Source organism: Azospirillum sp. TSH64 (genome assembly GCF_003116035.1).
Taxonomy (GTDB): Bacteria; Pseudomonadota; Alphaproteobacteria; order Azospirillales; family Azospirillaceae; genus Azospirillum.
In genome coordinates, this window is the sequence record NZ_LGQW01000015.1 from 1,972,763 (window position 1) to 2,028,288 (window position 55,526).

Genomic DNA, 55,526 nt, shown 5'->3' on the forward strand with positions numbered 1-55,526 from the left:
AAGGACGGCGACCTGGGTGCCCAGCACCAGCGCCTCATCGACGCTGTGTGTGACGAAGACGATGGTGCAACGCTGCTTCTGCCAAATGGCGACCAGTTCCTCCTGCATGTCCATTTTGGTCTGGGCATCCAGCGCCGCGAACGGCTCGTCCATCAGGATGACCTGCGGGTTCAGCAGCAGGGCGCGGGCAATGCCGACGCGCTGGCTCATGCCGCCCGACAGTTCGGCCGGGAAATGGTTCTCGAAACCGCGCAAGCCCACCATGTCGATGTATTCCTGCGCCGCGGCCCGGCGGTCGGCCTTGCGCCAGCCCTTCAGCCGCAGGTGGAAGGCGACATTCTCCCACACCGGCAGCCAGGGCATCAGGTTGGCCTGCTGGAAGACCATGCCGCGGTCGGCGCCCGGGCCGTCCACCGGCTTGCCGCCGACCGTCACGCTGCCGCCGGTCGGCTTCTCGAAGCCGGCGATCATGTTGAGCAGCGTGGACTTGCCGCAGCCCGACGAGCCCAGCAGGCACAGGAACTGGTTGGGTTCCACCGACAGGCTGACGTCGTCGATGGCCAGCAGGTCGCGCTTGCGCTTGGCATCGCGGAAGATCTTGGTGATGTTCTTCATCTCGATGGAGGCCATGGCGTCAGCCCTCCCGGCTTTGCAGGGTGGATCCGTGCTGCCAGTGCAGCGCCACGGACATCAGGAGCTTGATGAGGCCGTCGGTCGCGTAGCCGAGCAGGCCGATGCTGGCCATGGCGGCGAGCACGAGGTCGTAGCGCAGGAAATAGTAACTGTCCCACAGCACATACCCGAGCCCGCTCTTGACCGCGACCATCTCGGCGGTGACGGTCAGCATCCAGGCGGCGCCGATGCCGATGCGCAGGCCGGCGAAGATGCTGGGCAGGGCCGCCGGGAACACCACATGGCGCAGAAGCTGCTGTTCGGTGGCGCCCATCATCGCGGCGGCGCGGATCAGGTTGCGGTCGGCCGTCTTCACCCCGTGGATGGTGTTCATCAGGATGGGGAAGAAGGCGCCGAGGAAGACCAGGAAGATGGCCGGCTTGTTGGCAATGCCGAACCAGATGATCGCCACCGGAATCCACGACACCGGTGGAACCGGGCGCAGCATCTGGATCGTCGGCTCCACCGTCCGCTCGACCCAGCGCCACCAGCCGATGGCGATGCCCAGCAGGATGCCGCTGGCCGCCGCGATGGCATAGCCGGCGGCAACCCGCATGGCGCTGGACAGCGCATCGGCGAACCAGCGCCCGCTGTTGGCCTGTGCGGTCTCGTCGAAGCCGAAGACCCAGTCGCCCCAGGCATGCAGGACCACCGTCGGCGGCGGCAGCAGCGCCGCGGGCAGAAGGCCGGACCGCGACACGGCCTCCCAGGCCACGAGGATGACGAGGGGAACGACCGCCCTTTCCCAGGCGAACCGCTCCCAGATTTTTCCTATCGCCGTCATGAACCGGACTCCTGTCCCATGAAACACCTGGCCGGATGCAACCGGCCGCCGATCAGAAGCCCAGCTCGGTCTTCGGCTTGGCCGTGACGGTTTCCAGGAAGCTGTAGTCGAGGTTCTTCTCGGCCGCGGCGGAGACGTCGTGGCTGATGTATTTCAGGTCGCGCATCATCGCGGCGATGGCGAGCGTGCTGTCCTTGTGCATGGCATAGTCGGGCGAGGCGTTCTTCAGCGCCTCCGCGGCGACGGTCTTGTCCATGCCGGTGTATTTGTTGATGGTGTCGACCCAGGCACCCCGGTCCGCCTTCAGCTTGTCGACCAGCGCCACGACGGACGCGACGGTGGCCTCGACCGCCTTGGGATGCTCCTTGATCACGTCGGAGCGGGTGACGATCAGGTTGGTCAGGTTGCCGGCGGCCTGGTCGTAGGGGAGCGTGAAGTGCCGGCCGGTCCCGCTGCTGCGGATCTGCGAGGCGAAGGGCTCCACCGTGCAGATCACGTCGACCTCGCCACGCTGGAGGGCGGCGGCATGGTCGGACGGGTTCGGGATGTTGACAAACTGCACGTCCTTGTTGGCGTCGATCCCGTTCTTCAGGAAGGCGCCGCGCATGTGGATGTCCTGCGCATTCCCGCGCGAAGCGGCGACGCGCAGCGGCTCGCCCTTCGCCTTGCGGTCGGCGATCAGCGCCTTCAGCCCGGCCCAGTCGTCCGGCTTCAGCTCGATCCCCTTGGCGGTCAGGATCTCCGATCCGCCATTCACTTGGCCGGAGATCGCCACCACGTCGAACCCCTTGTCGAGGGCGGTGATGTAGTGGAGGTAGGTGACCTGCGCCACGTCGATGCTCTTGGACACCAAAGCCGTCAGCACGTCGTTGCCGGAATTGAAGTTGATGGCCTCGATCTTCACGCCCTTCGCCAGATCGGGCGTCAGCGCCATCGGCAGGCAATGGGCGCATTTGGCGAAGCCCAGCTTCACCGCGTCGATGTCGGCGGCCTGGGCGGTCGTAGCCGCCGCGGACAGGGCGAGGACCACGCCGGTGACAGCGCCAAGCGTGAAGGATCGAAGCGACATGGGCAGAATTCCCTGATGCGATTGCGATATCCCATCAGTCGCAAGCATCGTGCCAGATTGTATACAATATGGCGATTTCAGATTTATCTATTAATATCAATGATATATGATTTTTTGTAAACCAGAAGCGCTCCGCGACTCTCTTGCCTTATTTTTATGCGCATGGCATCGTTTGCGCATACATGCACAATCATTCAGCACCAAGGGCATCGCCGGATCGACCATGGACACCGTGAAAACCGTCAAGCCCTCCGCCGGGCCGATCCGCCGGGAAACGCTGCATCACGGCGCCGTCGCGGAGCTGCGGGCGATGATCCTGTCCGGCGAATTGCGGCCGGGCAGCCGCGTGCCGGAGGTCCAGCTGTGCGAACAGCTCGGGGTCTCCCGAACGCCTTTGCGGGAGGCGTTGCGCGTCCTGGCGGCTGAGGGGCTGGTGGAGCTTCGCCCGCACCGTGGCGCCGTGGTGACGCCGATCGACCCGAGGGAGATCGCCGCCGTTTTCGAGGTGATGGAGGCGCTGGAGGCGCTTGCGGGCGACCTTGCCTGCCGGCGGGGCACGGTCGAGGAATTCGCCGAACTCGACCGGCTCCACGACCAGCTTCACGCCCAGTTCGATGCCGGCGACCGGCTGGCCTATTTCCTGACCAACCGGCAAATCCACGCCCGGATCGTCGCGATGGCGCGCAACCCGTCCCTGGACGCCACCTATGCCGGTTTCGCTTCCAAGATTCTCCGGGCACGGTCGCTGGCCAATTACGATGAGGAGCGCTGGCGAGACTCGCTGAACGAACATGAGGGAGTCATGGCCGCATTCCGGCAGCGCGACGCAGCGGTGGCCGGCAGCCTCCTGGCCGCCCACAGCCGGCAAACCGCAGAGGCCGTCCTCGCCGCACTGAACGGCTGCGGCGCAGAACTGCAAACCTGATCAGTGCGATGCAGTCCCCGCAGGCCGCCTCACACAGCCTGCCCGCCATCCGGACCCGACTGGGACTGCGGTGTGCCGGAAGCGCGCGCGTCCTGGCCCGAGGGCGGCGGCGGCACCTCATCGCTTCCCTCGCTGCGGTCGCGGTAGAGGGCGGCGCGGGCCAGCAGCATCAAAGTGATCGGGGTGGTGACCACCATCAGGGCGGTGATCAGCACCTCGTGCAGGATCGCCCTGGATTCCAGGACGGAAAAGACCAGCATCGAGGCCAGAAGGATGCAGCCGATGCCCAGGGTCGAGCCCAGCGTCGGCGCGTGGACCCGCTGGTAGAAGCTGCCGAAGCGCAGCAGCCCGACGGTTCCGATCAGGGTCAACACGGCGCCGGCGAGCAGCAGCAGCGCGGCGGGAATGGCGGCCCAGGCGGGGAGATCGGCCAGATGGTTGTTCATTCGATGACCTCGCCGCGCATCAGGAATTTCGCCAGTGCCGCCGTCGACACGAAGCCGAGCAGGGCGATGATCAGAGCCGCCTCGAAATAGAGGATGCTGCCGTTGCGGATGCCGAAGGTCAGCAGCAGCATGGTCGCCGTGACGTAGAGGGTGTCCAGCCCCAGCACCCGGTCCTGTGCCCGCGGTCCCCGCAGCACCCGGAAGGTCGCAAAGGCCATGGCGACCACCAGCATGATCTGGGTGAGGAAGATCGTTCCCATCAGCAGGGTCAGGATCATTCGAACAGCTCCATCAACCGTGTCTCGTAGCGGCCCTTGATGGTGTCGATCCACTCCTGCTCGTCCACCAGATCGAGGATGTGCAGGAGGATGGTGTTCCGCCGCCGGTCATAGGCGACCCACACCGTGCCGGGGGTGGCGGTGACGATGCAGGCGAGCGTCGCCAGCCCGTAGGGTGCCCTAAGGTCGAGTGGGATGCGCAGGAAGCCGGACACCCGGCCGCCGCCGCCCGGCCGCAGGATGATCTTGGCGACCGCCCAGTTGGAGCGCAGGATATCGACCAGCACGACACCCAGCAGCGACAGCGCGGCCTGCGGACGGCGGAAGCGTCCGCCCGGCAGGTCGAGCACGCACAGCGTCGCGGCCGTCGCCACCGAGAGTACGCCGCCCAGAATGATGGTGCCCGGGGCCACGCTCTCGTTCAGCAGCAGCCACACCCCCAGCAGCGTCGCCGTCATCATGGGATAGGGCAGCAACCGCCTCATCAGCCGTCTCATCGGGCACCTCCGGCCGTCGGGCCTGCCGTCGGAATACCGGACAGCACGGCACCGTTGTAGTTCTGCGGAGCATGGAGCGCGCGCGCGGTGTCCTCCATGTAGCGCATGGCCGGTCCGGCCTGGATGGTCAGCGCCAGATTGAGGGCGAGCAGCAGCAGGACGGGCGCAATCTCGGACACCCGCACCCGCGGCACCTCGGCGGCCGGCGAGGCCCAGAAGGCATCGATGCCCACCCGGGTCATCGCCACCACCGTCGCCAGTCCCGACAGCACCAGCGCCGCCAGCAGGATCCATGTGGTGACGGGAACCACCGGCCCGGCCGCCAGCAGCGGCGAGAGGATGGCGAACTTGGCGAGGAATCCCGACAGCGGCGGCAGGCCGGCCAGCAAAAGCGCGCTGGACATGAAGCCGATGCCGAGGATCGCCATCGTCGCCGGAATGGGGACGCCAGCGCCGCCGCCACCCGCGCCGTCGTCGGCATCCTCGTCGTCGCCCTCGCCGAAGGCCTCGCGGGTCACCGCCAGCACGTCGGCGCCGACGCCCCGGCCGCGCTCCACCAGTTCGATCAGCAGGAAGAAGCCGGCGACCGCCATCACGGAACTGGTCAGATAGAACAGGACCCCGCCGGTGACCGCCATCTGGCCGGCGCCGATGGCGGCCAGCAGGGTGCCGGACGACACCAGCACGGTGGCACCGGCAAGCCGCGCCATGTTCTGCGTCGCCAGCACGGCGATGCAGCCGAAGCCGATGGTCAGCAAGCCGCCGATCAGCAGGACCGTGCCGCCGAAGCCGCTGGACGCCCCTGCCCCCTCGCCGAACACCAGCAGCCACAGCCGCAGCACGGCATAGATGCCGACCTTGCTGAGGATCGAGACTATGGCGGCCGACGCCGAGCCCAGGGTGGAATAGGTGTTGGGCAGCCAGAAGCCCAGCGGCCACATCCCCGCCTTGATCAGGAAGGCGAGCCCCAGGATCGCCGCACCGGCTTCCAGCAGCCCGCGGTCCTCGGAGGCCAGGCTGGCGACGCGGCCGGCGAGGTCTGCCATGTTGAGGGTGCCGGAAATGCCGTAAATCATGCTGACGCCGATCAGGAACAGCAGCGACGCCGACAGGTTGATCGCGACGTAATGCAGCCCCGCCCGCACCCGCGCCAGCCCGGAGCCATGCAGGGCAAGGCCGTAGGAGGCTGCCAGCATGATCTCGAAGAAGACGAACAGGTTGAACAGGTCGCCGGTCAGGAAGGCGCCGTTCAGCCCCATCAGCTGGAACTGGAACAGCGGGTGGAAATGCGCCCCCGCCTTCTGCCAGCGCGGCAGCGAGAAGGTCAGGGCGGCGACTCCCAGAATCCCGGTCAGCACCAGCATCAGGGCGGCGAAGCGGTCCAGCACCAGCACGATGCCGAAACTCGCCGGCCAGTCGCCCAGGCGGTAGACGCGGACGACGCCGGTCCCCGAATCGGCGACGGTCAGGGCCAGGATCGCCAGGCCCAGCAGCGTCAACGCCGACGCCATGCCGATCACCGCCTTCAGCGTGCGCTGCCGCTCGTCGATCAGCATCATCACCGCCCCCGCCAGCAGGGGTACGACGATGGGGGCAATCGTCAGATGGTCCATCCAGCCGCTCACCGGCCGCTCTCCTTTCCGTCGACATGGTCGGTGCCGGTCAGGCCGCGGGCGGCGAGCAGCACGACGAGGAACAGGGCGGTGGTGGCGAAGCCGATGACGATGGCGGTCAGCACCAGCGCCTGCGGCACCGGGTCGGCATGCATGGCGAGCGTTCCGGCCCGGCCGCCCTCCAGGATCGGCGCAGCGCCCGTGCGCAGGCCGCCGGTGGAGAAGATGAAGAGGTTGACGGCATAGGAGAGCAGCGACAGGCCGACGATCACCTGGAAGGTGCGGGGCCGCAGCAGCAGCCACACGCCGGAGCCGGTCAGCACGCCGATGCCGAGCGAAAGGATCAGTTCCATCAGTCGTCTCCCACGGCAGTCTGTCCCACGGCGGTGGCAGCCGGTTCGGGCACCGCCGGAACCTCCGGCGGACGGGGGGCGGCGGCGCGGTGGCCGCGCAGCGATTGGCGGGCCAGCGCGATCAGGATCAGGATGGTGGCGCCGACAACCAGGGCGAAGACGCCGATGTCGAACAGCAGGGCGCTCGCCACCGGGACCTTGCCCAGCACCGGAATCTGCGAATAGGCGAAGTAGCTGGTCAGGAACGGCCGGTCGAACATCCAGGCGCCGAGCCCGGTGCCGGCGGCCAGCAGCAGGCCGATGCCCATCCAGCGCATCGGCAGCACGCGCAGCCGCGCCTCGACCCACTGGGTGCCGCCGAACATGTATTGCAGGATCATGGCGATGGCGACGGTCAGGCCGGCGGCAAAACCGCCGCCCGGCAGGTCATGGCCGCGCAGCAGCAGGAACAGCGCCACCAGCAGGATCACCGGGAACAGCAGCCGGGCGATCAGCGACGGGATGAACAGCCAGTCGGCCACGGTGTCGCCGTCCTTGCGGTCGGGCCGCGAGGCGTCGAAGGCGCTCTGGTCGCGCTGCTGCTCGGGAACGTCGACGCTGTCCGACGCCGGGCGGAAGCGGCGCAGCAGCGCGTAGGCGGTCATCGCCACCACCCCCAGGACGGCGATCTCGCCCATGGTGTCGAAGCCGCGGAAATCGACGAGGATGACGTTGACGACGTTGGTGCCGCCGCCCTCGCTGTAGGCCAGCTCCAGGAAATGGCGGGCCAGCAGTTCGGGAGGGAAGCGCGTCATCACCCCGAAGGCCAGCCCGGCCATGCCGGCCCCGGCGGCGGTGGCGATGCCGAGGTCGCGCAGGCGGCGGGTCAGCGTGACCGCCTCCGACCCGCGGCTGCCGGGGATGTCCATCCGCTTGGGCAGCCAGCGCAGGCCCAACAGGAGCAGGATGGTGGTGACCACCTCCACCAGCAGCTGGGTCAAAGCGAGGTCGGGGGCCGAGAACCAGACGAAGGTGACGCAGACGACCAGCCCGGTGCCGCCGAGCAGGATCAGCGCCGCCAGCCGGTGGAACTTCGCCTGCCAGGCCGCACCCAGGGCGCAGGCGGCCCCCAGCAGCCAGATCAGCGCCAGCACCGGGTCGATGCCCGACGGCACCAGATTGCCCGGCCCCACCCCGCGGGTCCACACGGTCCAGCCGGCGGCAAGCACCGCGGCGACCACCACCAGCCGCAGCTGCGGCTGCAGGCGGCGGGTGCCGAGCACGCCCTCGGCGGTGCGGGCCAGCCGCCAGGACAGGAAGACCATCGTCCGCTCGAACATGCGCCGCCCTTCCAGGCTGCGGATCAGCGGCGGCCCCTCGATCCCCTTGGCGAGATGGCTTTGCAGCAGCCGGTAGAGGATCAGCCCGGCGGCGAAGGCGGCCATGCTCATCACCAGCGGCAGGTTGAAGCCATGCCAGACCGCGAGGCTGTATTCCGGCGTCGCAGCACCCAGGGCGGCGCGGGCGGCCATGTCGAGATAGGGGCCGACGGTAGCCGCCGGCAGGATGCCGATGACGATGCAGGCCAGCACCAGCACCTCGACCGGGAAGCGCATCCAGGCCGGCGGCTCGTGCGGCTTGTGCGGCAGGTCGACCGGGTCCGGCCCGAAGAAGGTGCCGTGGATGAAGCGCAGCGAATAGGCGACGCTGAAGGCGCTGGCTACCATCGCCGCGACCGGCAGCACGTCGAAGAAGACCGGCAGCGGGTCCTTGGCGGACAGCGCCTCGGCGAAGAACATCTCCTTGGACAGGAAGCCGTTCAGCAGCGGTACGCCCGCCATCGCGCCGGCGGCGATCAGGGCGAGGCGGGCGGTGAAGGGCATGAAGCGGTTCAGCCCCGACAGCCGCCGGATGTCGCGCGTTCCCGTCTCGTGGTCGATGATGCCGGCGGCCATGAACAGCGAGGCCTTGAAGGTCGCGTGGTTGATGACGTGGAAGATCGCCGCCACCATCGCCAGTTCGCTGTTCAGGCCGAGCAGCAGGGTGATCAGGCCGAGATGGCTGATCGTCGAATAGGCCAGCAGTCCCTTCAGGTCATGCTGGAAGATGGCGACATAGGCGCCGAGCAGCAGGGTGGCGAGGCCGGCGGAGCCAACGATCCAGAACCACGCCTCGGTCCCCGCCAGAACCGGCCACAGCCTCGCCATCAGGAAGATGCCCGCCTTCACCAGCGTCGCCGAATGCAGGTAGGCCGACACCGGGGTCGGCGCCGCCATGGCGTGCGGCAGCCAGAAATGGAAGGGGAACTGCGCGCTCTTGGTCAGGGCGCCGAGCAGGATCAGCACCAGGGCCGGCAGGTAGAGCGGATGGGCGCGGATGAGGTCGCCGGCCGCCAGCACGGCATCGAGTTCATAGCTGCCGACGATGTGGCCGAGGATCAGCACGCCCGCGAACAGGCAGAGGCCGCCGGTCGCCGTGACCGTCAGCGCCATGCGCGCGCCGTCGCGCGCCGCGGCGGTGTGATGCCAGTAGCCGATCAGCAGGAAGGAGAAGAGGCTGGTCAGTTCCCAGAAGAAGGCGAGCTGGATCAGGTTGCCCGACAGCACCACCCCCGTCATCGATCCCATGAAGGCGAGCAGGAAGGCGAAGAACCGCGGCACCGGATCCTCGGCCGCCATGTAATAGCGGGCGTAGACCACCACCAGCACGCCGACCCCGAACACCAGCCCGGCGAAAAGCCAGGCGAAGCCGTCCATCCGCAGGGAGAAGTCGAGGCCCAGCGACGGCATCCATCCGGCGGTGAAGCGGAGCACGCCGCCGGCCGAAACCGTCGGGTAGGCCGCCCACACCATCGCCAGCCCAAGCAGTGCCACGCCGCCGGCCAGCCACGCCGCGGCGTTGCGCGCATGGGTGGGCAGCAGTCCGGCGGCAACCGCGCCGGCGAAGGGCAAGGCGATGGCGATCAGGAGCGGGAGTGCGTCGGGCATGAAATCCTACGGCAGACTGGCGGCAGACTGGAGGCACACTGGAGCGGCGGCGATGGATGGAGTCAGAAGCCAGGCGTTCCGTCGTCGCAATCCCGGTCGTCCTCATCCTGGGCAACGGCCTGAATGACGATCTGGGCCGCGTCGTCGGCGGTCTTGGCACCGCGCAGACGGCGCAGCGACTGCGGATCGCGCAGCGCCCCGCAGATTTCCGCCATGGCCGCCAGTAGTCCCTTGCGGTTCGATGCCGGCCAGAGCGCGAGGAAGACGAGATCGACCGGCTCGTCGTCGCGCGCATCGAAATCGACCGCGCGCTGGAGACGGGCAAACAGGACGACCGGGGCCGCCAGATCGGCAAGCTCCGTGTGGGGGAGCGCAACACCCCTGCCGAGCGCGGTGGAGCCGATCTTCTCCCGCGCCTGCAAGGCCTCCAGGATCTCGGGCGCCGGACGCCCGCTGCGGCTGGCAGCCTCCGCCGCCAACTGGTCGAGCAGCGCCGCCTTGTTGCCGGGCGCGGCATCGAGGATCACGCTGGACACGGAAAAATGGTCAGTGATGGTCATCCGGTTCTCCATTCAGGCCCATCAGGGGCAATGTGTGGGTGCGGGCGCCGGGGACCAGCCGGAGCCCGCACCCATATCCACGCCACCGATCAGCACGTCGCAGGGCAGGGCGTCGATCACCTCGGACGCCGTGCTGCCCAGCAGGGCACGGGCAACGCCGCTGCGCCGGGCCGAGCCCATTGCAACCAGATCGTACCGCCCCTGCCGGGCCAGACCGACGATCCGCTGTCCGGGAGAGCCGGTCAACAGGATCGTCTCCACCTCCATCCCACCCGGCGGCCCAACCGGCGGCCCTTCCACCCGGGAGCCGAGCACGGTCCGGAAATCGTGCTCGACCTGTGCCTTGTCCAGTGCCGACGCGTCCGGCAGGTCGGCGACATGCAGCAGGTGGATGCATCCCTCCTCCATCAGCATGCGCGCCGATTCCACCGATGAGCGCGACCGTTCGGAAAAATCGACCGGCACCAGCGCCCGCAGATAGGGCTGGAGCGGCTTGTCGCGCACGATCAGCATCGGCGTTCCATCGGCAATCGCGATGCGCTCGACGGTGGAGGCCAGGAACAGGTCCGCCACCCGGTCGCGCTGGTGCAGGCCCACCACGAGAAGGTCGGGACGCCACAGGCCGGCATAGCCGGCGACCCGGTGTTCCACCGCGTCGCCGCGCACCGCGACCGCCTGTGCCCGGATGCCGGCCCCGCCGCTCGCGGCCAGGATGTGGCGCTGCAACTCCCCTTCAACATGGTGCAGCGGCAGGCAGCCATAGCGGCCGCCGTTGCCGTCGACGACATGCAGCGCCGTCAGTTCCGCATCGAACCGCTGGGCGAGCTGAACGGCGCGCTCCAGGGCGCGGTCCGATTTCGGTTCCAAGTCGGTTGCCAGCAGAATGCGCTTGAGGCTTGCCATCGTGACGGTTCCGGTTGCTTGGGGTCTCCGGTCCTTTTGTTCCGGTGCGGTCCGTTGCCTGGCGGAAATCGCTCCGCAGGAAACAACTCAATGATCGGAAGTCGGCGGCAGTCTGTCCATGCCGGGAAATACGGACCCGAAGGGACCGCGCCCGATGCCGCAGGCTGTCCGTAGTAATACGGGGCCGGCGATTTCGCCTGATGCAGTCGGAGCGGGTTGGCGTTACCATCGCCCCATGTCGCAGATTGCCCGCCGCAAATGGATGCTCGTTCCGGCCTATCTGGCCGCCCACCTGTTCCTGGATTGGATCAGCTTCATCCATGCGGTCTCGTCCATCAACATCACGCCGTGGAACCCGCCGGCCGGGCTGATGATGGGGGTGTCGGTGCTGTTCGGCGTCCGCGCCGTGCCCCTGGTCTGGCTGGCGCTGACCGCCGCCGACCTCGTCGTCCGTGATCTGCCCATAACGCTCATGCCCATGACGCTGTGGGCCCCGTTCCTGGCCAACGGCGTCGTCGCCGCGGGCTATGGGATCGCAGGATGGCTGCTGGGCCGCGCGATCGATCCGGGGCTGTCCCGGCTGCGCGACATCGTCCTGCTGCTGGGCGGCAGCGCCGCGGCGGTGCTGGGCATCGGCCTGTGCTTCATCGCCATCCACACCGCTGCCGGGCTGTTCGAGTGGACGAACTTTCCGGAGGTGCTGCTGCGCTATTGGACGGGCGAAGTCATCGGCATCGCCGTTCTGACACCGCTGGTGCTGATCGGCCGGCGGATGCCGGCCCTGCGCTGGTCCTGGAGCGGGGCGGCGGAGACGCTGGCGCAGGGGACGCTGATCGGCTTCACCCTTTGGCTCGATTTCGGCCCGCTGGCTTCCTCGCAATACGAGCATTTCTATCTGCTGTTCCTGCCCGCCATCGGAATCGCCGTGCGGCATGGGCTGGCCGGCGCTGTGGTCGCCTCGGTCGCCACGCAGGCCGGGCTGATCGCGGCCATCCAGGCGACCGGCGTCGACACCGACCGCATGGCTCATTTCCAGCTGTTGATGCTGACTCTGGCCGTCACCATCCTGTTGCTGGGCGCCGTGGTCAGCGAGCGCCGGCGGGCGGAGGATCGGCTGCGGGTGCGGCAGTCCGACCTCGCCCACGCCTCCCGCCTGATCGAGGCGGGCGAGATGACGGCGGCACTGGCCCATGAGTTGAACCAGCCGCTGGCGGCGACCATGGGCTATGCCCGCGCCGCCCGCAAGGTGGCGCGGATCGAAGGGGCCTCTCCCCGCCTGACCGAGATCCTCGACAAGACCGTCACCCAGGCGGAGCGGGCGGACCGGGTCATCCGCAGCCTGCGTGATTTCGTTCGCAAGGGCGCCAGCGACCGCACCCCGCTGCCGGTCGCCACGCTGATCGCCGACTGCCTGACGCTGGCCGGCCCGCTGGCCAGCCGCCATGCGGTGGAGATCGTCGCGGAGGTCGACCCTGCCCTCCCCGCCATCGGCGGCGACGCGGTCCAATTGCAGCAGGCGATTCTCAACCTCGTCCGCAATGCCGCGGAAGCGATGGGCGATGGTCCGGACGGCGGGCCGTCCACCCAGGCCTATCCGGCCCGGCGCCGCATCGTGATCTTCGCCTCCCCCGCTGCGCAGCCCGGCTTCGTCGCCATCGGCGTGCGCGACACCGGACCCGGCCTTGCCGAGGTGGTGGAGCGCAACCTGTTCGCCCCCTTCGTCACCACCAAGCCGACCGGCATGGGGCTTGGGCTGTCCATCGTCCGCACCATCGTCGAGAACCATGGCGGCACCCTGACCGCAAGAAGCGGAGCGTATGGCGGCTCCATTGGCGGTACCGTGTTCCAGTTCACCATTCCCGCCCATGGCGCGGGCAAAGACGGAGAGCCCGCATGACGACCGAGACGCCCGCCGCCGGAGCCACACCGGTGGCTTTCGTGGTGGACGACGACGAGGCCGTTCGCGATGCCCTGGCACTCCATCTCGATCTGGCCGGCCTGACCGTACGCTGCTGCGCGTCGGCTGCCGAATTCCTGGAGACGGCGTCCCCCGACCAGCCGGGTTGCGCCATTCTCGACATCCGCATGCCGGGCATGGACGGGCTGGATTTGCAGCAGGAGATGATCCGGCGCGGGCTGACCCTGCCGGTGATCGTCATCACCGGCCATGGCGACGTCACCGCCGCGGTGCGCGCCTTCCGGGCCGGGGCGGTGGATTTCCTGCAAAAGCCGTTCGACGAGGATCTGCTGATCGAGCGGGTGCAGGAGGCGTTCGCGCGCGACCTCGCCGCGCGCAGCGCCGATGCGGAGGTCGGCGACATCCGCCGCCGCCTCGCCCTGCTCAGCCCGCGCGAATTGGAGGTGATGGAGATGGTCGCCCAGGGCCTGCCCAACAAGACCATCGCCAGCCGCCTCGCCATCGGCATCCGCACGGTCGAAACCCACCGCGCCCGCGTGCTGGAAAAGATGGAGGCCCGCAATGCCCCGGAACTGGCGCTGATGCGGATGAAGCTGGGTGAGCGGTTGGAGTGACGCTTCGCGTTCAAAGAGCGAACAGCACGGCTCCAGGCGTATGATCGAGCAGAGCGGCCAGCCGCCACTCGAAGGCGATCTTACCCCACAAGCGGACCGGACGCTCCACCACCAGAAGGTCGTCTCCGGCGGCGAGGCTGGCGGCGCTCCGCGCATCGGCGGTCGGCCGCACCGTCGAATGCCGGACCGGACACCGGCAGTCCAGCCACCGCAGCCACTCGTCCGTCCGAGCCGGACCGGTGCGCTCGTCGAGGATCAGGTGAATCGACGCGATGGCCGGAAAGAGCCGCCGGACGATGCCAAAGGTTTTCAGCGCGCGTGGCGGCCCGTCCGCCAGGATGGCGATGCTCCGGCCCAGGCGGGACGGTGTCTCGCGCGGCGCCACCAGAACCGCGCCGAACCGCCGCGCATCGGCGCTCCAACAGGACGGCTTGCCGGGACGCGGCCTGCCGACAACCAGCAGATCGAACCTCCCGAGCGGCGGATCGTGGCTCAGGTCGAGCGCTCCCTCACCGGGGAACAGGGCCGCAAGGCGGCGTGTCCGGAGAGCGGCGGCCCGCAACAGCGCGTCGCTGCCGAGGTCCTGCCTGAGGACATGAAGATCCATGAAGCCGCGTGCACACAGTCCGGCGCCCGGTCCGCGATCCGGAGGGCCGGCCGTGACGATCACGCCCCGATTCATCGACAGCAGCCAGCCGCAGGCCAGCACCGGCTCCAACTCGCCATCCAATGCCGCAAATATCCGGATGCCGTTGCCCATGGGATCGACCTCGGCTGAAGGCTGAGAGGCTGGCGGCAAGCGGAAGCGCAGGGCGTCAGCACTCCGGCAGGTTCACAGCGAGCCCGCCCAGGCTGGTCTCCTTGAACTTGGTGCTCATTTCCTCGCCGGTCTGCCGCATCGCCTGGATGCAGTTGTCGAGCGGCATGAAGTGCTGGCCGTCGCCGCGCAGCGCCAGGGACGCCGCGGCCACCGCCTTGGTGGCGCCGATGGCGTTGCGCTCGATGCAGGGCACTTGGACCAGACCGCCAACCGGGTCGCAGGTCATGCCGAGGTGATGCTCCAGCGCGATTTCCGCGGCATTCTCCACCTGCTCCGGTGTTCCACCCAGCACAGCGCACAGCCCCGCCGCAGCCATGGCGGCGGCCGACCCGACCTCGCCCTGGCAGCCGGCCTCCGCCCCGGAGATCGACGCATTGTGCTTGATCAGGCCGCCGATGGCTGCGGCGGTCAGCAGGAAATCGGCGACCTTCGCCGGCTCCGCGCCGGCGCAATGGTCGAGGTAATAGCGGATCACCGCCGGCACGACGCCGGCCGCCCCGTTGGTCGGCGCGGTCACCACCCTGCCGCCGGCCGCATTCTCCTCGTTGACCGCCATCGCATAGATGGCGAGCCAGTCGGACGCGACGTGGGGCAAACTCGAATTGGCTCCGCGCTCGCGCAGAAGCTGCTGGTGGATGGCCTTGGCCCGCCGCTTGACCTTGAGACTGCCGGGCAACTGGCCATCCAGGCTGAGGCCGCGCTCGATGCAGCCGTTCATCGCCGCCCAGACGGCGCCGAGCTTCTCGTCCACCTCGGCGGGGGAGCGGACGACGATCTCGTTGGCGCGCTTCATCTCGGCGATGGACGCACCGCTCTCCCGCGCCATCCGCAGCATCGCCGCCGCGTTGTGGAAGGGATAGGGCCAGCCGACGCACTCGGTCTCGAACGCCGCCGGCGGAGCTTCCCGCTCCGCCGCCGTGACGACGAAGCCGCCGCCGATGGAGTAGAAGATTTCCGACAGCGTCACCTTGCCTGCACCGTCCAACGCCTGGAAAACCAGCCCGTTGGCATGGCCCGGCAGCGGCGGCCCGAAGTCGAAGACCAGATCGGTTTCCGGATCGAAGTCCAGCACCGGCAGGCCGGCGGGGTGCAGCCTCCGGGTCCTCCACAATTCGGCGATCCGCTCCTCGGCTTCATCGACATCGAGACTGTCCGGCCGGTAATCGAGAAGCCCGAGCAGCACCGCCCGGTCCGTCGCATGGCCCTTGCCGGTGAAGGCGAGCGAACCGTGCAGCCGCACCCTGATCGCCGCGGGTGCGGCATCCGCCGACGCCCGCAGCATGTCGAGGAACCGCACCGCCGCCGTCATCGGCCCCATCGTGTGCGACGAGGACGGGCCGATGCCGATCTTGAACACATCGAAAACGCTGAGAAACATCGCGCGCCTCGTCAGGTCAAACAGTTGGCCTTAAGCAGGATTTCCCAGCGGCACGAGTCCCGGTCAACCGTAGATCGGGAAGCGCTCGCACAACTCGCGGACCTCGCCGTGGACGCGCTTCTCGACCTCGGCATTGCCCTCCGGTCCGGCGGCGGCAAGGGCGTCGACGACGGTCAGGATCAGCTCGCCAATGCGGGCGAACTCCGCCTCGCCGAAGCCGCGGGTGGTGCCCGCCGCGGTGCCGAGCCGGACGCCGGAGGTCACCGCCGGCTTTTCCGGGTCGAACGGGATGGCGTTCTTGTTGCAGGTCAGGCCGGCCCGCTCCAGCGCGCGTTCGGCGTCACGGCCCTTCACGCCCTTCGGCCGCAGATCGACCAGCACCATGTGGCAGTCGGTGCCGCCGGACACGATGTCCAGCCCGCCCTTGACCAGCGTGTCGGACAGCACCCTGGCGTTGATCACCACCTGCGCAGCATAGGCCTTGAACTCCGGGGTCAGCGCCTCGCCGAAGGCGACCGCCTTGGCGGCGATGACATGCATCAGCGGGCCGCCCTGGTTGCCCGGAAACACCGCCGAATTGAACTTCTTCGCCAGCGCCTCGTCATTGGTCAGGATCATGCCGCCGCGCGGGCCTCGCAGGGTCTTGTGCGTGGTGGTGGTCACCACATGGGCATGCGGCAGCGGGTCCGGATACTGGCCGGTGGCGACCAGCCCGGCGTAATGGGCCATGTCCACCATCAGATAGGCGCCGACCTCGTCGGCGATGCGGCGGAACGCGGCGAAATCGATCACCCGCGGATAGGCCGAGGCGCCGGCGACAATCAGCTTCGGCTTCGTCTCCAGCGCCTTGGCGCGCAGAGCGTCATAGTCGATCAACTGGTCGCTCTCGCGCACCTCGTAGCTGACGATGTCGAACCACTTGCCCGACATGGTCACTGGCGAACCGTGGGTCAGATGGCCGCCATGGGCCAACGACATGCCCATCACCCGGTCGCCCGGCTGGAGCAGCGCCAGGAACACCGCTTGGTTGGCCTGGGCGCCGGAATGCGGCTGGACATTGACGAAGCCGGCGCCGAACAGCTGCTTGGCGCGGTCGATGGCGATGGTCTCCACCTCGTCCACAAACTCGCACCCGCCGTAATAGCGGCGGCCCGGATAGCCTTCGGCGTATTTGTTGGTGAGGATCGATCCCTGGGCGGCCAGCACGTCCGCCGAGACGATATTTTCCGACGCGATCAGCTCGATCTCGTATTTCTGGCGGTTCAGTTCGCGCCCGATGGCCGCCGCAATCGCAGTGTCGGCGAGATCGGATTTCGGCAGGGACTGATGACGGGTCATGTGCGGTTCTCTCGATCAGAGGCCGAGCGCGATTTCGCGGCTGACGGCGTGCAGGATTCCCCAGACATGGTCGGCGAAGGAGCGCCAGACCTCGATCCGGAAACGGTTCTTGTCCTCGCGGATCAGGACGATCTGCGCCTTGTCGAACAGGGTCCGGCAGCCGGTGCCGACCGCCATCGCCTCGACGTCGAAGGCGATGGCCGAGCGCAGGGCGAGTGCTGCGGCCTCGCCCTCCACCAGGATGCCGACCTCGCGATGGCCGATATCGACGAGGCTATGTGTCTCCCCAAGGGCGGCGAAGGCGTCGGCGATTGCGTCGCTCTCGGCGACCGGCGCCGTCAGCACCCACTCGTCGGGGCCGAGCTGAAGCGCCATCCGGCCGCCGGCCTCCACCACCCCGCCGATGCGGGTGGGGAGCGGCGTACCGAAGGCGGCCCCGGCCGCCTGCACGGCGACGGGATCGATGCGCAGGCTGAAGCGGGCGACATCCTCGGCGGCACGGATGGTCAGCTTGCTTGCGGTGTCGCCGGTGATCGTCTTGCCCAGCAACGGGTGATTGGCCAGAAGCATGGGGGAGCCTCCTATGCGCTGAGACGGGTGTTCTCGGGATCGACGAACACCATGCCGGTGATGGTCGCGGAATGGACCTTGTCCGGCATCGGCACATGCACGGTCTTGCCCTGCAGGGACCGGCCGCCCTGGATCACCGCAAAGGCGATGGACCGCCCCAGCTCGGCGCTCCAGTAGGACGAGGTCACATGGCCGACCATGTCCATCGGCACCGGCTGGTTCGGGTCGAGGACGATCTGCGCCCCTTCCTCCAGAACGGTCTTCGGATCGCTGGTCAGCAGGCCGACAAGCTGCTTGCGGTTCGCCGCCAGCATGTCCGGACGGGACAGGGAGCGCTTGCCCACAAAGTCCGGCTTGGTCTTGCCGACGGCCCAGGACAGGCCGGCGTCGTCCGGCGTCAGCGTGCCGTCCGTGTCCTGCCCGACGATGATGTAGCCCTTCTCGGCGCGCAGGACGTGCATCGTCTCCGTGCCGTAGGGGGTGATGCCGAAGCGCTGGCCGGCCTCGAACAGCTTCTCCCACACCGCGCGGCCGTAGCGGGCCGGCACGTTGATCTCGAAGCCGAGTTCCCCGGTGAAGGAGACGCGGAACAGCCGGGTCGGCACGCCGCAGATCTTCCCGGTTGCCACCGCCATGTGCGGGAAGGCGCCTTCCGAAAGGTCGATGCCCTCGACGAACGGTTCGATCAGCTTGCGGGCGTTCGGACCTTGCAGCGCGATCACCGACCATTGTTCAGTGGTGGAGGTCAGCCAAACCTTCAGGTCTGGCCATTCGGTCTGGAGGTAATCCTCCATCATGCCCAGCACGCGCGCCGCACCGCCGGTGGTGGTGGTGACGTGGAAGCGATCCTGGGCCAGACGCCCGATCACGCCGTCGTCGCGGATGAAGCCGTCCTCGCCCAGCAACAGGCCGTAGCGGCAGCGGCCGGGAGCCAGCTTGGTCCAGGCATTGGTGTACATGCGGTTCATGAACTCGGCGGCGTCGGGACCGACGATCTCGATCTTGCCGAGGGTGGAGGCGTCGAACATGCCCACCGAGGTGCGCACCGCCTTGCATTCGCGCGCCACCGCCGCATGCATGTCCTCGCCGACCTGCGGGAAGTACCAGGCGCGGCGCCACAGCGACACCGGCTCGTACACCGCGCCATTCTCCTCGGCCCAACCGTCGATCGGCGTCTTGCGCGTCACCTCGAACAGCGCGCCCTTGTTGTAGCCGGCGAAGGTGCCGAAGCTGGTCGGGGTATAGGGCGGGCGGAAGGTGGTCAGGCCCACGGCGGGGATCGGCCGCTTCAAGGCATCGGACGCGACGGCCAGACCGTTGATGTTGGACAGCTTGCCCTGGTCGGTCGCCATGCCGTTGGTGGTGTAGCGCTTGATGTGTTCGATGGATTTGAAGCCTTCGCGCACCGCCAGCCGGATGTCCTTGGCCATCACGTCGTTCTGGAAATCGACGAACGCCTTGGCATGGCCCGGGTCGCGGTCGGTCGGCAGCTCGTGGCCGGTCACGCCGGTGAAGGACAGCTCGCCCTCCACATGGTAGGCGGCCGGCTGGGCGGCGAAGCCGGCATCCGCCGCGGCGGCGGAACCGGCGGCGGCGCCATCCTCGAAGGCGGCCTTCAGCCCGAAGCGGCCCTTGCCGGCGCCGGCCAGACGGCACTCCTCCTTGCCGCGGCCGGGCAGGAACATCTGGCCGTCCTCGTTCCAGGTCAGCGACCCCTGGGTGTGCGAGAACAGATGGATGCTGGGGGTCCAGCCGCCCGACATCAGCAGGGTGTCGCAGGCGATGGTCTCGGCGCCGCCGACCTTGCCGCCGGGGCCGACCGGATTGACCCGGACCGACGAGACGCGCAGCCGGCCCTTGGTGCCGGTGACGGTCCAGCCGATCAGCGTCCTGATGCGCAGCGCATCCGCCGCCGCCACCAGCTGGGTCGGCACGGTCCCGCGGACATCGACGATGGCCGCGACCTCCACCCCCGCCTTGGCAAGGTCGAAGGCGGCATGCCAGGCGCTGTCATGGCTGGTGACCGCGACGACCCAGTTGCCGACCTTGACGCCATAGCGATTCAGGTAGGTGCGGGCGGCACCGGCCAGCATCACGCCCGGCCGGTCGTTGCCGGCGAACACCAGCGGCTTCTCGATGGCGCCCTGGGCCAGCACCACCTGCTTGGCCCGCACCTTCCACATCCGCTCGCGCGGGGCGCCGTCCGGCACGATGCGCAGATGGTCGGTCAACCGCTGGCAGAGGCCGACGAAATTCTGGTGGTAGTAGCCGATGGCCGTGGTGCGCGGCAGCACGGTGACGTTCGGCATCGCCGCCAGCGCGGCGTTGGTGTCCTCCAGCCAGTCCCAGGCCAGTTGCCCGTTGATCTCGGCCGTCGGCTCCGCCAGCAGCGAGCCGCCGATTTCCGACTGCTCGTCGCACAGGATGACCGACGCGCCGCTGCGACCCGCTTCCAGCGCGGCGGCAAGACCGGCCGCGCCGCCGCCGACGACCAGCACGTCGCAATGGGCGAAGCGGCTGGCATAGCTGTCGGGATCGGGGGCGGTCGGCGCCTTGCCCAGGCCGGCGGCGTTGCGGATGACCGGCTCGTAGACCTTGTCCCAGAAGCTCTTCGGCCACATGAAGGTCTTGTAGTAGAAGCCAGCCGAGAACAGCATGTAGAGCGCGTCGTTGACCGCGCCGATGTCGCGGGTCAGCGACGGCCAGCGGTTCTGGCTCTCGGTCTTCAGCCCCTCGAAGACCTCCAGCACCGTCGCCCGCGTGTTCGGCTCGAACCGGCCGTTGCCGCGGTTGCTGCCGACCAGCGCGTTCGGTTCCTCCGACCCGGCGGTCAGGATGCCGCGCGGCCGATGATACTTGAAGGACCGTCCGACGAGATGGACGCCGTTCGCGAGAAGAGCGGACGCCAGCGTGTCGCCCTCATAGCCGGTATAGTCCACGCCGTCGAAGCTGAAGCGCAGCTGGCGGCTGCGGTTGACCCTGCCCTTGCCGGCAATGCGGAAATTGCTCATGGACGTGCATCCTTGACGCTGGCGGCGGAGTCGGCGGTGGCGCTTGAGGCAAGCGCGATCTCCTCGTCGCTCGGGCGCGGAGCCCCGGCCTTGTAGGTCATGGAGAATTTGTCGGTCACGGTGTCGCGCACCGCGTTGAAGAAGCGTCCGCAGCCGTGCATGTGGCGCCAGCGCTCGAAATGCCGGCCGCGCGGGTTGGTGCGGATGAACAGAAAGTCGCGCCATTCGTCGTCGGACAGGGCGGAGGGGTCCGCCGGGCGGGCGATGTGCGCCTCGCCGGCATAGGTGAACTCCACCTCCGGGCGCTCTGCTTCGCAATAGGGGCAGCGGATGAGCAGCATGGTCGTCTCCTCAATGCGCGACGGCGGCGGCAGCGGCCTCGTCGATCAGCCGGCCGGTCTTGAAGCGTTCCAGCGTGAAGGGCGCGTTGATCGGGTGCGGCTCGTCGCGGGCGATGGTGTGGGCGAAGACGTTGGCCGACCCCGGCGTCGCCTTGAAGCCGCCGGTCCCCCAACCGCAATTGACATAGAGACCGGGCACCGGCGTCTTGGCGATGATCGGCGAGCGGTCGGGCGTGACGTCGACGATGCCGCCCCATTTGCGCAGCATGCGCATGCGGTTGAAGATCGGGAACACCTCGCAGATGGCGGCGACAGTGTGCTCGATCAGCGGCAGTCCGCCGCGCTGGCTGTAGGAGGTGTATTGGTCGGTGCCCGACCCGATGACCAACTCCCCCTTGTCGGACTGGCTAATGTAGGCGTGCACCGTGTTGGACATCACCACGCAGGGGAAGGCCGGCTTGATCGGTTCCGACACCAGCGCCTGCAACGGATAGCTTTCCAGCGGCAGACGGACGCCGGCGGTGTCCATCACCACCGAGGTGTTGCCGGCGGCCGACACCGCGACCTTCTTCGCCTTGATGAAGCCGCGCGCCGTCTCCACGCCGGTGACGCGGCCGGAGGCGTCACGGCGGATGGCGGTCACCGGGCAGTTCTGGATGATGTCGACCCCGCGCGCCGACGCGGCCCGCGCATAGCCCCAGGCAACCGCATCGTGGCGGGCGGTGCCGCCGCGCCGCTGCAACGCCGCCCCCATCACCGGATAGCGGGCATTGGCGGCGATGTTCAGCGGCGGGCAGTATTCCTTGGCCTGCTCCGGCGTCAGCCACTCGTTGTCGATGCCGTTCAGGCGGTTGGAGTGGATGTGGCGCTTGAAGCTCTGGATGTCATGCACCGTGTGCGCCAGCATCATCACGCCGCGCTGCGAGAACATGACGTTGTAGTTCAGCTCCTGGCTCAGCCCTTCCCACAGCTTGACCGCATGCTCGTAGAGCCGGGCGCTCTCGTCATAGAGGTAGTTGGAGCGGATGATGGTGGTGTTGCGGCCGGTGTTGCCGCCGCCGAGCCACCCCTTCTCCACCACCGCGACGTTGGTGATGCCGTGTTCCTTGGCGAGATAATAGGCCGCACCCAGACCATGCCCGCCCGCGCCGACGATCACGACGTCATACTCGGATTGCGGTTCCGCATCGGGCCATTGGGGCTGCCAGTTCTTGTTGCCGGTCAGCGCGTTGGTCAACAGCGAGGAGAATGAGAAGCGGGTCATGGCAGCACCGCGAAGTTCAATTTGCTGACAGTATCGGGAGTCGACCCTTCGTTGGACAGAATGGATGCGTCAGTTTAATGTCACCTGTGCGACGGTGCGTCCGCCGGAGGTCACATGACAGTCACTGCCAGAACAAACGCCACCAAGCCGGGCCGGCTTCCGGATCGCCCCGCTGCACCGCGCCTGTCCGTCGGCTTCATCCTCGCCCACCGATTCACGCTGTGCGCATTCGCCAACTTCGTCGACGTGCTGCGGCTGGCCGCCGACGAGGGCGACCGCAGCCGGCCGATCCTCTGCGAATGGTCGGTGCTGTCGGACCAGATGCGGCCGGTCGCATCCAGTTGCGGCATGCTGATGCAGCCGACCGAACGGCTGGGCGATCCGGCCAAGTTCGACTACATCGTCGTGATCGGCGGGCTGATCGACGAGATCTCCAACCTCAGCCCCGACTACATCCGCTATCTGCGTCAGGCGGCGGCGGCGAAAATCCCACTGGTCGGCGTCTGCACGGGCGCCTTCATCCTGCAGCGGGCCGGACTGATGGACGGATACCGCTGCTGCATCAGCTGGTTCCATCATGCCGACTTCCTGGAACAGTTCGACGGCATCACGCCGGTGTCCGACCAGATCTTCATCGTCGACCGCGACCGGCTGACCTGCTCGGGCGGCACCAGTTCGGCCCATCTCGCAGCCCATCTGGTCGAAAAGCATGTCGGGCGGGCGCAGGCGCGCAAGAGCCTGCACATCATGATCATCGACGACGCCCTGCGTGGGGAGAAGCCGCAGCCGGGCATCCCGCTCGACTTCTCCACCAACGACGAGGTGGTGCGGAAGGCGCTTCTGCTGATGCAGCAGAACATCGACGTACCCTTGTCGGTGGCGGAGATGGCCCGCCGCCTGGGCGCCGCCCGGCGCCAGATGGAGCGACATTTCCAGAATGCGCTGGGCATGACGCCGACCGAGGCCTACCGGATCATGCGGCTGGAGCACGCCGAATTCCTGCTGCGCAACACCGAGCAGTCGGTGACGGAGGTCGCCGCGGCCGTCGGCTTCTGCGATTCCTCGCACTTCGTCCGCGCCTTCAAGGAGCGGCGCGGCATGACGCCGTCCGTTTTCCGCAAGGGCTGAGACTCCGCCAGGGACTCTGCCAAGGCCGTTCCATTCAACGCCGGTGACGCACCCGTACAATCGGCGGGTGGATCCTTTCGCCATGCTGCGTCCAACGGAACGGTCGGGGGCGCAACCATCCACGGTGCCCTCGACCCTCACTGCGGCAATCCGCCTTCCGTGGCTTGCCAGGCTCAACAAGGATGGCGACCATGCTCGACGACAATGACACAATGCAGTTGCACTGGCGCGAGGCCGGCATTCCCGAAGAGCTTTGCCGGGAACTCGCCCTGGCATCGACGCCGATGCGCCTGCACGCCCATCCGCCGGTGCGCACCGTCGCCGATGCGGAGGAGCATTGGCGCAGCGTTCCCGGCGTGCACACCAAGAATCTGCTTCTGAAGGACGCCAAGGGCGTGTTGTGGCTGGTGGTGCTGCCGCACGACCAGTCGGTGAACATGAAGGAACTGGCGCCGGTCATCGGCTCTGCCAAGCTGTCCTTCGCCTCGCCGGTCACGCTGGAACAGGTCCTGTCCATCGAGCCGGGCGGTGTCAGCCCGCTGGCCTTGGTGGCGGATAAGGAGCGCCGCGTCCGTCTGGTGCTGGAACGCCGTGTCCTGGCCGGCGACACCGTCAATTTCCACCCGATGACCAATCGCGCGACGCTGTCGATGCATCCCGATGACCTGTCGGCCTTCCTGGGCCGGCTCGGCTATGAGCCGATCGTCGTCGACATCGCCTGACCAGTCGTCCCCCCGGCCAAATCCCTAGGCGCGAGTGCTGCGATGCGTCCCAATCACAACCTCTTCTACATGAATGTCAGTTGCCTGAGCCGGCCGGGGATCATCTCCGCCATCTCCACCCACCTGTCCGACCGCGACTGCGACATCATCGAAAGCGCGCAATTCGTCGATCATGACGGCGAGCATTTCTTCCTGCGGATGGCTTTCGACGCTCCGGAATCGATCCGCAGCGATGCCGTCCTGATCGAAGATCTGCAACCCATCGTCAGGCGCTTCGGGATGACACTGATGCTGCGCGATGCCCGGCGGCGGCCGAAGATCCTGATCATGGTGTCGAAGTTCGGCCATTGCCTGAACGACCTTCTGTACCGCCACAGCATCGGGGCGCTGCCCGTCGACATAGTCGGCGTCGTCTCCAACCACGACGCCTTCCGGTCGCAGGTCGAATCGCACGGCATCCCCTACCACCATCTCCCGGTTTCCCCCGGCACCAAGCAGGAGCAGGAAGTCCGCCTGATGGAGATCGTGGAGGCGAGCGATGTGGAACTCGTCGTCCTCGCCCGCTATATGCAGGTTCTGTCGCAGGACCTCTGCACGCGGATGGCCGGGCGGATCATCAACATCCATCACAGCTTCCTGCCCAGCTTCAAGGGGGCCAAGCCCTATCATCAGGCCTACAAGCGCGGCGTGAAGCTGATCGGCGCCACGGCGCACTACGTCACCGACGACCTCGACGAAGGACCGATCATCGAGCAGGAGGTGGCGCGCGTCGATCACTCGATGTCGCCCGACGATCTGGTCGCCATCGGCCGCGACGTCGAAAGCATCGTCCTGGCCCGCGCCATCCGTCTGCACATCGAAGCGCGCGTCATGCTCCACGACCACCGGGCAATCGTCCTGCGGTAACAGAAGGAGTTCACCGATCTTGCAGCTCATCGACGAAAACGCCACCCAGGCGGTTCGCCGCGCTTTCGCATTGGGTGGCCTCGCCGCCGCAGTGCAGGAATTGCGCCGGCATGTCGTGATCGAGGACGAGCGCATGGCGCTCGCCACCGTCGAGACCTTTCTTGCCAGTGTCCACAACGGCGACACCCGGCTATAAGGTCGCCGTTCCCGCCATACCGGGACTGTCGGCCCCGACATGCGGGCGTTTCTCCCCTCCGGCGGATCACGCGATGTCCCTCATCCAACCGATTGTCCCGCTGCTGCTCGCGGTGTTCCTGATGATGGGGGGTACGGGAGCGCTGACAACCATCGTCAGCGTTCGGCTGGATGCCGCAGGCGCACCGCCCATCCTGCTCGGCGCCCTGACCGCCGCCTATTATCTGGGGGTGACGGTCGGATCGACACAGGCGTTCCGTCTGGTCGCGCAGGTCGGCCATATCCGCGCATTCAGCGCCTCCGCGACGGTTCTGGTCGCGGCGTCGCTCGGGCACACGCTGGGGTCCGATCCCGCAGCCTGGATCACCCTTCGCTTCGTGGAAGGCTGCTGCATGGCCGGCCTGTTCGTCTGCATCGAGAGCTGGCTCAACCAGAGCGCCACCTCGGCCACGCGCGGGCAGATCCTGGCCCTCTACATGATCGCGCTCTACGGCGCGCAAGGGGTCGGCCAGTACCTGATGGTCATCGACGATCCGCACGGCTTCAAGCAGTTCGTCATCGTGTCGATCCTGGTCTCGCTCGCCCTTGTCCCGGTCGCGCTGAGCCGCAAGGCTCCGCCCCTTCTACAGAAGCTGGAGTCCATCAGGATCGGCCATCTCTACCGCGCCAGTCCGCTGGGATTTGCCGGCACGGTGATCAGCGGGCTGGTCGTCGGCGCCTTCTATGGGCTGGGTCCGGTCTATGTCCGGCATCTCGGCTACGATCTGGGCCAATCCGCGACCTTCATCAGCGCCGCCATCATCGGCGGCATGCTCCTTCAATGGCCCTTCGGCAAGCTTTCGGACCTTATCGACCGGCGGCTGGTCCTGGTCGGCCTGTTCGCGGTCCTGGCCGTCATCAGCATCGGCATGACGATGCTGCCGCAGGGCAGGTTCGGCCCGCTGCTGGCCGGCATCTCCCTGTTCGGCGGGATCATCTTCGCGATCTATCCGATCTGCGTCTCGCACACCAACGACTTCCTGACGCCGGCCGAAATGGTGCCGGCCAGCGGCGGCATGGTGCTGGGCTTCTCGATGGGCGCCATCGCCGGTCCCTTCCTGGCCTCCCTGGTGATGGCGGTGTTCGAGCAGGATGGGTTGTTCCTGTTCTCGGCACTGGTCGCCATCGTCGCGCTGGCCTTCGCGCTCTGGCGGATGACGGTCCGCCCCCCGGTCCCGTTGGACCAGCGCCTCCCCTTCCTCCCCCAGGCCCCGATTCCGGGGCCCTTGGACGGCGTGACGCCAGGAGCGGAGGCTTCCGGAACCGGCATCGGAGAGGCAGCGCCCGAAGCAGAGCCTTCACGGTCTTGAAGCCCCCTTGGGTGATGGGGGCCGGCACGACCGTCGATAAGATCCCTTCCCCAACCCAAAGCCGTCGATGTACCACTCACCGGAGACGGGGATGCATGCTTCCTCCATGAAGCATGCATCCCCAAACACTCCGGCATGTTGGCGAGATCGATGGTTCCTGTTTCCAGTATTCCCAATTCCGCGAAGCGGACGGCACCGATCATGAGGGCGCTGGGCACTGTCGTGGGATGCGTCGCGACGTTGCTGGTTGCCGCGCTGATTTTCAAAGCGGTCCCGGCCCGTGCCGAGAACTGGCTCGTCGCTTCCGAGGATTTCTTCCCGCCCTATAATTTCACGTTGCGGGGCAAGCGGACGGGAATGGACACCGAGATCGTCGAAGCGATGCTGAAGGAAATCGGCGTGTATCCGGTTCACCGTCCGATGACCTGGCCGGAGGTGGTGCGCGCCCACGACGAGAACGAGGTGGATGTCGCGTTCCAGTTCTTCACCTCGCCGCGGCGTCTGGAACGCGGTCATCTGATCGGTCCCTACCGGGTCGGGGCGACCGTTCTGATGGTCCGCAGCAATTCGGACATCGGTTACACGGGTATCGAGGATCTGCGGGGGCTGCGGGTCGGTGTCGTCGAAGGCTTCGAATACACGCCCGAGTTCGACAAGTCGCAGCTCTTCGAGAGGGTTCCCAGCAGCAGCAGCGTCGTCTCGTTCCGGCGCCTGCTTCTCGGCCGTGTCGATGCCATCGCCGGCGATTTGCAGGTGCTCAAATATCTGGCCGACAGCGAAGGCCGTACCGCGTCGGTCAAGATCCTGCCCAAGCCTCTGGCGATGGTGCCGCGCTACATTTCGGTGCCGAAGGCTCGGGCGGATAAGGCTGAACGGCTGCGTGCGGCCTATGAAAAACTCAAGACGGACGGCACCCTCGACGCCATCGTCCGCAACTGGGACCGGTAGCAGAAGCCCCGGCAGCAAAGAGCCCTCGGCTCCTTGGCCGCGTCGGGACCAGTTCTTACTCCTGCGGATCCAGCATGAAGTGGCGAACCTTGTGCCGGTTCTCGATCAGTTCTTCGATGGTGGGTTCGTTGCGCATCGCCCGGCCGATGGCGATCTTGGTCGCCTCGTAATTGGTGCGATAGAGATCGGCACGGTCGAGATTCGCGTCGGTGGCGCAGCGGGGATCGATCCAGACCATCACCAAAATGCACAGGTCGTTGATCCCGTCGCGCGGCAGAAGGCCGTCGATGACACAGTCCAGCACCGCATCGGCGGTGGCGGCCTGGACGACGCCGCCGAACAGGTCGACATAGGCGCTGGACTTCATCGTCACCTTGGACACCATCATGGTGGCCGGGCGGACCATCTGGTTGCAGTCCCGCACCGCGAACATGCGGGTATGGCCGGCGGTCTGCCCCATCATGGTGGCGAATGCATGGCCGGCCGGACCGTCGACCGTGCCGATCACGATTTCCGGCATGGCGTCGGTGAACTGGCCTTCCTTGGCGAAGACGGTGGCCTCGCCGACACGGAACAGCGGATTGCTCATGGGATTTCTGCTCTCTTGAGAAAGGGTGGTGGAACCGGTCACCCGGTGCGGATGCCGTCCAGCAACTGTTCGATGCTGCCGCGCAGCCGTACGGTCTGGCCGGCGAGGTCGGCGGCGGCGGACAGGACGTGACGCGTGGCGCTTTCGGTGTCGCGGGCGCCGCCGGTGACGTGCCGGGCGTTGCGCGCGACCACGCCGGCCCCGGATGCCGCCTGGTCGATGCTGGCATGGATGGTGGCCGACGCGGCGGCCTGCGCCTCCATCGACTTGGCGATGGCCAGCGAGATCGTGCCGATCTCCTCGATCACGGCGGTGATGCTCTGCAAGGCCTGGGCGGCGTTGCCGGTCGCGTCCTGCATCGCCTGGATGCGGAGCGAGACATCCTGCGTCGCCTTGGCGGTCTGGCTTGCCAACTGGCGCACCTCTTGCGCAACCACAGCGAAGCCCTTGCCGGCCTCGCCGGCGCGGGCGGCTTCGATGGTCGCATTCAGCGCCAGTAGATTGGTCTGTCCGGTGATCTCGTCGATGATGCGCACGACGTTGCCGATGCCGTCGGCCGATTGCCGCAGGCTGTGCACCGACTGGTCGGCCTTGCGGGCCTCCTCGACCGCCGCCAGGGCGATGCGGGTGGAATCGTCGATGCGGAGACGGATTTCCCCCAAGGACCGAAAGGTCTCGTCGGCCAATGCGGCAACGGACTGGACGTTGCTTGCGATCTGCTCCGCAGCCACCACGGTCTCGCCCGCCTGCTCGTTGGTGCGGTCGATGATGCCGGTCAGCTGGCGCGCAGTGCCGTCGAGTGCTCCCGCCGACGAATCCACCGTGTCCAACCCCTCCATCGCCGTCCGTTCAAAATGGGAAATCAGTTCCTCCAGCTGGACGGAGCGCTGGCGCTCGCGCCGCCGTGCCGCGATATCCTGGAAGGCGGAGCGGACATGGTCGTTCGCGGGGGTCTCCAGAATCTCATTTAGCGTGCCGACCTGCGCGAAGCGGCCGTTCTCCATGAAGGCGATCCGGTCCGCGATCCGCATCGCCTCGTCCGGGTCCTGCGTGGTGAACAGCACGGCAGGCCGATGCGCCCGCTGCCAGTCGAGGAATTCCGCCTCAAGCTCCAGCCGCAGGACGGGATCGACCCCGGCGAAGGGAGCATCCATCAGCAGCAAGGGCGGATCGCCGATCAGGGACCGCGCCAGTCCGATCCGCAGCCGCGCCTCGGACGGAATTTCAAGCGGACGCCGGTCGGCCAGATGGGCCAGCCCCATACGCGTCAGTACGGCCAGGGCGCGGTCCTGACGCTCACGCCGGCGCAAACCGGCGACCTCCAGCCCGAACGCCAGATTCTCCAGAACGCTGCGGTTGGGCATCAGCGCCACGGCGCCGAAGGTCATCGCCATGCTGTCGCGGCGGGCGGCCACCAGTTCGGCCGGCTTCATCGCCGCCATGTCGCGCCCGTTCAGGCACACCATGCCCGAAGTCGGTTCGACCAGACGGTTCACCATGCGGATCAGGGTGGATTTGCCGGAGTTGGACCGCCCGAGAACCGCAAGGATTTCGCCGGCCGCAAGACCGAACGAAACGTCGGCGACAGCCACCGCCGCACCGGTTTCCCGTTGAATGTCGGCGTGGCCCCTCCCGGCATGCAGCAGGGTCAAGGCGCGGACGGCATTGCCGCCATACAGCTTGCACAGTCCCGTAACCGACACCATCCCGGTGCCGGCCGGCGAGGTGCCCTGCGGGTGAGCTGGCGAGTTCATCGGCGCCCCCGATCGTGGAAGGACTGGGAAGGACTGGAAACGGGAATGGCTGGAGACGGCCGTCCGTCACGCGTTTGCGCGTTGAGAACGGACCGCCTCCATCGACAGTGCCGGGAATGGCGCGGGAAAGGGCACCCGGCTGCGGATCAGAGCTTGCCGGTTACCCAGTAGTCGATCCGGGTCTTGTTGTTCTTGATGTAATTGTCGACCGCCTTCTCATAGCTGGTCTGGCGGGCTTCCTGCATCATCGCTTCCAGATCGCCGATGGGCAGGACCATCCGGTTCAGGAACTCGTAGACTTCCGGATGATCCTGGTAGAAGCCCTTCCGGACGACGGCGTTCACGCTTTCAAGCCCACCGAGCGCGCCCTTCGGATCCTCCAGATAGCGCAGCTTCCAGTTGGCGAACATCCAGTGCGGGCTCCAGCTGGTCACGACGATCCACTCGTTGCGCTTCATGGCGCGCTCCAGAGCGGCGAGCATCGCGGCGTCGCTGGCCGACACCAGCTGCACTCCCTTCAGATCGTAGGTCTTCAGCGCCTTTTCCGACGCCTGCATCAACCCCGATCCCGGATCGATGCCCTGGATCTTGCCACCGAGCTGCTTCTGCACCTCCGGCTTCTTCAGATCCTCGATGGTCTTGACCTGATCGACGGGGATGTAGTCCGGCACCACCCAGCCCAGGCGGGCACGGGTGTAGAGCGGGCCGAGATCGACGATGTCCTTGCCGACCTTGTCGAGATAGGGCTTGTGGGTCAGCGGCTGCCAGGACATCAGCATCGCGTCCAGCTTGCCGCTGGCGATGCCCTGATACTGGATGCCGATGTCGGCCATGGTCAGTTCGACCTTGTAGCCGAACCGCTCCTCAATCACCGCTTTGGCGAGTTTTGTCACCGCCTCGGCATCCGACCAGGCGGTCCAGCCGATGTTGATCGACTTCTCCGCGGCCTGCGCCGGGATGGCGGTCACAGAGGTCCCCAGACCGACCGTCATGGCCGCCGACAGCAGCATGCCCAAGGCTTTACCGAAGATTTTCATCAAGAAGCCTCCTCGTGTTGTTTGTTTGGTCGTTTGTTTGGGCTCTTCCGCCTGGATTTGCCGATCCGCCGTGCCGGGACTTGAACCGGATGCGTGCGCGTGGCCCGGCAGGTCATCTCCGACCTACCGGTTACTACGGTCGCGTGACGGGTTGGCATCCATGGAAACGGGTGGCCGACCGCCTTCCGGCATTGAGCGGAAAGCTGTTTCCAACCGATGCGAACCTTTGCTGGCATCAGTGCTGATTGAGGAAGAATGCCGGCCTTGAAAGCAAAAAACCTTCATCACAGCGGCAGTTCGTATCGCATTTGCGACAACTCCGCACAGCGCCCGCCCGGACGAACCGACTGGCCGGCCCGACCATTCGCAGCCTGTCGCAAACCGATCATTGTCCCCAGCCCGGCATGCGCAAAAAGACAGGATGTCCTGTCGGCCTTTTTAAAGTTGATGTCGCAATCCAGAACGCGACGCGCCGCGGCCGGCGGCAGGCTGTGGGTCGTGGAATCGAGAAAATCACAACCCGGTCAAGGTTGAAGCGGCTCCACGAACGCATTGCCCAACTCCCGCTGGCCCACTCCCGCAGAAGGTCAACCACCATGGCGTCCGAGATTTCCATAGAAGCCCTGCTGAAGCGCCGAAAGAAGGGTCACAGCCTGGAGGCGCCGTTCTACACCAGCGACGAGATCTTCAAGCTGGACATGGAAATCATCTTCGGGCGCCACTGGCTGCATGTGGGTGTGGAACCGGATGTGGCGGAGCCGGGCGACGTGATGGTGGTGGACATCGGCAAGACGTCCGTCATCGTCATGCGCGACGACGACATGGAACTGCGCGCCTTTCACAATGTCTGCCGCCACCGCGGCGCACGCATCGTCCTGAAGGAGAAGACCTCCGTCGGCAATCTGGTGTGCAGCTATCACCAGTGGACCTACGGCCAGGACGGCGAACTTCTGTTCGCCGAGCATATGGGCAACGATTTCGACCGGAAGTGCCGGAACCTGAAAAAGGTCCACATCCGCTCGGTCGGCGGCCTGATCTTCATCTGCTTGGCGGAGGAGGCTCCGGACGACATCGACCGCATGGCGGCGGCCATCGAGCCCTATATCCTTCCGCACGATCTGAAGAACTGCAAGATCGCCAAGACCGTCGACCTGATCGAGAAAGGCAACTGGAAGCTCACGATGGAGAACAATCGTGAATGCTACCACTGCGTCGGCAATCATCCCGAACTGACCATCCCGCTGTTCGAATACGGCTTCGGCTTCGCCCCCGACGGCACCAATCCGAAGCGGATGGAACATGCCGCCAAATACGATGCTCTGGTCAAATCCTGCCACACCGGTTGGGAGGCCTCGGGCTTCCCCAGCCGCGAGATCGAGCATCTGACCGACACCACCGGCTTCCGCGCCGAGCGGCTGCCGCTGGACGGTGCCGGCGAGGCCCACACCAAGGACACGCGCAGCGCCTCCAGGAAGCTGCTGGGGTCGATCGCCGAGCGCAAGTTGGGCGCCCTGTCCTTCTGGACCCAGCCGAATTCCTGGAACCACTTCATGAGCGACCACATCGTCACCTTCTCGGTGTTCCCGCTCGGTCCCGACCGCAATCTGCTGCGCACCCGCTGGCTGGTCCACAAGGACGCGGTGGAAGGCGTCGATTACGACCTGAACCGCCTGACGGAAGTCTGGGAGGCGACCAACCAGCAGGACGCCGATCTGGTCGAAATCTCGCACAACGGCGCCATCAGCCCCGCCTACGAACCGGGCCCGTATTCGCCCTACACCGAGCCGCTCGTCGAGAAGTTCACGGAATGGTACGTCGGCCGCATGGCCGAGCATCTGCTGGGCAAGCAGGCTGCGGTGAGCGTCGCCGCCGAGTGATGCGGCGCAGTTTGTGACCAAGGCGCCACGGCTCAGGAAGAGAGATGACGATGCAGCAGGATGCGGCTCTGCCTCCGGTCCGGAACTGGGATCCCGAAATCGACGACACGCTGGTGTGCCGGGCGGTGCGGGACGAAACGCACGATGTGAAGACCTTCGTCTTCGCACCGCGGCAACCCTGCCTGTTCCGGTTCAGGCCGGGCCAGTTCATCACGCTGGAACTGTCCATCGGCGGCGAAACCATTCACCGCAGCTACACCGTCTCCTCTTCCGCCGCCCGGCCGCACCGGCTCTCGATCACCGTCAAGCGGGTGCCCGGCGGCCCGGTGTCGAACTGGCTGCACGACACCATGAAGCCGGGCGACACCATCCGCGCGGTCGGGCCGCTCGGCGAGTTCACCCCCGGCGAATCCGAGACGCCGCGCAAGTTCCTGTTCCTGTCCGGCGGCAGCGGCGTCACGCCTCTGATGTCGATGACCCGGACCTTCGACGATCTCGGCGAAGATCACGACATCGTCTTCGTCCACGCCGCCCGCACCCCGGCCGACATCGTCTTCCGCCGTGAACTGGACGCCCTGACCGGCCCCGGACGACGCCTGCGCGTCGCCCATGTCTGCGAGGGCATCGGCACCGAGGCTCATTGGGCCGGATTCACCGGCCGGCTGTCGCTGTCGATGCTGGGCCTGATCGCGCCGGACTTCCTGGAGCGGGAAGTCTATGTCTGCGGCCCCGGTCCCTTCATGAAGGCGGTGCGCGCCTTCCTGGAAGAGGGCGGCTTCGACATGAGCCACTACCATCAGGAGAGCTTCAATTTCCAAGAGCTGGTGGCCGACTTGGCCGCCGGGGAACCGCCCCAGGACGCACCGGTGCAAAACGCCCCAATCGAGGACGCGCTGCAAGCGGCTGGATTCCGCATCGAATTCGCCAAGACCGGCAAGGTCTTCACCTGCCTGCCGGACATGGCCGTGGCCGATGCGGCATCGGCGGCCGACATCCGCGTTCCGACATCCTGCTCGCGCGGGCTGTGCGGGACATGCAAGACAAAGTTGATTTCCGGCACGGTGGAAATGAACCACACCGGCGGCATCCGCAAACGGGAAATCGACCAAGGGTTGATCTTGCTCTGTTGCAGCCGTCCCACCAGCGATCTGGTGGTGGAGCGTTAGAAGCATCGCCAATGAATTGTCTTCCGGGGGCAGGCCGCTGACGCTAGCATTCCGAAGGATGGAAGATGGCCGTCAAGCGGGGGCCGTCGGACTGGGAGGGTGTCCTGGTGGGGAAGACAGTGGAATATCGCCGGTTTGGCGGTAGCGGTCCCGCCCCCCGGCAGGAGGAACGCGCGCTTCTGTCGGTCGGGTTCATCCTGACCAACAATTTCACCCTGACGGCGCTTGCCCCTTTCATCGACGCCCTGCGGCTGGCGGCCGACGAGGGCGACCGGTCACGGCAGATCCGCTGCCGCTGGACCATCATGGGGTCGCGGGCCGAGCCGGTTATGTCCAGCTGCGGCATCGGCGTTGCCCGCTGGGAGCCGCTGACCGACCCCCGCCGCTTCGACTATGTGGTCGTGGTGGGTGGGTTGCTGCATGGCGGACCACAGCTGGACGACGAGACGCTGGCCTATCTGCGCGCCGCGGCATCCTATGGCGTGACCCTGGTCGGCGTCTGCACCGGCAGCTTCGTGCTGAGCCGCATCGGCCTGATGAAGAACCGGCGCTGCTGCGTCAGCTGGTATCATCACCGCGATTTCATCGAGGAATTTCCCGATCTGGTGCCGGTTGCCGACCAGCTTTACGTGGTGGACCGCGACCGCATCACCTGTTCGGGCGGCGCCGGGGTGGCCGATCTGGCGGCGTTCCTCATCGAACGCCATCTGGGACGCGCCACCGCCCAGAAAACCATGCACATCCTGTTGATCGACAAGGCGCGTCCAGCCAGCCAGTCGCAGCCGCAGCCTCCGACGGTGGTGGAGATCACCAACGACCGGGTCCGCCGCGCCCTGCTGCTGATGGAGCAGCACATCAGCGATCCGCTGTCGGTGGAGGAGATCGTCCACCGGCTGAACGTCAGCACGAGGCAGTTCGAGCGGCTGTTCCGGCTGGCGGTGGGTACCAGTCCCGCCACCTATTACCGGTCCTTGCGCCTGCGCTATGGCCATTGGCTGCTGCGCAACACCAAGCGGTCGGTCACCGCCATCGCGAACGAGGCCGGCTTCGCCGACTGCGCCCATTTCTCCCGCCAGTTCCGGGAGCTGTTCGGCGTTTCGCCGTCCGACGTGCGCCGCACCGCCGTGCCGGATGCGGAGGCCGACCCGCATGTCTCGCCTCTCGCCGCCTTCCGGCGCACCAACGCCAACTCCCTTCTGCCCGACCGTCGCCTTTTCGAAGATCCGGAGCCGATGGCGCGGGACACCGCGCAAGTCGACTGACGGGGCAGATACGCGCCAATTTTCGAGAAAATTCATATGCTTGTTCGGCCGGCGCCCTCCCGTTTCCCGCCTGTCGCAAAAAGGTAATTCCCGGTCGCGGGGGGCAACGCGACAATGGCGCCGATGGTGAATTCTTGGCAGGCTCAATACTGGGGATCGTTCCTGCCATGTCCTCACCCGCCGAAGCCCTTCTGAAGCCTCTGCAGATCAAGCATCTGACGATCCGTAACCGCGTGATGAGCACGAGCCACGCGCCGGGCTACGGGTCCGAAGGCAAACCGAAGGAACGCTACCAGCTCTACCACGAGGAAAAGGCCAAGGGCGGCATCGGCCTGACGATGTTCGGCGGCTCCTCCTCCGTCGCGGTGGACAGCCCGGCGGCGCCGTGGAACCAGATTTCCGTCGCCGACGACAGCGTCATCCCCTTCTTCCGCGAATTCTCCGACCGGGTGCACCGCCACGGCGCGGCGCTGATGATCCAGCTGACCCACATGGGCCGGCGCACCCGCTGGGACACCGAGAACTGGCTGCCCACCGTCTCCGCCTCGGCCGCCCGCGAACCGGCGCACCGCAACACGCCGAAGGAAATGGAGGATTTCGATTTCACGCGGATCATCGCCGGCTATGCCGCCGCCGCCCGCCGCTGCAAGGAAGGCGGGCTGGACGGTTTCGAGCTTTCGGCAGCCCACGGCCACCTGATCGACCAGTTCTGGAGCCCCTCGGCCAACCGGCGCACCGACAAGTATGGCGGCAGCCTGGAAAACCGCATGCGCTTCGGCATCGAGGTGTTCGAGGCGATCCGCGCCGAGGTCGGCGACGATTACGTCATCGGCATGCGCATGTCGGGCGACGAGCTGATCGACGACGGTCTCAGCCACGAGGACTGCATCGCCATCGCCCGCACCTATGCCGAACGCGGGCTGATCGACTTCGTGAATGTGCTGGGCGGGCAGGCGCGCGATCATCTGGCGCATGCCATCTCGTTGCCCAACATGTCCTTTCCGGTCGCCCCCTTCCTGCATCTGGCCAGCGGCATCAAGCGCGAGGCCGGCATTCCCGTCTTCCATGCCCAGCGCGTGACCGACCTCGCCACCGCCGCCCGCGCGGTGGAGGAAGGCCATGTCGACATGGTCGCCATGACCCGAGCCCACATCGCCGACCCGCATCTGGTGCGCAAGCTGATGGAAGGGCGGCTGGACGATGTGCGCCAGTGCGTCGGCGCCGGCTATTGCATCGACCGCATCTATGTCGGCGGCGACGCGCTGTGCATCCAGAACGCCGCGACGGGCCGCGAGCGCAGCATGCCGCATGTCATCCCGAAGGCGGAGCGCAAGCGCCGCGTGGTGGTGGTCGGCGGCGGCCCCGGCGGGCTGGAAGCCGCCCGTGTCTGCGCCGAGCGCGGCCATTCGGTCGTGCTGCTCGAACGCAACGCCGCCCCCGGCGGCCAGATCGGCATCGCCGCCAAGGCGACTTGGCGCGAGGCGATGAGCGGCATCACCCGCTGGCTGTCCCAACAGGTCACCAAGCTGGGCGTCGATGTCCGGCTGGGGGTGGAGGCCGACCGCGCCACCGTGGAGGCCGAGAGCCCCGATGTGGTGATCCTCGCCACCGGCGGCCGTCCCAACCGCGGCGACTTCAAGGGTGCCGATCTGGCGGTGTCGACCTGGGACATCCTGACCGGCGCGGTGGAGCCGACGGGGACCGTCCTGATGTATGACGGCACCGGCCAGCATCACGGCGCCTCCTGCGCCGAGTTCATGGCGAAACGCGGTGCTCTGGTGGAGATCGCCACCCCCGACCGCATGGTCGCGGAGGAGGTCGGCACCACCAACCAGCCGATCCACCTGCGCGAGCTGTACAAACTGAACGTGGTCATGACCACCAACCACCAGCTCGTGGAAATCTACCCGGAGGGCAACCGCCGTGTCGCCGTCCTGCGCAACGAATACACCCATGAGGAAGAGGAGCGGCTGGTCGACCAGATCGTAGTGGAGCTGGGCACCCTGCCCAACGACGGCCTCTATTTCGATCTGAAGGACCTGTCGCTGAACCGCGGCGAAACCGATCTCGACAGCCTGATCGCCGGCCGGCCGCAACCGGTGCAGGCCAACGGCCATGGCGGCTACACGCTGCATCGCATCGGCGATGCGGTGGCCGGCCGCAACATCCACGCCGCCATCTACGACGCCGCCCGTCTCTGCAAGGACATCTGACACCTCCACCCCCGCCCAGCGCCCCCAGCCAAGCGACAGGAGCCGTCCGACGTGATCGCCACCGCTCTCACCACCGTCGTCCTTGCCGTCCTCGCCATCGGCGCGGCATTGGCCGTCTGGCAGTCGCGGCGCTGGCTGGCCGGACGGCCGGCGGCGGTTGGCGTGGTCGCCGGGTTGCGCGCCCTCCCCGGCCGCTATCTGGTCGATGTCCACCATGTCGTGGGGCGGACGCCGTTCAACGCCCGCTTCCATGCGCTGGTCGCTGGCGGTTTCCTCGCGGCGCTGGCGCTGCTGGTGGCGATGGGCGTCGCCTTCGGTGGATCGCGCGCGCTCTGGCTGCTGCTGGCGGTGGTGCTGGCGGTCATGCTGGCCGGCGCCCTGATGGTCCGGTATCGCCGCCGGGTCTTGCGCCCGCGCGAGCTGTCTCAGGGGCGCTTCGCCCGCCTTCCCCTGTCGCTTCTGGGGTTTTCCGGCTGCCTGCTGCTGGTGGCGCTCGACCAGGCGCTGGGCGGTGTGATGCCGGAGGCGCTGGCGCTGGTGTTGGTCGCGGCTGCCGGGGTGGCGCTGTCCGATCTGGTGTGGGGCGTGTGGAAGGGGCCGCTGAAGCATGCGGTGCACGGAGCGCTGCATCTCGCCTTCCATCCCCGCCCGGCCCGTTTTCATGATGGCGCAGGCCGTGACACCGGGCTGAAGCCGCTGCCGCTCGCTCCGGCAGATGAGACTGAGCCGGGCACGCTAGGCGTCGAGCGTCCCGTCGATTTCGCCTGGAATCGCCTGCTCGGTTTCGACGCCTGCGTCCAGTGCGGGCGCTGCGAGACGGCCTGCCCGGCCTACGCCGCCGGCCTGCCGCTGAACCCGAAGAAGCTGGTCCAGGATCTGGTCGCCGCCATGGACGGACAGGCCAGCGACGCCGCCTATGCCGGCAATCCCCATCCCGGCCGCGGCGTTGGCAAGGCCCATGGCGGGGCGGCGCTGCCGCTGGTCGGGTATGACGCGATGATCCATCCCGACACGCTGTGGTCCTGCACCACCTGCCGCGCCTGCGTGCAGGAATGCCCGATGATGATCGAGCATGTGGATGCCGTCGTCGATCTGCGCCGCTTCCAGACGCTGGAGTTGGGGGCCACTCCCGGCAAGGCCGCCGTCATGCTGGAGGAACTGCGCGCCACCGACAATCCCGGCGGCCGTGCGCTCACCCGGCGCTGGGATTGGGCGGCCGACCTGTCGCTGCCCCGGCTGGCGGCCGGCGGGTCGTGCGACATGCTGCTGTGGGTGGGAGACGGTGCCTTCGACCTGCGGGTCCAGCGCTCGTTGCGGGCGCTGGTTGTTCTGCTGCGCCGCGCCGGGGTGGACTTCGCCGTGCTGGGCGAGGAGGAGCTGGATTGCGGCGACGTGGCACGCCGGCTGGGCGACGAAGCGACCTTCCAGTCACTGGCGACCCGCAACGTTGCAACGCTGAACGCCCGCCGCCTCAATCGCATCGTCACCGCCGATCCCCACGCTCTGCACACGCTGCGCAACGAATATCCGGCCTTCGGCGGCAGTTGGACCGTCGTCCACCACACCGCCCTTCTGCTGGACCTGATCACCGCCGGCGCGCTGACGGTGACCAAGCCGGTCGGGCGCAGCGTCACCTTCCACGACCCCTGCTATCTCGGCCGCTACAACGGAGAGATCGAGGCGCCGCGCGCCCTGCTCGATGCCATCGGCGTGGAGCGCCGGGAAATGCTGCGCGCTGGCCTGCGGTCGAGCTGCTGTGGCGGCGGCGGCGGCGCCCCGCTGACCGACGTGTCGGGCGAGCGCCGCATCCCCGACGTCCGCATGGAGCATGCCCGCGAAACCGGTGCCTCGCTGGTCGCCGTCGCCTGCCCCAACTGCGCCCTGATGCTGGAAGGCGTCGTCGGTCCCCGGCCGGAGGTGGCGGAGATCGCCGAGCTGGTGCTCGCCGCGACGGAGACCACCCGATGACCACCACCCAAATCCGCCGCCGTGTCGATCCCCGAGCCGAGCGCGCCGCCCGCACGATCCTGACCGGCCAACGTCCGCGCCTGCTGCGCCAACCGGTCGTTGCGGCCGTCAACGAGCGCCGCCGCGATCCGCGCGCCCTTCGCTCTGCCGCATTAGTGCAGAGCCAGCCGCGCCCGCGCTACGACTGGACGCGCGACGCCACTTCGCCCACCACCGCCGCAACTGTCGGCATCGCCATAGCCGCCGCTCCCATGATCCCGCTGAAGGTGATCGCCGAGCCGGCCTATCTGGTTATCGCCATGCTCGACCGCCCCGGCGGCGAGATCGGCGAGCATGACCGGCAGGTCATCGCCGCCGCCCGCCTGCTCGCCGATGCGGGGGGCGGTGCTGTCGTGACCGTCTGCACCGGTTCCGGCGAGGCGCTGGCCGAGGCCGGCTCCGACCGCCATGTCGCCCTGCCCAACCACTGGGCCGAAGATTACGTGCCGGAACGGCGCGCCGCCGCTGCTTCCGCACTGATGACCGCATTGTCGCCCCGCCATATCCTGTTCCCGGACAGCCCGGACGGCGCCGACGTGGCGCGGCGCCTCGCCGCGGCGGCGGGAGAGCGGCTGTTCACCAGCGTGCAAAGCCTCGGCCCCGACCGCGCGACCCGCCAGTCGGCCGGCGGTTCGCTGGAGACCGCACACCGCCCCACCCGGCTGATGACGGTCGCCGCCGACGCCTTCGCCCCGCTCGACGGCGTGCGGCACGAGGCCCGGCCGCTCGACCTTGAAACTTCGTCGGTGGCCGCAGAGGAGGTCCTACCCCGCCTGGGCGGCGTCCGCCGGCTGGCCGTCGATCCCGACGCCCTGTCCCTGTCGGAGACCGACTTCATCCTCAGTGCCGGCAATGGCGTGACCGACTGGCACAGCTTCGCCGATCTGGGCGAGGCGCTGGGTGCCACCCGCGCCGGCAGCCGTGTGGTCTGCGATGCCGGCCATCTGCCGCGCGAACGGCAGGTCGGCGCCTCCGGCACCGTTGTCAGCGCCCGCTGCTACCTCGCCTTCGGCATTGCCGGCGCGCCGCAGCATCTTCAGGGCATCACCGGTGTCCGCCATGTGATCGCCGTCAACACCGACCTCCATGCCGAGATGATCAAGCGCGCCGACCTGTCCGTCGTCGCCGATGCGCAAGCGGTCATGCCCGCCCTGATCCGGCTGATCCGGGAGCGCCGCCATGACTGAAGCCGCCACGACCGATATTGCAGTCCTGCTGTCCATCGGCCGCCACCCCGTCTCCGGCCGTGCCCGCCGCGCCGCCACCGACGCGCAGGCGCTGGAAATGGCGCTGTCGCTGCGTCCGCAGCGGCTGACGGCGATCCATGCCGGGGCGGCCGCCGATGCCGAGGCTTTGCGCGACTATCTCGGCATGGGGCTGAAGCGGCTGACGCTGCTGGTCCTGCCGGAGGGAAGCGATCCGGTAGAGCCGCTGATCGCCCACCTGCGCCGTCTCGCCCCGTCGCTGGTCCTGACCGGGAGGCAGGCGGAGGATGGCGAGGGCAGCGGCATGCTGCCCTATCTGATCGCCCGCGGCCTCGACGCCGCCGTGGTTCCCGATGTGGTTCGGGTCGGCCCGGCCGATACTTCCGACGCCACGCCGGGCAAGTCGGCCATCGTCCAGGCGCTGCCGCGCGGACAGCGGCGGGCGCTGAGCGTCACCGGCCGCTTTGTGGCGACCGTCCATCCATCCGCCGCGTCCGCCCGCGCCTCGGCCTTCGGCCCGGCGCGGCGCGGCGTCATCGAACCGGTGACGGTTGAGGCGACCGCCGATCTCTTCCTGTCGGAGTGCGAGCATCGGCCGTGGCGCCCGAAGCCCAGGCTGATGCGCGTGAAGCGCGGCGGTTCGGCCCTGGACCGGCTGAAGGCGGCGACCGAGAGCAAGAGCGGAATGGGCCAACTGCTGGTCAACCCGACAGCTGAAGCGGGGGCGCTGGCCATCTACGACAGCCTTGTCGAACAGGGAATGCTTCCATGAAAACCATGCAAAACGACCCTCCCAGTACCACAGGTCACGCTGTCGCCAACCCGGGGGAGGCACGCCGATGAACACGATGATGCGAAGCGCGGTTTCGGTCGGCGGTCCCGGCAGTCTGGGCTTTCCCCGCGGAGCGGCCAGGACGGGCATCGGCGAGGATGCGGCGGTCCGGCTGGAGGTGCGGAACGTCTACAAGGTCTTCTCCGCCGATCCGAAGCCCGCCCTGTCGATGCTGCGCCAGGGCGCCAGCAAGGCGGAGGTTCTTGAAAAGCTGAACGTCAATGTCGGTGTCCTCGACGCCAGCTTTCAGGTCCGCGCCGGCGAGATTTTCGTCATCATGGGGCTGTCGGGATCCGGCAAATCCACCATGATCCGCCTGCTGAACCGGCTGATCGAGCCCAGCAGCGGCGAAATCCTGCTCGACGGCAAGGATCTGGTCAGCATGTCGAAGGCCGAGCTGATCCAGGCCCGCCGCCGCAACATGGGCATGGTCTTCCAGTCCTTCGCCTTGATGCCGCACCTGACTGCGCTGGACAACGCCGCCTTCGGCCTGGAAATCTCCGGCGCCTCCAAGGCGGAACGCCACAAGGCGGCCCAGCAGGCGCTGGAGCAGGTGGGGCTGGGCACCTACGCCCACCGCTACCCGCGCGAGATGTCGGGCGGCATGCAGCAGCGCGTCGGCCTTGCCCGCGCGCTGGCGAACGACCCGACCATCCTGCTGATGGACGAGGCCTTCTCCGCGCTGGACCCGCTGATCCGCACCGAGATGCAGGACGAGCTTCTGCGTCTGCAGCGCGAACAGCAGCGCACCATCGTCTTCATCTCCCACGACCTCGACGAGGCCATGCGCATTGGCGACCGCATCGCCATCATGGAGGGCGGGCGCATCGTCCAGGTCGGCACGCCTTATGAGATCCTGAGCCGTCCGGCCGACGACTACGTCCGCTCCTTCTTCCGCAACGTCGATGCCTCCAAGGTGCTGCGGGCCGGCGACGTGGCGCGGTTCGAGGCGACCAACACTGTCATCCGCCTGCCCGGCGAACTGGCTCCTGCCTTGCAGCAGCTGCGCGAGAACAACCACAATTTCGGTTATGTCCGCACCCCGGAGGGCCACTTCGAAGGCATCGTCTCGCGGGCGACGCTGGAACGCGAGCTGAACGGACCGCAGCCGCGCTTCGTCAATGCCTTCCTGCCCGGCGTCCGCACGGTCAACGCCGCGGCGCCGATCCATTCCCTGCTCGCCCTGGTCGCCGACAGCGAATGGCCGGTACCGGTCGTCGACGACGACGACAATTTCCTCGGCGCCATCTCGCGCGCCCTCATGCTCCACACCTTGGTTCGGGGGGATTGACCGATGGATTTTGAAATCAGAATCGGCAAATGGGTCGAGGAACTGGTCACCTTCATGCTCGACCATTTCCAGCCGACCTTCGACGCGATCGCGACGGTGGTGAACGGCTTCGGCGCCGCCATCGACTTCGTGCTGGTGGGAGCACCCGCCTGGCTGCTGATCGGGCTGATCGTCGCGACGTCCCTGTGGCGCGTCGGCACCGGCTTCGCCGTCTTCACGGTCGCCGCCCTGTCGCTGATCGCCGGCATGGGGCTGTGGACGGAGACCGCCTCCACCCTGGGTCTGGTCCTGACCGCCACCCTGCTCAGCCTGCTGGTCGGCGTGCCGCTGGGCGTCTGGATGGCGCGCAACCGCGTGGTCGAAAGCATCGTCCGCACCACGCTGGACTTCATGCAGACCATGCCGGCCTTCGTCTATCTGATCCCGGCAGTGATGTTCTTCGGTCTGGGCCGGGTGCCGGGCATCCTCGCCACCGTGATCTTTGCCATGCCGCCGGCCGTGCGGCTGACGTCGCTCGGCATCCAGCAGGTTCCGGCCGAGATCGTGGAGGCCGGCAAGGCCTTCGGCTGCCATGACCGCCAGCTTCTGTTCAAGGTACAGCTGCCGAACGCCCTGCCCTCGATCATGGCCGGGGTGAACCAGACCATGATGATGGCGCTGTCGATGATCGTCATCGCCTCGATGATCGGCGCCGGCGGCCTGGGCAATGTCGTGCTGCAGGGGATCCAGCGGCTGGACATCGCGCTTGGCTTCGAAAGCGGGCTCAGCGTCGTTCTGCTGGCGATCATCCTCGACCGCATCACCCAGAGCTTCGGCCAGACCGCCGCCGCTCCGCGCCCGGTACGCTTCGCGTTCCTGCGCCGGTTCCTGCCGGTGCCGGCACGGTGAGCCCGGGGGCTCTTCCGGAAGGGGGCTCCGCCGCCGCTCTTCCGGCGCGGCCCCTGCCTCCTCACGGGCGGCGGCCGCATGCCGATGCACAGGAGGGTCGCACAGGGCCGAGCGGGATGCAGGTGGAGCGGTTGGCCGGCGTCGCCCTGGCCGACCGGCTGGAGGAGTTGGCCACCCTGCGGCTGGCGGTGCTGGGCGAATTCCCCTACCTCTATCGCGGATCGGCAGCGTATGAGGAGCTGTATCTCTCCGATCTCGGCAGCCTGCCGGGCGGGCTCATCCTCGCCGCCTTCGACCGCAACCGCATGGTCGCGGCCGTCACCGGTGCGCCGCTCGACCAGGAACTGGACGCCTTGAGCGATCCCTTCACCCATGCCGGCCGCGACCCGGGCGCGATCTTCTATTTCGGCGAGGTGGTGGTCCTGCCCTCACACCGCGGGCGGGGTGTCGGGACAGCCCTGCTCGAGATCGGCGAATCCCATATCCGCGTCGATGGCCGTTTCGCCTCCGCCGCCTTCGGTGAGATCGTGCGTTCCACCGACCATCCCCGCCGCCCGAAAACCTACCGGACGCCGGATGCCGCATGGCGGCGGCTTGGCTACCGGCTGGAGCCGGACATCGGCGGCACCCTGTCCTGGTGCGACTCCTGCGACCGGGAGGAAACCGCCAAACCCCTTCGCTTCTGGGTCAAATCCCTCCTCCCTGGCACCGGAGCATGACGCATGCCGCATGACGGCCTTGTCTTCGACCTCCCCACGGGGGAGAGCGCGGGCGACGAGTGCCCGTTGCTGATCCGCGACATTCCCTACCGCGATCCGGTCGCCGCCTTCGCGCCCTGGTCCGGCCAGCCTTTCGCCACACTTCTGCACAGCGCCGCGGAAGCGGGCGGCCGGGGCCGGTGGAGCATCGTCGCCGTCGATCCCTTCCGAACGGTCGAAGCGCGCGGCGGCTTCGTCACGGTGGATGGCGAACCGGTTACTGGCGATCCGTTCACGGTGCTCGAACGGGAACTGGGCGCCCATCGCCTACCCCTTCCCGCCGGCCTGCCCGTTCCCTTCGCCGGTGGCGCCGTCGGCTTCCTCGGCTATGAGTTGGGACAGGTGCTGGAACGGCTGCCGGCACGGCATGGCGACGACAGCGGCCTGCCCGACATGGCTTTCGGTTTCTACGACACGGTCATCGTGTTCGATGAACGGGAGCGGCGCGGTTGGATTCTGTCCAATGGCTTCCCCGAACGCAGCCCGGTCCATCGCCGCCTCAGAGCGGCAAACCGCCTTCAGTCCTTTGCCGATGCGCTGGCAGCGGCGCCCGACGATTTGCCGCCGCCCAACCCGGCCACCGCGCCCTGGCGGCCCGAGATCGCGCGCGACGAGTATTGCCGCCGGGTGGAGCGGGTGCTGGAGTACATCTGCGCGGGCGACATCTTCCAGGCCAACTTCACCGGGCGCTTCCTGGCCGACCGGCCGGCGGAGCTGTCGGTGCTCGACCTCTACCGCCGCCTGCTGACGCGTAGCCCCGCCCCCTTCGCGGCGTGCCTGTCGCTGCCCGGCGGCACCGGTCTGGCCAGCGCCTCGCCGGAGCGCTTCATCCGGCTCGACGCCGACGGCCGCATGGAAACCCGTCCGATCAAGGGAACCCGCCCGCGCGGCGCCACGGCGGAGGAAGACGATGCGCTCGCCCGCGAGCTTGAACACAGCATCAAGGACCGGGCCGAGAACCTGATGATCACCGACCTGCTGCGCAACGACATCGGCCGCGTGGCACGCATCGGCAGCGTCAGGGTGCCGGTCCTGTGCGGAGTGGAGCGCTTCGCCTCCGTCCATCATCTGGTGTCGGTGATCGAAGGACAACTGAAGCCGGGGCTGGGGCCGGTCGATCTGCTGCGCGCCACCTTCCCCGGCGGCTCGATCACCGGCGCGCCCAAGATACGCGCCATGGAAATCATCGACGAGCTGGAAGCCTCTAGGCGCGGCGCCTATTGCGGATCGGTGGCCTGGATCGGCTTCGACAGGGCGATGGACAGCAGCATCGTCATCCGCACGCTGACCGTCACGCCCGACCGCGTCATCGCACAGGCCGGCGGCGGCATCGTCGCCGATTCCGATCCCGGCGGCGAGCATGATGAGATGATGGTGAAAATCCGCCCGCTGCTGCGCGCGCTGGATGGCGGCTGAGCCGGCGACGACCGGCGTGGGCACTGGAAAAACGAAGGCCCCGGCCGGTTCAACGGTCGGGGCCTTCCTGTTTTGGGAGATGGCGGGCAAGGGCCGCCGATGTCACTGGATATCGTTCGGCTGGACGACGACCCAGTTCCGGTCGGCGAGGACCGGCAGGTTCTGGGCCGCTTGGCCCGCGGCGGCGGTTTCCCACATCTGCTTGATCTGCTTCATATACTTGTCCTTGCGGTTGACCCAGACCCGCAAGCCGCCATTCGCGGCGTCGGTGGAATGGAGCAGCATGTAGCCGTCGCTGGTCGGCGTGTCTCCCGCCACCAGCACCGGCTTCTTCCATTGGTCGATGTAGGTGATGATCGCCGCGTGCTTGCCGGCGAACCAGGTCAGCGGCGCCCACAGATAGGTGCCGAGTTCCAGGTCCATCGTCTTTGCCCAGTCGTATTTCCCCTCGGCGATCAGCTTGCGTGCCGTGGTCACCTCGCCGGTCGCGCGGTTCTTCAGCAGCATGGTCACGCCGATGACATTCTGCGGCTTGACGTTGTATCCGTATTTCGGATCCGACACGACCATCCGGACCAGTTCCTCGCTGGCGGCGGTCACCACATAGACATCGATCCCGTTGGCGGTCAGATGGTTCACCAGTTCCTGCTGGCCGGTGTAGAATTTGGGCGGGCTGACCTCGACCGTCTTGACCGCGTCGCCGTCGTAATAGGTGGCGGTGATCGGCTTGCCGTCGGCCAGCATCTCGTCGACGAAGCCCTTCAATTGGGTCAGGGTGAAACCGGAGAAAATCTGCGCGACCCACGGATAACAGACCTGATCGTCGATCTCGCACAGCCGGTAATAGTAGCTGTTGAGGCTTTCCTTGTGCCCGTTCACGTCCTTGAACGGGATGATCTTCAAGGACGGATCCATGCTCTCGCGCGACAAAACGCCCTTGCGCTCCAGATAAGGCAGCAGGGATTCCTCAAGGTCGTAGCGGTACAGCGTGTTGTCGGCATCGAACACCGCATAGGCGCCTTTGTTGGCATTGGCAAACGCCAGCGCCTTGAGGCTTGTCGCCGCCTCCGCCGGCCAATGTGCGAGCGATTGGGGTGAGCCGGATTGGGCCATGGCGGTCATCGGAGCCATCGCGACCATGCCCGCGAGCAGCGCGGAGCGGAAAAGTGTCTTCATCTGTGCCCTCTCTTCCCTGTTCAAAGACATGATTTTTTAAGACCGGAGCCACTGTGTTAAAGTGACGCCGGTTGTTCTGGGAATTATCCCGAACTTCCCAAGTTTTTTCAGTTGAGAGACACAGTTTATGACAGATTAATTACAGATGTCCACTGAATCTAATTTTGAAATTCCGTCGCAGATTGGCCTGAACTTGTCGTCTATACAGAAGAATTTCTTGAAACATCTGCGAACGATCAGTTCGGAGAGACCGAACGGATGGTCAGAGACAGGGCTTTACCCCGGCGCGGCCATTCCACCACGTCGCCGACCCGTCCGCCGACCAGCGCCTCGCCCAACGGGGATTGCCAGCTGATGCGGCCGTCAGCGGGGTCGGCCTCTTCCCCGCCGACCAGTGTGAAGGTCCACCGGCGCCCGGTCTCATCCTCGGCGACGACGACGGAGCCGAAGCCGGCTTCCTCAGCCGGGCCGGATGGGCGCACCACCACGGCGGCGGCCAGCCGGGCGCGCAACAGGTCGGCGCGCCGCTTGGCGCTGCTCATCGCCTGCCGGTCCTCCGGTGCATCCGAGCCGCGCAACTGCGCGACCTCGGCGTCGGCCGCGGCAAGTTCCTCCTGCCAAGTGGCGACGGTGGCGGCGGACACATGCAGCGGCCCGTTGACCTGGGGCAGCGGCCCCTCGGTCTCGGCATCGCTTTCCTTGACGAAGGCGCGGCTCATCCCGGTTCCCTCAGCCCAGCAGCGCCATGGCCGCGGCGGGAGCGCAGCTTGCGACCCAACCCTGACCGGGGGCACCCACTACATCGCAGAAATCCACGCAGGGGCGGCCAAGCCGGGCGGCCACCTCCGTCACCACGGCACGCCCGACACCGGCCCCGACCACGGGCGCATCCTGCGGCAGGGGCGGCGCACCGGCGGACAGCACCCGCGAGGCGGCATCATGGATGCAGCGCAGCTGGCGTTCGACCAGATCGCCGGCCATGGCCCGCCAGACCGCCGGATCGTAATCGCCGGCATCATGGCCGACCATGCGGGCCAAACGGCGCAGGCTGGCCTCGACCGTCTTGGCTCCGTTGTCAGCCGCCGGGTGTTGGTCCGCAGCCTCGTCCAGCCGGCCCAGCACGCGGTAGAGGTCGGCGCTGGTGGCGAAATACTCGGCCATCATCGGCAACCGCTCGCCAGCGACCAGGGCGGTGCGCTCCATCGCCATCACCGCCGTGCGGGTCAGCCCGGTATAGAGCAGTTCCTCCACCGCCATCCGGTCATGATCGGTGACGCCGCGCGCCACCACCGCGCCGTCGCACACCGGCACGATGTCGGTGGTGGTGCTGCCCATGTCGATCAGCAGCGCCGCCGGCAGGCGCCGCGCGATCACGGCAGCGGTCGCCATCCAGTTGGCCGAGGCCACGTCCATCACCTGTCCGCGCGCCTCCTGCGGCGACAGCAGCCCGCGCCGTCCGGCATAGACTCGCAGCCGCCCCGGCGGCACGGCCGCGGCGATGCGGTCGATCAGCGTGTGCACGCCCTGGGTGCGGTCGTCGAACAGGTCGACCAGTTCGCCCGTCATCGTCACCACATGGTCGGCATCGACCGGCAAACGTTCCAACATTGTGGACAGCGCCGTGTCCAGCTCGCCCAGCCCTTGCCAGAGCCGGCACGGCACCTGCACGGCATCGCGCAACCGGCCACCCTCAGCCCAGGCCGCCTTCAGATGGGCACCGCCGATGTCCCAGCCGATAACCGCCATCCCTTTGTGAGCCGTTCCACGGGTGTCAAGCATGCGCATCCTCCCGGCCGGCATCGGCCGATCTGGTGTGGAACAGAACCAGGATGTCGCTTGCCGGGTTCCAGCCCAGCACCCGCGACAGCCCGGAATAGCCGACGGACAGGCGCGGATTCACCTCCACCACCACCGGGCCGTTCGCATCAGGGCCATCCGGCCGGTCGATGAGGTCCACGGCGACATAGCCGCGCAAGCCCGGGATCGCGGCGGCAATGGCACGCGCCAGCGGTTCCCAGGCGGCGCGGCGGTGCTCCATCGCCCCGACATCGACGCCATGGAAGGAGAAGCTGCCGCTCCCACGCTCCACCTTCTGGCGGTTGCAGCCGAGCAGCCTGACGCCGCCGGCACCATCGACCAGCATGGACAGGCTGCACGCCTCGCCTTCGATCAGCGGCTGGACGATCCAGCGGCCCGCGTGCGGCGGCCTCCAATTGGCGATGTCGTCGACGATGAAGGTGTCGAGGCAGCCGGCGCCGTCGTCCGGTTTCACCACATGGCGGGCGGCAGGCGGCGGTGGTGCGCCGAAAGGGACGGTGGGAACGGTCGCGATGCCATGGGCGGCCAGCCGGGCCGCCGTCGCCGTCTTCGACGACGCCAGAGCGATGGCGTCGGGCGCACAGGCGACCACCGGCAGGCCGGTGTCGCGGAACAGGGCGGTCACGTGCCCCAGCAGCCCGTCGGTCTCCGGCGCAATCGGCCAGACCACATCGCACAGGGCAGCCGCGGCTCGCCAGCGCGCCTCCGGTTCCTCACCCGGCGCCACCGGGAACAGGGCGACCCGCTCCGGCGGAAAGGATGGTGGGGAAAGGCGGTTGTCCCAGCACAGCGTGACGTGCAGTCCATCCAGAGCGATCAGGTCGCCGACCAGGGCCGCGACCATCGCGTTGGCCTCCGCCATCAGGTCGGTCGGAAGCGGCCCGTTGCACAGCGCGCCGCCGGTGACATACTCGCAGACCAGAATCCGACGAAGGCTGTTCTCCATGGACATCGTTCCCGTCATCGACCTGCTGGGCGGGCAGGTGGTTCATGCCAAGCGGGGGGAGCGCGACCGCTACCGCCCCATCGAAAGCGCGCTGACCGCAGGATCGTCACCGCAGGATATCGTGGCGGCACTGCTGGCGCTGCAACCCTTCCGCGCCTGCTATGTCGCCGACCTCGACGCGATCCCCGGGCAGGGCGACCATCGCTCCACCGTCGCCGCTCTCCAGGCGCGCTGGCCGGAGGTCGCCTTCTGGGTCGATGCAGGGCTGGCGACGGTGGACGATTGCCGCCGCTGGCTGGATGCCGGGATCCGCCATCTGGTGATCGGCAGCGAAAGCCAGACGGACGGCAAGACGCTGGAGACGGCACTGGCGCTGACCGGCGGGGACCGGGTGGCGCTGTCGCTGGATGTCCGGCGGGGCGAGCCGCTGGGTCCGGCGGCTTTGCACGAGGACACCGGCCTCTGGCCCTCCCGGGTGATCGCCATGACGCTGGACCGGGTCGGCTCGGGCGAGGGGCCGGACCTCGACCGCATCGCCACGCTGGCGGCCCGACGCCCGGGGATCCGGGTGTGGGGTGCCGGCGGGGTGCGCGATGCGGCGGACTTGGAGGCGCTGGCGCGGCACGGAACCGATGCCGTGCTGGTGGCCAGCGCACTCCACGACCGGCGCCTCGACGCCGGAACGCTCGCCCGCTTCGTCTCCGGTCAGCCGGTTGCCGGTCAGGAGGCGGCGAAGGGGTGAACCGCGGCGGCCATGCCGTCCAGCATCTCCTTGGCGGTCGGGCTGCCGGCGATGGCGCGCTTGAGCGCCAGCTTGGTGGCCTCGTGGTTGTAGTCCTGGATTTTGCGGTCGTCCTCCGCCTGCCAGTGGATGAAGACGCCGACCGAGATGAACAGGTCGTCTGCCTCGTCCGCCGGAATGGTTCCGTCCTCGACGCATTCAGCGACCGCCAGGGCGACGGCGCGCTGGGCCGGGCCGAACATCTGCACAGCCTGCTTGGCGTTCTTGATCGTCACTTTGTTGAACATGACGGTCGAGGGCTTGACCATCAGGTTCGGCGCGAGCACGGCCAGCAGGCCGTTCACCCCTTCCTTCTGGTTGGTCAGGGTCTGGCAGAAGGCGGTCTCGGCGGCGCTGCCGCGCGGGCCGACGATGAGATCGATGTGGGCGACCTCGTTGCCGTCGCCGACCAGAGCTTCGCCGACCATAACCTTGTCGATCTTAGACATTGCGCATCCCTTGCGATGGTTGGTTCGATCAGAGTCCGCCGGTTGTCGTCCGGCGGCCACGGTCCGGCCGGCAGCTCGCCGGCCAGCCGAAGCACGAACAGGCAGGCCACCGTCAGATCGGCGGACGTGCCCGGATTGAGGCCGCGGCGCTTCAGCGCGCGGTCGAAAGCGAGAAGCCGGTGGGCGGTTGCCGGATGTCCGCCAAAGGCAGAACCGGTGGATAGCCGACGTTCCAACCGGAACGCCTGCTCCCGCACCCGCTCCGCCACTGCCGCGCCATGCTTGCGGGCGATGTGGGTGTCGGGGTGCAGGGCCATGAAGCCCAGATGGATGGCGCTCGCCGCTTCCGCCGGACTGGCGCCGCGACGCAGGGCCGAGCGTCCGCGCGCGACGCCGAAGGTGAAGACGTCGGCGAAGGCGGTGGCGTACTGCCGGGCGATCAGGTCGCGGCCGGCCGCCGCAGTCATCGCGGCCCGCAGGTCGACACGCGGGGCCTCGGCGACGTCATGCTGCCGGGCGTCCCCCAGCCCGGCCGGCAGAGCCAGGCGGATGGCCGCGAAGGCGTCGGCGGCATCGGCGACGCTCAGCCGGTCGAGCACGCGCGCCAGCCTCAGCCGCAGCGGCTCCCCTTTGTCACGGCACAGCGCCGCGGCGGCGAGCGGCGCCAGCAGCAGGACGATGCCGAGATTGGTGTTGCAGCCGGCGACTTCCTGCGTCGCCGCGACCGCATGCAGGATCGCCTCCCCCACCCGGCGGCCCGGCGTGGCGAGGATCGGGGCGATGGCGGCGGCACTGTCGAGGAACTGCGCCACGCTCATCCCATGGCCGTCGGCATGGATGTGGACGTTGCCGGGCTTAAGCGCCATCAACTCCAGCCGGCAGGCGGTTAACACCGCCTCCTCCACCAAGGCCCGGCAATCGTGGAGCGGGGTCGGCAGCAGGGCGCTCATCCCACCCTCCGCGCATCTGCCGGCACCGGTGAGGCCGATGCCAGACGGGCCAGGACGAGATCGGCCAGCGCCTGCGCCACGTCCACCGGCGTCACCGCCTGCAAGCCACGCCATGCCGGCATGCTGTTGACCTCCAGCACCAGGAAGCGGCCGTCGGGCGCACGGATCACATCCACCCCGGCATAATCGGCGCCGACGGCGGCGGCGGCGACCACCGCCAGATCGCCCAGCATGCCGCCCGGACTGGCGGGATGGCAGCGAGCCCCCTGCTTGACGTTGGTGATCCAGTGGTCGCCCTGGCGGACCATGGCAGCGAGCGGACGCCCGTCCACTACGAAGACGCGCCAGTCGAACCAGCCGCCATCGGCCGCACCGACATACTCCTGCAAATGGTAGACACCCGCGACCTCCTCCGGACCGGGCAGAGCCATGCCGGGATCGAGCCGGCGCAGCCCCTTGCCCTGCGACCCGAACAGCGGCTTCAGCACCACAGACCGTCCCTCGCCATGGAGGGCGGCCAGGATCGCGGTGGCCTGGACCGGATCGGCGACGCTCCAGGTGCGCGGGGTCGGCACCCCGGCCGCAACCAGCCGGTAGGCGGTGGCGCTCTTGTCGACGCAGCGTTCGATGGCCGCGGGAGTGTTGGCAACCGGCACCCCGCCATGGGCCAGCGCATGCAGCACGCCAAGCCGCAGCGTCACCTGCTCGAAACTGCCGGCGGAGATGGTGCGGACCAGACAGGCGTCGGGCAGTCCGCCATCGAAGCCCGGAATCACCGGCCCCTCCGGGCCGAAGCCGCAGACGCTGAGCGACACCGGAACCGCCTTCGCGCCAAGCCGGGCGAAGGCGGCGGTCAGCCGCCGGGTGTGCCAGTCGGCGCCGTCCACGAAGATGGCGATGCGGGTCCGCCCCATGCCCCGGCCTCCCCTACCCGCCGATGCCGAAGGAACGGTCGAGCAGCGCCGGAGCCAGCGCCCCAGCGGTGAAGCTCCGTCCGCTCTCGAAGGCGGTGACGATGACGCGGGCCGGGCTGAACAGCATCGGGTCGATCTTGAAGAAGTCGAAGCCGCTCGCCGCAAACAGGTCGGCGAAGGGCCGACCATAGTCGGCGGAGGCCGAACTGGGCAGGCGGGCCGCCAGATCGGCCGCGTCGTCGTCCGGACCGTCGACCAGCAGATGGACGGTTCCGCCGAACAGGATGGCGTCGTTGGTCCGGCCCATCGCCTGGACGAAATCGCGCCCCGGCGGCGGCAACGGCGCGCAGCCGACGCCGTCGCGCACCCGCTCCAGCGGGAAATGGAGGGCGTGCAGCTTGTGCAGCCCGACCTCCAGCACGCGGGCGACGATCTGGACCATGCCGGCCGGGCTGCGGGTCGGCGTCAGGATCAGGGTCACGCGCTCCGCCGGCACGCCGCAGTCTCGCGCCACCTTCTCCACCACCGAGACCGGCGGCCGCTTGTCCGTCTCCAGCACCAGCACGGCGCGGTCGGCCATGTCGCGATAGCCGAGTTCGGCGAACAAAGGCTCCTTGACTGCCAGGGCCCTGCCGGGACCGGAACCCAAGGCCGAGAATTTCTCGCCCGACAGGCTCCAGCCCGCATATTGGCTGCCGAGGCAGGCCAGGATCGGATCGGTGGCCGTCACCGTCACCTGCGCCGGCCAATGGACGAAGGGGGAATCCATGGCGATGCGCACGCTGCCGGCACCGCCCAGGCAAATCTCGGCGATGCGGCGCCCGGCCTCCAGGCTGCCCGGCCGGTCGATGCCGACATCGATCACGGTGCAGCCGGCGGGATGCTGCTCCACCCCGATCCGCAGCATGGCGGCGTCCGCCACCAGGGCATGGACCAGGGGGGCGGCAAGCCGATTAACACTGAAGGGAAGCGAGGCCATCGGCGGTTCTCTCCACAAAGCAGGCCCGCCGCGAGCAGTCCGCGACGATGCGTTTGATCCGGCAGGACAGGCGGTGACGCGCCTCCTCCTCGTCCCCGCCCCAGGCGGTTACGCTGCACAACGGTTGTCCACTCCCCACCGCGCTGCCGGGTCGAGGCAGGTCGGCGCACCAGGGGGGCCACGAGAACACTGTCGGCACCGTCAGGGCGGAGGCGGCATAGGCCACCGCCCCGGCAATGACGCCCGGACGCGCCGCTCCCAACGTCCAACCGCGTCCGGCGGCAGCGTCGAGATGGGCGCGCATCACCCCGCCCAGCCGGTGACGTTCGAGCAGGTCGAGCGTGGCCCCCGGACGCGGGTTGACCTCCAGCACCGTCACCGAATTGCCGTCGACCAGCAGGTCCAGGCTGTTCAGCCCGACCAGCCCGAAGGCGGCGGCGATGCGCCGAGCTGCCTCCGCAAGCCGGTCGGCCAGCGACTGCGGCACCGCGGCCGGAAGCACCGCCCCGCCATAGCGGAAGGGCGCATCGGGCGCCGGATCGGTCCATTGCCGGCTGATCGCCACCGTTTCGCACCGGCCGGTACAGTCGGCGATGAAGGCGACGGAGGTTGGCCGTCCCTCTGCCCGCCGTTGCAGGTAATGACCGTCCGGCAAGGGACTGCCGGCCCAGGGCACGATATGCCAGCCCCCGGCCGCTCCCGTCCGTTTGACCAGCCAGTGCCCGGGAATCGCATCGTCTGGCATTGCCAGCTGCGTTTCCGGATGCCCGATGCCCAGGTCTTCCAGGCCCAGCGTCGCCAGCCGCGCGGCGAAGCCAGCCGGATCCTTGACCGCCCGCACGATATCCGGCCCGTTGCCAAGCAGCCGGTACGGACCGGCCTGCATCAGCGCGCCAAGCATGTCGGGCGCCTGCTCGAACCCCGACCCGACGACCAGAGCGCTGCCCGGCGGAGCCAGCGTCCGGGCGGCGGCGATCAACGCCTCCCGGTCAAAGCCGGCGACGGGATCGCCGGCGACGCAACGGGCAGGCATCGGCAGATCGGCATCGCCGAACTGGTCCATCGTCGCGACAATGGCCCCGGTGCGCGCCACCGCCTGGGCGATGGCCCGGCCCGACAGGGCGGCGACCAGGATCACGCCGCTGTCCGGCATTGGGCGCGGGCCAGGGCAAAGGCGTCGTCGAAGGCCAGATAGACCGGCTTCGCCGCCTCGCGCATCGCCTTGAACAGGCCATGCTGGGTCTTGAACTTCACATTGCCGATGGCGAGCGCGCCGATGCCAACGGCGTCCGTGCCCTCGATGGGGGCGCCGTCGCTGAAGGCGTCCACCCCCTCCACGCCGGCCGGCGGCACGGCATTGACGTCGGCCACCACCCGCACCGACGGGGTGGCGGCGATCTGCGTGCGGCTCAGCACCCGAACGCCGGCGCGGGCAACCGCCAGCACCACGTCGGTCTCCGCCAGGATCGCGGCCTTGTGGGCATCGGTCGAGCCGTCGACCGCGCCCAGCGTCACGCCGAACCGCTGACGGTAGGAGGCCGCCCGCTCGGCGACGGACGCCGCACCGTCATGGCCGACCAGTTGAACGGACGCACCGGCACGCGCGGCCAGCACCGCGGCGACGCCGCCAACCGGCCCCTTGCCGCCGAA

The 55,526-nt window shown here is 67.9% G+C and carries 52 protein-coding genes (2 of these 52 running past the window's edge); 21 read left to right on the forward strand and 31 right to left on the reverse strand.

From position 1 onward, the window contains the following. The 3 genes in view from TSH64_RS10555 to TSH64_RS10565 are tightly spaced (at most 52 nt apart) and all read right to left on the reverse strand, a layout consistent with a single transcriptional unit that may run on beyond the window. Positions 1-630 carry the 5' portion of an ABC transporter ATP-binding protein gene (locus TSH64_RS10555; protein ID WP_109096700.1) on the reverse strand. The gene continues 189 nt to the left of window position 1, outside the view, so 630 of the gene's 819 nt are visible here — the first part of the coding sequence; it begins with the start codon at positions 628-630; its stop codon lies off the left edge, out of view. A gap of 4 nt (positions 631-634) precedes the next feature. Then, positions 635-1,456 (reverse strand): ABC transporter permease, encoded by an 822-nt coding sequence (locus TSH64_RS10560; RefSeq protein WP_109047656.1) that lies wholly within the window; start codon positions 1,454-1,456, stop codon positions 635-637. Positions 1,457-1,508: 52 nt separating this feature from the next. Next, positions 1,509-2,525 carry an ABC transporter substrate-binding protein gene (locus tag TSH64_RS10565; protein ID WP_109096701.1) on the reverse strand — a complete coding sequence of 339 codons (1,017 nt, stop codon included), beginning with the start codon at positions 2,523-2,525 and terminating at the stop codon, positions 1,509-1,511. Positions 2,526-2,748: 223 nt separating this feature from the next. On the opposite strand from TSH64_RS10565, the gene TSH64_RS10570 reads away from it, so the two are divergent. Next, positions 2,749-3,450: a GntR family transcriptional regulator gene (locus tag TSH64_RS10570; RefSeq protein WP_109096702.1), complete on the forward strand. Its 702-nt coding sequence runs from the start codon at positions 2,749-2,751 to the stop codon at positions 3,448-3,450. A gap of 29 nt (positions 3,451-3,479) precedes the next feature. Here TSH64_RS10570 and mnhG read toward each other — a convergent pair whose 3' ends face one another. The 8 genes from mnhG to TSH64_RS10610 all read right to left on the reverse strand — a co-directional run bounded on the left by mnhG (position 3,480) and on the right by TSH64_RS10610 (position 11,066). Further along, complete coding sequence (gene mnhG / locus TSH64_RS10575; protein WP_109096703.1) at positions 3,480-3,896, reverse strand: monovalent cation/H(+) antiporter subunit G; 417 nt, start codon at positions 3,894-3,896, stop codon at positions 3,480-3,482. Further along, complete coding sequence (locus TSH64_RS10580) at positions 3,893-4,174, reverse strand: K+/H+ antiporter subunit F (protein ID WP_174469222.1); 282 nt, start codon at positions 4,172-4,174, stop codon at positions 3,893-3,895. Before TSH64_RS10580 ends, mnhG begins: the two co-directional genes overlap by 4 nt. Continuing rightward, complete coding sequence (locus TSH64_RS10585) at positions 4,171-4,671, reverse strand: Na+/H+ antiporter subunit E (RefSeq protein ID WP_247872857.1); 501 nt, start codon at positions 4,669-4,671, stop codon at positions 4,171-4,173. Before TSH64_RS10585 ends, TSH64_RS10580 begins: the two co-directional genes overlap by 4 nt. Further along, on the reverse strand, positions 4,668-6,296 hold the full coding sequence (locus TSH64_RS10590; protein WP_247872858.1) for a monovalent cation/H+ antiporter subunit D: 1,629 nt from the start codon (positions 6,294-6,296) through the stop codon (positions 4,668-4,670). The genes TSH64_RS10585 and TSH64_RS10590 overlap by 4 nt, the downstream gene beginning before the upstream one ends. Continuing rightward, the gene (locus TSH64_RS10595; RefSeq protein WP_098738499.1) at positions 6,293-6,637 is read right to left on the reverse strand and encodes a Na+/H+ antiporter subunit C; all 345 of its coding nucleotides are present in this window, start codon (positions 6,635-6,637) and stop codon (positions 6,293-6,295) included. Before TSH64_RS10595 ends, TSH64_RS10590 begins: the two co-directional genes overlap by 4 nt. Continuing rightward, on the reverse strand, positions 6,637-9,603 hold the full coding sequence (locus TSH64_RS10600) for a monovalent cation/H+ antiporter subunit A (protein WP_109096706.1): 2,967 nt from the start codon (positions 9,601-9,603) through the stop codon (positions 6,637-6,639). The genes TSH64_RS10595 and TSH64_RS10600 overlap by 1 nt, the downstream gene beginning before the upstream one ends. A gap of 62 nt (positions 9,604-9,665) precedes the next feature. After that, positions 9,666-10,163 carry a PTS sugar transporter subunit IIA gene (locus tag TSH64_RS10605; protein ID WP_109452495.1) on the reverse strand — a complete coding sequence of 166 codons (498 nt, stop codon included), beginning with the start codon at positions 10,161-10,163 and terminating at the stop codon, positions 9,666-9,668. A gap of 21 nt (positions 10,164-10,184) precedes the next feature. Further along, positions 10,185-11,066, reverse strand: a complete 882-nt coding sequence (locus TSH64_RS10610; protein WP_109096707.1) for a universal stress protein — start codon at positions 11,064-11,066, stop codon at positions 10,185-10,187. Between the two features lie 235 nt (positions 11,067-11,301). On the opposite strand from TSH64_RS10610, the gene TSH64_RS10615 reads away from it, so the two are divergent. Both TSH64_RS10615 and TSH64_RS10620 read left to right on the forward strand, forming a co-directional pair. Further along, positions 11,302-12,963, forward strand: coding sequence for an ATP-binding protein (locus TSH64_RS10615; RefSeq protein WP_247872859.1), 1,662 nt, complete (start codon positions 11,302-11,304; stop codon positions 12,961-12,963). Continuing rightward, positions 12,960-13,598: a response regulator gene (locus tag TSH64_RS10620; protein WP_109096708.1), complete on the forward strand. Its 639-nt coding sequence runs from the start codon at positions 12,960-12,962 to the stop codon at positions 13,596-13,598. Before TSH64_RS10615 ends, TSH64_RS10620 begins: the two co-directional genes overlap by 4 nt. A gap of 10 nt (positions 13,599-13,608) precedes the next feature. Here TSH64_RS10620 and TSH64_RS10625 read toward each other — a convergent pair whose 3' ends face one another. The 7 genes from TSH64_RS10625 to TSH64_RS10655 all read right to left on the reverse strand — a co-directional run bounded on the left by TSH64_RS10625 (position 13,609) and on the right by TSH64_RS10655 (position 22,320). Continuing rightward, complete coding sequence (locus tag TSH64_RS10625) at positions 13,609-14,358, reverse strand: hypothetical protein (RefSeq protein WP_109096709.1); 750 nt, start codon at positions 14,356-14,358, stop codon at positions 13,609-13,611. A gap of 55 nt (positions 14,359-14,413) precedes the next feature. Continuing rightward, complete coding sequence (locus TSH64_RS10630) at positions 14,414-15,796, reverse strand: L-serine ammonia-lyase (protein ID WP_109096710.1); 1,383 nt, start codon at positions 15,794-15,796, stop codon at positions 14,414-14,416. A gap of 63 nt (positions 15,797-15,859) precedes the next feature. Then, positions 15,860-17,134, reverse strand: coding sequence for a serine hydroxymethyltransferase (gene glyA, locus TSH64_RS10635; RefSeq protein ID WP_109096711.1), 1,275 nt, complete (start codon positions 17,132-17,134; stop codon positions 15,860-15,862). Positions 17,135-17,149: 15 nt separating this feature from the next. Continuing rightward, positions 17,150-17,704, reverse strand: coding sequence for a sarcosine oxidase subunit gamma family protein (locus TSH64_RS10640; RefSeq protein ID WP_109096712.1), 555 nt, complete (start codon positions 17,702-17,704; stop codon positions 17,150-17,152). Between the two features lie 11 nt (positions 17,705-17,715). Beyond that, positions 17,716-20,715, reverse strand: a complete 3,000-nt coding sequence (locus tag TSH64_RS10645; protein WP_109096713.1) for a sarcosine oxidase subunit alpha — start codon at positions 20,713-20,715, stop codon at positions 17,716-17,718. Further along, positions 20,712-21,056 (reverse strand): sarcosine oxidase subunit delta, encoded by a 345-nt coding sequence (locus TSH64_RS10650; RefSeq protein ID WP_109096714.1) that lies wholly within the window; start codon positions 21,054-21,056, stop codon positions 20,712-20,714. The genes TSH64_RS10645 and TSH64_RS10650 overlap by 4 nt, the downstream gene beginning before the upstream one ends. Positions 21,057-21,066: 10 nt before the next feature. Then, complete coding sequence (locus TSH64_RS10655) at positions 21,067-22,320, reverse strand: sarcosine oxidase subunit beta family protein (protein WP_109096715.1); 1,254 nt, start codon at positions 22,318-22,320, stop codon at positions 21,067-21,069. Between the two features lie 114 nt (positions 22,321-22,434). Here TSH64_RS10655 and TSH64_RS10660 point away from each other — a divergent pair, with 114 nt between their 5' ends. The 6 genes from TSH64_RS10660 (at position 22,435) to TSH64_RS10680 (ending at position 27,568) form a co-directional block, all read left to right on the forward strand. Beyond that, entirely contained in the window at positions 22,435-23,448 is a 1,014-nt protein-coding gene (locus tag TSH64_RS10660; protein WP_109096716.1) for a GlxA family transcriptional regulator, read from the forward strand. Between the two features lie 191 nt (positions 23,449-23,639). After that, a complete protein-coding gene (locus TSH64_RS10665; RefSeq protein ID WP_109096717.1) occupies positions 23,640-24,170 on the forward strand; it encodes a YbaK/EbsC family protein in 531 nt (176 codons plus the stop codon). 42 nt (positions 24,171-24,212) lie between these two features. After that, positions 24,213-25,076 carry a formyltetrahydrofolate deformylase gene (gene purU / locus TSH64_RS10670; RefSeq protein WP_247872860.1) on the forward strand — a complete coding sequence of 288 codons (864 nt, stop codon included), beginning with the start codon at positions 24,213-24,215 and terminating at the stop codon, positions 25,074-25,076. Positions 25,077-25,095: 19 nt separating this feature from the next. Beyond that, positions 25,096-25,272, forward strand: a complete 177-nt coding sequence (locus tag TSH64_RS35825) for a hypothetical protein (protein WP_199237524.1) — start codon at positions 25,096-25,098, stop codon at positions 25,270-25,272. A 73-nt stretch (positions 25,273-25,345) separates the two neighbouring features. Beyond that, positions 25,346-26,620 (forward strand): MFS transporter, encoded by a 1,275-nt coding sequence (locus TSH64_RS10675; RefSeq protein WP_109096718.1) that lies wholly within the window; start codon positions 25,346-25,348, stop codon positions 26,618-26,620. Between the two features lie 201 nt (positions 26,621-26,821). Then, the gene (locus tag TSH64_RS10680; RefSeq protein ID WP_109096719.1) at positions 26,822-27,568 is read left to right on the forward strand and encodes a transporter substrate-binding domain-containing protein; all 747 of its coding nucleotides are present in this window, start codon (positions 26,822-26,824) and stop codon (positions 27,566-27,568) included. 55 nt (positions 27,569-27,623) lie between these two features. Here TSH64_RS10680 and fae (TSH64_RS10685) read toward each other — a convergent pair whose 3' ends face one another. The 3 genes from fae (TSH64_RS10685) to TSH64_RS10695 form a co-directional block, all read right to left on the reverse strand. Next, on the reverse strand, positions 27,624-28,157 hold the full coding sequence (gene fae, locus TSH64_RS10685) for a formaldehyde-activating enzyme (protein ID WP_109096720.1): 534 nt from the start codon (positions 28,155-28,157) through the stop codon (positions 27,624-27,626). A gap of 38 nt (positions 28,158-28,195) precedes the next feature. Next, on the reverse strand, positions 28,196-29,911 hold the full coding sequence (locus TSH64_RS10690; protein WP_109096721.1) for a methyl-accepting chemotaxis protein: 1,716 nt from the start codon (positions 29,909-29,911) through the stop codon (positions 28,196-28,198). Positions 29,912-30,057: 146 nt separating this feature from the next. After that, positions 30,058-30,948 carry a glycine betaine ABC transporter substrate-binding protein gene (locus tag TSH64_RS10695; protein ID WP_109096722.1) on the reverse strand — a complete coding sequence of 297 codons (891 nt, stop codon included), beginning with the start codon at positions 30,946-30,948 and terminating at the stop codon, positions 30,058-30,060. Positions 30,949-31,544: 596 nt separating this feature from the next. On the opposite strand from TSH64_RS10695, the gene TSH64_RS10700 reads away from it, so the two are divergent. The 11 genes from TSH64_RS10700 to pabB all read left to right on the forward strand — a co-directional run bounded on the left by TSH64_RS10700 (position 31,545) and on the right by pabB (position 45,863). Continuing rightward, on the forward strand, positions 31,545-32,825 hold the full coding sequence (locus tag TSH64_RS10700) for an aromatic ring-hydroxylating dioxygenase subunit alpha (protein WP_109096723.1): 1,281 nt from the start codon (positions 31,545-31,547) through the stop codon (positions 32,823-32,825). A gap of 44 nt (positions 32,826-32,869) precedes the next feature. Then, positions 32,870-33,991 carry a hybrid-cluster NAD(P)-dependent oxidoreductase gene (locus TSH64_RS10705; protein WP_247872861.1) on the forward strand — a complete coding sequence of 374 codons (1,122 nt, stop codon included), beginning with the start codon at positions 32,870-32,872 and terminating at the stop codon, positions 33,989-33,991. Between the two features lie 65 nt (positions 33,992-34,056). Beyond that, positions 34,057-35,253 (forward strand): GlxA family transcriptional regulator, encoded by a 1,197-nt coding sequence (locus TSH64_RS10710; protein ID WP_247872862.1) that lies wholly within the window; start codon positions 34,057-34,059, stop codon positions 35,251-35,253. Positions 35,254-35,420: 167 nt separating this feature from the next. Beyond that, positions 35,421-37,466 (forward strand): NADH:flavin oxidoreductase, encoded by a 2,046-nt coding sequence (locus TSH64_RS10715; RefSeq protein ID WP_109096724.1) that lies wholly within the window; start codon positions 35,421-35,423, stop codon positions 37,464-37,466. A 51-nt stretch (positions 37,467-37,517) separates the two neighbouring features. Beyond that, positions 37,518-39,434: a DUF3483 domain-containing protein gene (locus tag TSH64_RS10720; RefSeq protein ID WP_109096725.1), complete on the forward strand. Its 1,917-nt coding sequence runs from the start codon at positions 37,518-37,520 to the stop codon at positions 39,432-39,434. Beyond that, entirely contained in the window at positions 39,431-40,660 is a 1,230-nt protein-coding gene (locus tag TSH64_RS10725; protein ID WP_109096726.1) for an electron transfer flavoprotein subunit alpha/FixB family protein, read from the forward strand. Before TSH64_RS10720 ends, TSH64_RS10725 begins: the two co-directional genes overlap by 4 nt. Beyond that, positions 40,653-41,450: an electron transfer flavoprotein subunit beta gene (locus TSH64_RS10730; protein WP_109096727.1), complete on the forward strand. Its 798-nt coding sequence runs from the start codon at positions 40,653-40,655 to the stop codon at positions 41,448-41,450. The genes TSH64_RS10725 and TSH64_RS10730 overlap by 8 nt, the downstream gene beginning before the upstream one ends. Positions 41,451-41,517: 67 nt before the next feature. After that, entirely contained in the window at positions 41,518-42,801 is a 1,284-nt protein-coding gene (proV, locus tag TSH64_RS10735) for a glycine betaine/L-proline ABC transporter ATP-binding protein ProV (RefSeq protein ID WP_109096728.1), read from the forward strand. A gap of 3 nt (positions 42,802-42,804) precedes the next feature. Next, entirely contained in the window at positions 42,805-43,689 is an 885-nt protein-coding gene (locus TSH64_RS10740; RefSeq protein ID WP_109096729.1) for a proline/glycine betaine ABC transporter permease, read from the forward strand. Positions 43,690-43,811: 122 nt separating this feature from the next. Beyond that, the gene (locus TSH64_RS10745) at positions 43,812-44,408 is read left to right on the forward strand and encodes a GNAT family N-acetyltransferase (protein WP_247873362.1); all 597 of its coding nucleotides are present in this window, start codon (positions 43,812-43,814) and stop codon (positions 44,406-44,408) included. Positions 44,409-44,411: 3 nt separating this feature from the next. Next, complete coding sequence (gene pabB / locus TSH64_RS10750) at positions 44,412-45,863, forward strand: aminodeoxychorismate synthase component I (RefSeq protein WP_109096731.1); 1,452 nt, start codon at positions 44,412-44,414, stop codon at positions 45,861-45,863. Positions 45,864-45,965: 102 nt separating this feature from the next. Here pabB and TSH64_RS10755 read toward each other — a convergent pair whose 3' ends face one another. The 4 genes from TSH64_RS10755 to TSH64_RS10770 form a co-directional block, all read right to left on the reverse strand. Next, complete coding sequence (locus TSH64_RS10755) at positions 45,966-47,039, reverse strand: phosphorylcholine phosphatase (protein WP_109096732.1); 1,074 nt, start codon at positions 47,037-47,039, stop codon at positions 45,966-45,968. A 236-nt stretch (positions 47,040-47,275) separates the two neighbouring features. Further along, positions 47,276-47,758: a GreA/GreB family elongation factor gene (locus TSH64_RS10760; RefSeq protein ID WP_109096733.1), complete on the reverse strand. Its 483-nt coding sequence runs from the start codon at positions 47,756-47,758 to the stop codon at positions 47,276-47,278. A gap of 10 nt (positions 47,759-47,768) precedes the next feature. Further along, positions 47,769-48,818, reverse strand: a complete 1,050-nt coding sequence (locus TSH64_RS10765) for a hydantoinase/oxoprolinase family protein (protein WP_247872863.1) — start codon at positions 48,816-48,818, stop codon at positions 47,769-47,771. Beyond that, complete coding sequence (locus TSH64_RS10770) at positions 48,811-49,803, reverse strand: ATP-grasp domain-containing protein (RefSeq protein ID WP_109096735.1); 993 nt, start codon at positions 49,801-49,803, stop codon at positions 48,811-48,813. The genes TSH64_RS10765 and TSH64_RS10770 overlap by 8 nt, the downstream gene beginning before the upstream one ends. Here TSH64_RS10770 and TSH64_RS10775 point away from each other — a divergent pair. Next, complete coding sequence (locus tag TSH64_RS10775) at positions 49,802-50,545, forward strand: HisA/HisF-related TIM barrel protein (protein ID WP_109096736.1); 744 nt, start codon at positions 49,802-49,804, stop codon at positions 50,543-50,545. The genes TSH64_RS10770 and TSH64_RS10775 overlap by 2 nt on opposite strands. Here the strand turns inward: TSH64_RS10775 and fae (TSH64_RS10780) are convergent. The 6 genes in view from fae (TSH64_RS10780) to TSH64_RS10805 are tightly spaced (at most 13 nt apart) and all read right to left on the reverse strand, a layout consistent with a single transcriptional unit that may run on beyond the window. Continuing rightward, a complete protein-coding gene (gene fae, locus TSH64_RS10780) occupies positions 50,524-51,012 on the reverse strand; it encodes a formaldehyde-activating enzyme (protein WP_244592669.1) in 489 nt (162 codons plus the stop codon). The genes TSH64_RS10775 and fae (TSH64_RS10780) overlap by 22 nt on opposite strands. Beyond that, on the reverse strand, positions 50,907-51,983 hold the full coding sequence (locus tag TSH64_RS36280) for a triphosphoribosyl-dephospho-CoA synthase (RefSeq protein WP_247872864.1): 1,077 nt from the start codon (positions 51,981-51,983) through the stop codon (positions 50,907-50,909). Before TSH64_RS36280 ends, fae (TSH64_RS10780) begins: the two co-directional genes overlap by 106 nt. After that, positions 51,980-52,897, reverse strand: coding sequence for a RimK family alpha-L-glutamate ligase (locus TSH64_RS10790; protein WP_109096738.1), 918 nt, complete (start codon positions 52,895-52,897; stop codon positions 51,980-51,982). Before TSH64_RS10790 ends, TSH64_RS36280 begins: the two co-directional genes overlap by 4 nt. A gap of 13 nt (positions 52,898-52,910) precedes the next feature. Continuing rightward, complete coding sequence (gene mch / locus TSH64_RS10795) at positions 52,911-53,876, reverse strand: methenyltetrahydromethanopterin cyclohydrolase (RefSeq protein WP_109096739.1); 966 nt, start codon at positions 53,874-53,876, stop codon at positions 52,911-52,913. Then, positions 53,851-55,029, reverse strand: coding sequence for an ATP-grasp domain-containing protein (locus tag TSH64_RS10800; RefSeq protein ID WP_109096740.1), 1,179 nt, complete (start codon positions 55,027-55,029; stop codon positions 53,851-53,853). Before TSH64_RS10800 ends, mch begins: the two co-directional genes overlap by 26 nt. Beyond that, positions 55,011-55,526, reverse strand: the 3' portion of a protein-coding gene (locus TSH64_RS10805; RefSeq protein WP_109096741.1) for an NAD(P)-dependent methylenetetrahydromethanopterin dehydrogenase. It continues 387 nt past the right edge of the window; only the last 516 of its 903 coding nucleotides appear in the window; the start codon falls outside the window, past its right edge; it ends in the stop codon at positions 55,011-55,013. The genes TSH64_RS10800 and TSH64_RS10805 overlap by 19 nt, the downstream gene beginning before the upstream one ends.

What these genes read in the sequence shown, in the direction of transcription:
- TSH64_RS36280 (WP_247872864.1), bottom strand. Translation starts at nt 51,983, where the DNA reads ATGAGCGCCCTGCTGCCGACCCCGCTCCACGATTGCCGGGCCTTGGTG.
- TSH64_RS10765 (WP_247872863.1), bottom strand. Translation starts at nt 48,818, where the DNA reads ATGCTTGACACCCGTGGAACGGCTCACAAAGGGATGGCGGTTATCGGC.
- mnhG (WP_109096703.1), bottom strand. Translation starts at nt 3,896, where the DNA reads ATGAACAACCATCTGGCCGATCTCCCCGCCTGGGCCGCCATTCCCGCC.
- TSH64_RS10585 (WP_247872857.1), bottom strand. Translation starts at nt 4,671, where the DNA reads ATGAGACGGCTGATGAGGCGGTTGCTGCCCTATCCCATGATGACGGCG.
- TSH64_RS10725 (WP_109096726.1), top strand. Translation starts at nt 39,431, where the DNA reads ATGACCACCACCCAAATCCGCCGCCGTGTCGATCCCCGAGCCGAGCGC.
- TSH64_RS10620 (WP_109096708.1), top strand. Translation starts at nt 12,960, where the DNA reads ATGACGACCGAGACGCCCGCCGCCGGAGCCACACCGGTGGCTTTCGTG.
- TSH64_RS10610 (WP_109096707.1), bottom strand. Translation starts at nt 11,066, where the DNA reads ATGGCAAGCCTCAAGCGCATTCTGCTGGCAACCGACTTGGAACCGAAA.
- TSH64_RS10570 (WP_109096702.1), top strand. Translation starts at nt 2,749, where the DNA reads ATGGACACCGTGAAAACCGTCAAGCCCTCCGCCGGGCCGATCCGCCGG.
- pabB (WP_109096731.1), top strand. Translation starts at nt 44,412, where the DNA reads ATGCCGCATGACGGCCTTGTCTTCGACCTCCCCACGGGGGAGAGCGCG.
- TSH64_RS10660 (WP_109096716.1), top strand. Translation starts at nt 22,435, where the DNA reads ATGACAGTCACTGCCAGAACAAACGCCACCAAGCCGGGCCGGCTTCCG.
- fae (WP_244592669.1), bottom strand. Translation starts at nt 51,012, where the DNA reads ATGGTCGGCGAAGCTCTGGTCGGCGACGGCAACGAGGTCGCCCACATC.
- TSH64_RS10565 (WP_109096701.1), bottom strand. Translation starts at nt 2,525, where the DNA reads ATGTCGCTTCGATCCTTCACGCTTGGCGCTGTCACCGGCGTGGTCCTC.
- TSH64_RS10690 (WP_109096721.1), bottom strand. Translation starts at nt 29,911, where the DNA reads ATGAACTCGCCAGCTCACCCGCAGGGCACCTCGCCGGCCGGCACCGGG.
- TSH64_RS10705 (WP_247872861.1), top strand. Translation starts at nt 32,870, where the DNA reads ATGACGATGCAGCAGGATGCGGCTCTGCCTCCGGTCCGGAACTGGGAT.
- TSH64_RS10775 (WP_109096736.1), top strand. Translation starts at nt 49,802, where the DNA reads ATGGACATCGTTCCCGTCATCGACCTGCTGGGCGGGCAGGTGGTTCAT.
- fae (WP_109096720.1), bottom strand. Translation starts at nt 28,157, where the DNA reads ATGAGCAATCCGCTGTTCCGTGTCGGCGAGGCCACCGTCTTCGCCAAG.
- TSH64_RS10605 (WP_109452495.1), bottom strand. Translation starts at nt 10,163, where the DNA reads ATGACCATCACTGACCATTTTTCCGTGTCCAGCGTGATCCTCGATGCC.
- TSH64_RS10615 (WP_247872859.1), top strand. Translation starts at nt 11,302, where the DNA reads ATGTCGCAGATTGCCCGCCGCAAATGGATGCTCGTTCCGGCCTATCTG.
- TSH64_RS10710 (WP_247872862.1), top strand. Translation starts at nt 34,057, where the DNA reads ATGGCCGTCAAGCGGGGGCCGTCGGACTGGGAGGGTGTCCTGGTGGGG.
- TSH64_RS10770 (WP_109096735.1), bottom strand. Translation starts at nt 49,803, where the DNA reads ATGGAGAACAGCCTTCGTCGGATTCTGGTCTGCGAGTATGTCACCGGC.
- TSH64_RS10680 (WP_109096719.1), top strand. Translation starts at nt 26,822, where the DNA reads ATGAGGGCGCTGGGCACTGTCGTGGGATGCGTCGCGACGTTGCTGGTT.
- TSH64_RS10645 (WP_109096713.1), bottom strand. Translation starts at nt 20,715, where the DNA reads ATGAGCAATTTCCGCATTGCCGGCAAGGGCAGGGTCAACCGCAGCCGC.
- TSH64_RS10740 (WP_109096729.1), top strand. Translation starts at nt 42,805, where the DNA reads ATGGATTTTGAAATCAGAATCGGCAAATGGGTCGAGGAACTGGTCACC.
- TSH64_RS10700 (WP_109096723.1), top strand. Translation starts at nt 31,545, where the DNA reads ATGGCGTCCGAGATTTCCATAGAAGCCCTGCTGAAGCGCCGAAAGAAG.
- TSH64_RS10650 (WP_109096714.1), bottom strand. Translation starts at nt 21,056, where the DNA reads ATGCTGCTCATCCGCTGCCCCTATTGCGAAGCAGAGCGCCCGGAGGTG.
- proV (WP_109096728.1), top strand. Translation starts at nt 41,518, where the DNA reads ATGAACACGATGATGCGAAGCGCGGTTTCGGTCGGCGGTCCCGGCAGT.
- TSH64_RS10715 (WP_109096724.1), top strand. Translation starts at nt 35,421, where the DNA reads ATGTCCTCACCCGCCGAAGCCCTTCTGAAGCCTCTGCAGATCAAGCAT.
- TSH64_RS10630 (WP_109096710.1), bottom strand. Translation starts at nt 15,796, where the DNA reads ATGTTTCTCAGCGTTTTCGATGTGTTCAAGATCGGCATCGGCCCGTCC.
- purU (WP_247872860.1), top strand. Translation starts at nt 24,213, where the DNA reads ATGCGTCCCAATCACAACCTCTTCTACATGAATGTCAGTTGCCTGAGC.
- TSH64_RS10560 (WP_109047656.1), bottom strand. Translation starts at nt 1,456, where the DNA reads ATGACGGCGATAGGAAAAATCTGGGAGCGGTTCGCCTGGGAAAGGGCG.
- TSH64_RS10695 (WP_109096722.1), bottom strand. Translation starts at nt 30,948, where the DNA reads ATGAAAATCTTCGGTAAAGCCTTGGGCATGCTGCTGTCGGCGGCCATG.
- TSH64_RS10595 (WP_098738499.1), bottom strand. Translation starts at nt 6,637, where the DNA reads ATGGAACTGATCCTTTCGCTCGGCATCGGCGTGCTGACCGGCTCCGGC.
- mch (WP_109096739.1), bottom strand. Translation starts at nt 53,876, where the DNA reads ATGGCCTCGCTTCCCTTCAGTGTTAATCGGCTTGCCGCCCCCCTGGTC.
- TSH64_RS10600 (WP_109096706.1), bottom strand. Translation starts at nt 9,603, where the DNA reads ATGCCCGACGCACTCCCGCTCCTGATCGCCATCGCCTTGCCCTTCGCC.
- TSH64_RS10730 (WP_109096727.1), top strand. Translation starts at nt 40,653, where the DNA reads ATGACTGAAGCCGCCACGACCGATATTGCAGTCCTGCTGTCCATCGGC.
- TSH64_RS10675 (WP_109096718.1), top strand. Translation starts at nt 25,346, where the DNA reads ATGTCCCTCATCCAACCGATTGTCCCGCTGCTGCTCGCGGTGTTCCTG.
- TSH64_RS10755 (WP_109096732.1), bottom strand. Translation starts at nt 47,039, where the DNA reads ATGAAGACACTTTTCCGCTCCGCGCTGCTCGCGGGCATGGTCGCGATG.
- TSH64_RS10580 (WP_174469222.1), bottom strand. Translation starts at nt 4,174, where the DNA reads ATGATCCTGACCCTGCTGATGGGAACGATCTTCCTCACCCAGATCATG.
- TSH64_RS10640 (WP_109096712.1), bottom strand. Translation starts at nt 17,704, where the DNA reads ATGCTTCTGGCCAATCACCCGTTGCTGGGCAAGACGATCACCGGCGAC.
- TSH64_RS10790 (WP_109096738.1), bottom strand. Translation starts at nt 52,897, where the DNA reads ATGGGGCGGACCCGCATCGCCATCTTCGTGGACGGCGCCGACTGGCAC.
- TSH64_RS10665 (WP_109096717.1), top strand. Translation starts at nt 23,640, where the DNA reads ATGCTCGACGACAATGACACAATGCAGTTGCACTGGCGCGAGGCCGGC.
- TSH64_RS10800 (WP_109096740.1), bottom strand. Translation starts at nt 55,029, where the DNA reads ATGCCGGACAGCGGCGTGATCCTGGTCGCCGCCCTGTCGGGCCGGGCC.
- TSH64_RS10655 (WP_109096715.1), bottom strand. Translation starts at nt 22,320, where the DNA reads ATGACCCGCTTCTCATTCTCCTCGCTGTTGACCAACGCGCTGACCGGC.
- TSH64_RS10625 (WP_109096709.1), bottom strand. Translation starts at nt 14,358, where the DNA reads ATGGGCAACGGCATCCGGATATTTGCGGCATTGGATGGCGAGTTGGAG.
- glyA (WP_109096711.1), bottom strand. Translation starts at nt 17,134, where the DNA reads ATGACCCGTCATCAGTCCCTGCCGAAATCCGATCTCGCCGACACTGCG.
- TSH64_RS10760 (WP_109096733.1), bottom strand. Translation starts at nt 47,758, where the DNA reads ATGAGCCGCGCCTTCGTCAAGGAAAGCGATGCCGAGACCGAGGGGCCG.